51 protein-coding genes, 8 tRNA genes and 1 riboswitch (2 of these 60 cut by a window edge) are annotated in these 57,671 nt (G+C 30.0%); of the genes, 23 read left to right on the forward strand and 36 right to left on the reverse strand.

All coding sequences use genetic code 11. The annotated features are described in order from the left end of the window. Positions 1–121: riboswitch (cobalamin riboswitch) on the reverse strand (it extends 70 nt beyond the left edge of the window). 226 nt (positions 122–347) lie between these two features. The 4 genes from N2251_RS03240 to N2251_RS03255 are packed head-to-tail and all read right to left on the reverse strand — an operon-like array spanning position 348 to position 3,633. Further along, positions 348–854, reverse strand: coding sequence for a nuclear transport factor 2 family protein (locus N2251_RS03240; protein ID WP_260585278.1), 507 nt, complete (start codon positions 852–854; stop codon positions 348–350). Positions 855–869: 15 nt separating this feature from the next. Beyond that, the gene (locus N2251_RS03245; RefSeq protein ID WP_260585279.1) at positions 870–2,849 is read right to left on the reverse strand and encodes a PspC domain-containing protein; all 1,980 of its coding nucleotides are present in this window, start codon (positions 2,847–2,849) and stop codon (positions 870–872) included. Next, positions 2,842–3,186: a PadR family transcriptional regulator gene (locus N2251_RS03250; protein WP_260585280.1), complete on the reverse strand. Its 345-nt coding sequence runs from the start codon at positions 3,184–3,186 to the stop codon at positions 2,842–2,844. The genes N2251_RS03245 and N2251_RS03250 overlap by 8 nt, the downstream gene beginning before the upstream one ends. A gap of 18 nt (positions 3,187–3,204) precedes the next feature. Then, complete coding sequence (locus N2251_RS03255; protein WP_260585281.1) at positions 3,205–3,633, reverse strand: DUF4870 domain-containing protein; 429 nt, start codon at positions 3,631–3,633, stop codon at positions 3,205–3,207. A gap of 237 nt (positions 3,634–3,870) precedes the next feature. Here N2251_RS03255 and N2251_RS03260 point away from each other — a divergent pair, with 237 nt between their 5' ends. Genes N2251_RS03260 through N2251_RS03270 form a run of 3 tightly spaced genes read left to right on the forward strand, consistent with a single transcriptional unit; the run spans position 3,871 to position 6,734 of the window. Further along, positions 3,871–5,397 carry a pentapeptide repeat-containing protein gene (locus N2251_RS03260; protein WP_260585282.1) on the forward strand — a complete coding sequence of 509 codons (1,527 nt, stop codon included), beginning with the start codon at positions 3,871–3,873 and terminating at the stop codon, positions 5,395–5,397. A 32-nt stretch (positions 5,398–5,429) separates the two neighbouring features. Further along, on the forward strand, positions 5,430–5,885 hold the full coding sequence (locus N2251_RS03265; RefSeq protein ID WP_260585283.1) for a DUF4442 domain-containing protein: 456 nt from the start codon (positions 5,430–5,432) through the stop codon (positions 5,883–5,885). A gap of 48 nt (positions 5,886–5,933) precedes the next feature. Then, entirely contained in the window at positions 5,934–6,734 is an 801-nt protein-coding gene (locus tag N2251_RS03270) for a TIGR00266 family protein (RefSeq protein ID WP_260585284.1), read from the forward strand. Between the two features lie 64 nt (positions 6,735–6,798). On the opposite strand, the gene N2251_RS03275 is transcribed toward N2251_RS03270, so the two are convergent. The 3 genes from N2251_RS03275 to N2251_RS03285 all read right to left on the reverse strand — a co-directional run bounded on the left by N2251_RS03275 (position 6,799) and on the right by N2251_RS03285 (position 12,441). Further along, positions 6,799–8,193, reverse strand: coding sequence for a TlpA family protein disulfide reductase (locus tag N2251_RS03275; protein WP_260585285.1), 1,395 nt, complete (start codon positions 8,191–8,193; stop codon positions 6,799–6,801). Between the two features lie 126 nt (positions 8,194–8,319). Then, entirely contained in the window at positions 8,320–9,708 is a 1,389-nt protein-coding gene (locus N2251_RS03280) for a redoxin domain-containing protein (RefSeq protein ID WP_260585286.1), read from the reverse strand. Between the two features lie 180 nt (positions 9,709–9,888). Continuing rightward, a complete protein-coding gene (locus N2251_RS03285) occupies positions 9,889–12,441 on the reverse strand; it encodes an ATP-dependent Clp protease ATP-binding subunit (protein WP_260585287.1) in 2,553 nt (850 codons plus the stop codon). A 308-nt stretch (positions 12,442–12,749) separates the two neighbouring features. Between N2251_RS03285 and gyrA the strand changes: the two genes are divergently transcribed. Next, positions 12,750–15,251: a DNA gyrase subunit A gene (gene gyrA / locus N2251_RS03290; RefSeq protein ID WP_260585288.1), complete on the forward strand. Its 2,502-nt coding sequence runs from the start codon at positions 12,750–12,752 to the stop codon at positions 15,249–15,251. 23 nt (positions 15,252–15,274) lie between these two features. Beyond that, positions 15,275–16,510, forward strand: a complete 1,236-nt coding sequence (locus N2251_RS03295) for a tetratricopeptide repeat protein (RefSeq protein WP_260585289.1) — start codon at positions 15,275–15,277, stop codon at positions 16,508–16,510. 72 nt (positions 16,511–16,582) lie between these two features. Here the strand turns inward: N2251_RS03295 and N2251_RS03300 are convergent, their stop codons facing one another. Further along, positions 16,583–17,353 carry a C40 family peptidase gene (locus N2251_RS03300; protein WP_260585290.1) on the reverse strand — a complete coding sequence of 257 codons (771 nt, stop codon included), beginning with the start codon at positions 17,351–17,353 and terminating at the stop codon, positions 16,583–16,585. 18 nt (positions 17,354–17,371) lie between these two features. After that, the gene (locus tag N2251_RS03305) at positions 17,372–18,547 is read right to left on the reverse strand and encodes an acetyl-CoA C-acyltransferase (RefSeq protein WP_260585291.1); all 1,176 of its coding nucleotides are present in this window, start codon (positions 18,545–18,547) and stop codon (positions 17,372–17,374) included. 105 nt (positions 18,548–18,652) lie between these two features. Here N2251_RS03305 and N2251_RS03310 point away from each other — a divergent pair, with 105 nt between their 5' ends. The 4 genes from N2251_RS03310 to N2251_RS03325 all read left to right on the forward strand — a co-directional run bounded on the left by N2251_RS03310 (position 18,653) and on the right by N2251_RS03325 (position 21,077). Continuing rightward, the gene (locus N2251_RS03310) at positions 18,653–20,701 is read left to right on the forward strand and encodes an HD family phosphohydrolase (protein WP_260585292.1); all 2,049 of its coding nucleotides are present in this window, start codon (positions 18,653–18,655) and stop codon (positions 20,699–20,701) included. A 99-nt stretch (positions 20,702–20,800) separates the two neighbouring features. Continuing rightward, a tRNA-Ser gene (locus tag N2251_RS03315) sits at positions 20,801–20,884 on the forward strand. Positions 20,885–20,899: 15 nt separating this feature from the next. After that, positions 20,900–20,974: transfer RNA gene (locus tag N2251_RS03320), tRNA-Pro, on the forward strand. Positions 20,975–21,003: 29 nt separating this feature from the next. Further along, positions 21,004–21,077, forward strand: a tRNA-Arg gene (locus tag N2251_RS03325). 283 nt (positions 21,078–21,360) lie between these two features. On the opposite strand, the gene N2251_RS03330 is transcribed toward N2251_RS03325, so the two are convergent. From N2251_RS03330 to N2251_RS03340, 3 genes are read right to left on the reverse strand one after another with little or no spacing between them, the layout of a single operon-like run. Then, entirely contained in the window at positions 21,361–21,783 is a 423-nt protein-coding gene (locus tag N2251_RS03330; protein WP_260585293.1) for a DUF2147 domain-containing protein, read from the reverse strand. Positions 21,784–21,832: 49 nt separating this feature from the next. Further along, positions 21,833–22,354: a KdsC family phosphatase gene (locus N2251_RS03335; protein WP_260585294.1), complete on the reverse strand. Its 522-nt coding sequence runs from the start codon at positions 22,352–22,354 to the stop codon at positions 21,833–21,835. Beyond that, entirely contained in the window at positions 22,338–23,096 is a 759-nt protein-coding gene (locus N2251_RS03340; protein WP_260585295.1) for a Rossmann-like and DUF2520 domain-containing protein, read from the reverse strand. The genes N2251_RS03335 and N2251_RS03340 overlap by 17 nt, the downstream gene beginning before the upstream one ends. 116 nt (positions 23,097–23,212) lie before the next feature. Between N2251_RS03340 and bshB1 the strand changes: the two genes are divergently transcribed. Together bshB1 and N2251_RS03350 are read left to right on the forward strand one after the other, a co-directional pair. Continuing rightward, positions 23,213–23,929 (forward strand): bacillithiol biosynthesis deacetylase BshB1, encoded by a 717-nt coding sequence (bshB1, locus tag N2251_RS03345; protein ID WP_260585296.1) that lies wholly within the window; start codon positions 23,213–23,215, stop codon positions 23,927–23,929. A 54-nt stretch (positions 23,930–23,983) separates the two neighbouring features. Continuing rightward, positions 23,984–24,059, forward strand: a tRNA-His gene (locus N2251_RS03350). A 58-nt stretch (positions 24,060–24,117) separates the two neighbouring features. On the opposite strand, the gene N2251_RS03355 is transcribed toward N2251_RS03350, so the two are convergent. Then, positions 24,118–25,029 (reverse strand): lysophospholipid acyltransferase family protein, encoded by a 912-nt coding sequence (locus N2251_RS03355; RefSeq protein WP_260585298.1) that lies wholly within the window; start codon positions 25,027–25,029, stop codon positions 24,118–24,120. Between the two features lie 90 nt (positions 25,030–25,119). On the opposite strand from N2251_RS03355, the gene N2251_RS03360 reads away from it, so the two are divergent. Then, positions 25,120–25,761, forward strand: a complete 642-nt coding sequence (locus tag N2251_RS03360; protein WP_260585299.1) for a rhomboid family intramembrane serine protease — start codon at positions 25,120–25,122, stop codon at positions 25,759–25,761. Positions 25,762–25,797: 36 nt separating this feature from the next. Here the strand turns inward: N2251_RS03360 and N2251_RS03365 are convergent. The 4 genes from N2251_RS03365 to N2251_RS03380 all read right to left on the reverse strand — a co-directional run bounded on the left by N2251_RS03365 (position 25,798) and on the right by N2251_RS03380 (position 26,666). After that, positions 25,798–25,870: transfer RNA gene (locus tag N2251_RS03365), tRNA-Gly, on the reverse strand. Positions 25,871–25,910: 40 nt separating this feature from the next. Then, a tRNA-Gly gene (locus tag N2251_RS03370) sits at positions 25,911–25,986 on the reverse strand. A 44-nt stretch (positions 25,987–26,030) separates the two neighbouring features. Further along, positions 26,031–26,103: transfer RNA gene (locus N2251_RS03375), tRNA-Gly, on the reverse strand. 116 nt (positions 26,104–26,219) lie between these two features. Continuing rightward, a complete protein-coding gene (locus N2251_RS03380) occupies positions 26,220–26,666 on the reverse strand; it encodes a GNAT family N-acetyltransferase (RefSeq protein WP_260585300.1) in 447 nt (148 codons plus the stop codon). Positions 26,667–26,787: 121 nt separating this feature from the next. Here N2251_RS03380 and N2251_RS03385 point away from each other — a divergent pair, with 121 nt between their 5' ends. After that, positions 26,788–27,219 carry a GNAT family N-acetyltransferase gene (locus N2251_RS03385; protein ID WP_260585301.1) on the forward strand — a complete coding sequence of 144 codons (432 nt, stop codon included), beginning with the start codon at positions 26,788–26,790 and terminating at the stop codon, positions 27,217–27,219. A gap of 37 nt (positions 27,220–27,256) precedes the next feature. Here the strand turns inward: N2251_RS03385 and N2251_RS03390 are convergent. Beyond that, positions 27,257–27,330: transfer RNA gene (locus tag N2251_RS03390), tRNA-Met, on the reverse strand. Between the two features lie 105 nt (positions 27,331–27,435). Here N2251_RS03390 and N2251_RS03395 point away from each other — a divergent pair. Together N2251_RS03395 and N2251_RS03400 are read left to right on the forward strand one after the other, a co-directional pair. Next, a complete protein-coding gene (locus N2251_RS03395) occupies positions 27,436–27,819 on the forward strand; it encodes an START-like domain-containing protein (RefSeq protein ID WP_260585302.1) in 384 nt (127 codons plus the stop codon). A gap of 96 nt (positions 27,820–27,915) precedes the next feature. Continuing rightward, positions 27,916–28,746 (forward strand): aminotransferase class IV, encoded by an 831-nt coding sequence (locus N2251_RS03400; RefSeq protein WP_260585303.1) that lies wholly within the window; start codon positions 27,916–27,918, stop codon positions 28,744–28,746. On the opposite strand, the gene N2251_RS03405 is transcribed toward N2251_RS03400, so the two are convergent. The 5 genes from N2251_RS03405 to N2251_RS03425 form a co-directional block, all read right to left on the reverse strand. Beyond that, the gene (locus N2251_RS03405; protein WP_260585304.1) at positions 28,743–29,300 is read right to left on the reverse strand and encodes a YqgE/AlgH family protein; all 558 of its coding nucleotides are present in this window, start codon (positions 29,298–29,300) and stop codon (positions 28,743–28,745) included. The two genes, N2251_RS03400 and N2251_RS03405, sit on opposite strands and share 4 nt — an antisense overlap. A gap of 91 nt (positions 29,301–29,391) precedes the next feature. Next, positions 29,392–30,141: a LytR/AlgR family response regulator transcription factor gene (locus N2251_RS03410; RefSeq protein ID WP_260585305.1), complete on the reverse strand. Its 750-nt coding sequence runs from the start codon at positions 30,139–30,141 to the stop codon at positions 29,392–29,394. Between the two features lies 1 nt (position 30,142). Then, positions 30,143–32,134 carry a sensor histidine kinase gene (locus N2251_RS03415; protein WP_260585306.1) on the reverse strand — a complete coding sequence of 664 codons (1,992 nt, stop codon included), beginning with the start codon at positions 32,132–32,134 and terminating at the stop codon, positions 30,143–30,145. Between the two features lie 105 nt (positions 32,135–32,239). Further along, positions 32,240–33,325 (reverse strand): hypothetical protein, encoded by a 1,086-nt coding sequence (locus N2251_RS03420; RefSeq protein WP_260585307.1) that lies wholly within the window; start codon positions 33,323–33,325, stop codon positions 32,240–32,242. A gap of 28 nt (positions 33,326–33,353) precedes the next feature. After that, complete coding sequence (locus N2251_RS03425) at positions 33,354–33,569, reverse strand: hypothetical protein (RefSeq protein WP_260585308.1); 216 nt, start codon at positions 33,567–33,569, stop codon at positions 33,354–33,356. Positions 33,570–33,790: 221 nt separating this feature from the next. Between N2251_RS03425 and N2251_RS03430 the strand changes: the two genes are divergently transcribed. Further along, entirely contained in the window at positions 33,791–34,321 is a 531-nt protein-coding gene (locus tag N2251_RS03430; RefSeq protein ID WP_260585309.1) for a hypothetical protein, read from the forward strand. 47 nt (positions 34,322–34,368) lie between these two features. Here the strand turns inward: N2251_RS03430 and N2251_RS03435 are convergent, their stop codons facing one another. The 4 genes from N2251_RS03435 to N2251_RS03450 form a co-directional block, all read right to left on the reverse strand. Then, positions 34,369–36,543, reverse strand: coding sequence for a PepSY domain-containing protein (locus N2251_RS03435; RefSeq protein ID WP_260585310.1), 2,175 nt, complete (start codon positions 36,541–36,543; stop codon positions 34,369–34,371). An 18-nt stretch (positions 36,544–36,561) separates the two neighbouring features. Further along, positions 36,562–36,993: a DUF2271 domain-containing protein gene (locus N2251_RS03440; protein WP_260585345.1), complete on the reverse strand. Its 432-nt coding sequence runs from the start codon at positions 36,991–36,993 to the stop codon at positions 36,562–36,564. A gap of 67 nt (positions 36,994–37,060) precedes the next feature. After that, a complete protein-coding gene (locus tag N2251_RS03445; protein WP_260585311.1) occupies positions 37,061–38,545 on the reverse strand; it encodes an ankyrin repeat domain-containing protein in 1,485 nt (494 codons plus the stop codon). Between the two features lie 9 nt (positions 38,546–38,554). After that, positions 38,555–39,457, reverse strand: a complete 903-nt coding sequence (locus N2251_RS03450; RefSeq protein WP_260585312.1) for a DUF6607 family protein — start codon at positions 39,455–39,457, stop codon at positions 38,555–38,557. 100 nt (positions 39,458–39,557) lie between these two features. Between N2251_RS03450 and N2251_RS03455 the strand changes: the two genes are divergently transcribed. Further along, entirely contained in the window at positions 39,558–41,612 is a 2,055-nt protein-coding gene (locus N2251_RS03455; protein ID WP_260585313.1) for a TonB-dependent receptor plug domain-containing protein, read from the forward strand. An 18-nt stretch (positions 41,613–41,630) separates the two neighbouring features. Then, positions 41,631–42,263, forward strand: a complete 633-nt coding sequence (locus tag N2251_RS03460) for an HmuY family protein (RefSeq protein WP_260585314.1) — start codon at positions 41,631–41,633, stop codon at positions 42,261–42,263. 244 nt (positions 42,264–42,507) lie between these two features. On the opposite strand, the gene uvrA is transcribed toward N2251_RS03460, so the two are convergent. Beyond that, complete coding sequence (gene uvrA, locus N2251_RS03465) at positions 42,508–45,297, reverse strand: excinuclease ABC subunit UvrA (RefSeq protein ID WP_260585315.1); 2,790 nt, start codon at positions 45,295–45,297, stop codon at positions 42,508–42,510. Between the two features lie 238 nt (positions 45,298–45,535). On the opposite strand from uvrA, the gene N2251_RS03470 reads away from it, so the two are divergent. Next, on the forward strand, positions 45,536–46,123 hold the full coding sequence (locus tag N2251_RS03470; RefSeq protein ID WP_376740996.1) for an RNA polymerase sigma factor: 588 nt from the start codon (positions 45,536–45,538) through the stop codon (positions 46,121–46,123). 237 nt (positions 46,124–46,360) lie between these two features. Here the strand turns inward: N2251_RS03470 and N2251_RS03475 are convergent, their stop codons facing one another. Further along, positions 46,361–47,017 (reverse strand): endonuclease III domain-containing protein, encoded by a 657-nt coding sequence (locus tag N2251_RS03475; RefSeq protein ID WP_260585316.1) that lies wholly within the window; start codon positions 47,015–47,017, stop codon positions 46,361–46,363. A gap of 34 nt (positions 47,018–47,051) precedes the next feature. Between N2251_RS03475 and bcp the strand changes: the two genes are divergently transcribed. After that, positions 47,052–47,504 carry a thioredoxin-dependent thiol peroxidase gene (gene bcp / locus N2251_RS03480; protein ID WP_260585317.1) on the forward strand — a complete coding sequence of 151 codons (453 nt, stop codon included), beginning with the start codon at positions 47,052–47,054 and terminating at the stop codon, positions 47,502–47,504. Positions 47,505–47,533: 29 nt separating this feature from the next. Here the strand turns inward: bcp and N2251_RS03485 are convergent, their stop codons facing one another. Genes N2251_RS03485 through N2251_RS03500 form a run of 4 tightly spaced genes read right to left on the reverse strand, consistent with a single transcriptional unit; the run spans position 47,534 to position 52,330 of the window. Then, entirely contained in the window at positions 47,534–48,445 is a 912-nt protein-coding gene (locus N2251_RS03485) for a sterol desaturase family protein (RefSeq protein ID WP_260585318.1), read from the reverse strand. Positions 48,446–48,502: 57 nt separating this feature from the next. Further along, a complete protein-coding gene (locus N2251_RS03490; RefSeq protein ID WP_260585319.1) occupies positions 48,503–49,141 on the reverse strand; it encodes an alpha/beta hydrolase in 639 nt (212 codons plus the stop codon). 1 nt (position 49,142) lies between these two features. Further along, on the reverse strand, positions 49,143–50,402 hold the full coding sequence (locus tag N2251_RS03495; RefSeq protein WP_260585320.1) for a dihydroorotase: 1,260 nt from the start codon (positions 50,400–50,402) through the stop codon (positions 49,143–49,145). Next, on the reverse strand, positions 50,399–52,330 hold the full coding sequence (locus N2251_RS03500) for a BatA domain-containing protein (protein WP_260585321.1): 1,932 nt from the start codon (positions 52,328–52,330) through the stop codon (positions 50,399–50,401). Before N2251_RS03500 ends, N2251_RS03495 begins: the two co-directional genes overlap by 4 nt. A 183-nt stretch (positions 52,331–52,513) precedes the next feature. Here N2251_RS03500 and N2251_RS03505 point away from each other — a divergent pair, with 183 nt between their 5' ends. Further along, complete coding sequence (locus N2251_RS03505; RefSeq protein ID WP_260585322.1) at positions 52,514–53,179, forward strand: class I SAM-dependent methyltransferase; 666 nt, start codon at positions 52,514–52,516, stop codon at positions 53,177–53,179. Then, the gene (gene bshC / locus N2251_RS03510) at positions 53,180–54,766 is read left to right on the forward strand and encodes a bacillithiol biosynthesis cysteine-adding enzyme BshC (RefSeq protein WP_260585323.1); all 1,587 of its coding nucleotides are present in this window, start codon (positions 53,180–53,182) and stop codon (positions 54,764–54,766) included. It begins immediately after the preceding gene. 1 nt (position 54,767) lies between these two features. Here the strand turns inward: bshC and N2251_RS03515 are convergent, their stop codons facing one another. Beyond that, a complete protein-coding gene (locus tag N2251_RS03515) occupies positions 54,768–55,058 on the reverse strand; it encodes a hypothetical protein (RefSeq protein WP_260585324.1) in 291 nt (96 codons plus the stop codon). A 12-nt stretch (positions 55,059–55,070) separates the two neighbouring features. Here N2251_RS03515 and rlmF point away from each other — a divergent pair, with 12 nt between their 5' ends. Beyond that, a complete protein-coding gene (gene rlmF, locus N2251_RS03520; protein WP_260585325.1) occupies positions 55,071–55,928 on the forward strand; it encodes a 23S rRNA (adenine(1618)-N(6))-methyltransferase RlmF in 858 nt (285 codons plus the stop codon). Between the two features lie 136 nt (positions 55,929–56,064). Here rlmF and N2251_RS03525 read toward each other — a convergent pair whose 3' ends face one another. Both N2251_RS03525 and N2251_RS03530 read right to left on the reverse strand, forming a co-directional pair. After that, complete coding sequence (locus N2251_RS03525; RefSeq protein ID WP_260585326.1) at positions 56,065–57,144, reverse strand: NADH:flavin oxidoreductase; 1,080 nt, start codon at positions 57,142–57,144, stop codon at positions 56,065–56,067. 178 nt (positions 57,145–57,322) lie between these two features. Next, a protein-coding gene (locus N2251_RS03530) for a Crp/Fnr family transcriptional regulator (RefSeq protein ID WP_260585327.1) crosses the window boundary here: on the reverse strand, positions 57,323–57,671 show its 3' portion. Its footprint extends 227 nt past the window's final position; 349 of the gene's 576 nt are visible here — the last part of the coding sequence; its start codon lies off the right edge, out of view — the gene reads right to left on this strand; it ends in the stop codon at positions 57,323–57,325.

Below are 57,671 nucleotides of genomic sequence, written 5' to 3' on the forward strand. Positions count from 1 at the left end.
ACAGTGGATTTTTAGTAATAAAACCTTTGGTGTGTTACTTACAGTTGCGCGACAGTTCGTGATTTGCACACGATTCCCTATTAATCTACAGCTAAGTAAAACCTTTCCGGTTGATGAAGTATGTAAAGAACTTATTGGGCTCAAATGTAACTATAATTTTAAAAGAATAGCTTTTTTTATTTAGGATAAGTATAAATTAGTTTTTTTATTAAGTAGTATTTTTTTGTAAATAGCATAAAAAAGCCAAAGCAATTAAGCTTTGGCTTAGTAAACTAATAAAACCAAGTATTAGTATCATTGGAGTTAGCTATAACAAATGAACTAATGTTTTTAGTAAGAACTGTATTTTAATGTAGGCTAATAACTTTTGTTATTTTCCATTGTTTGTTTTTTTGTTTCCAAATAACAATAAATTTACTGGGAGTTGATTTTGCATTAGGCTCTTGATTATTGTAAAATTTATGATAGCCAATTTGTACTGCGCCGTAATTTTTTATAGGATATACTTCAATGCTTCCTTTTATTAAAGTTCGGGTTACTTTGCCACATATGTTTTTTTCTAAAGCTTTTAAAAGGTTACTTTTAGAAGTTGATAAACCTCCTTTGTCATGAAAAAACTCTAAATCTTCATCATACAAATTTGCTTGGGTTTTCATGTCACAAGTATTGTAAGCGGTAAAATAAATGCTATCCATTTTTACAATTTCATTGTGTAAATTAAGATCTACAGCTTTGTAATTCGGAATTTCATCTACTTGTGCATTTGTTATTAAAGAGAATAATAACGCATACAATAGCGTAATGAATCTTAAGAAAAAATTACCTTTAAAGAAAAAATCGAAAATAGCTCCCATAGTTTTTGTTTTTGATTACCAAGTTTTAAAGGCTATACTTCTGTGTTCTTGATTATAAGTTCGTCTAAAACCTTTAGAAATGTCATTTAAAGTATTGTTAGAGATTGTTAATTCTCCTCTATAACCATCATTACAGTTTATTCTTAGCGTAACTTTATCTATTTGATTATTGTTATTGTATTTAGAATCTACAATATTAATGTCAATGTTTTTTTTGTTTTTAAACCATGTAACTAACTTCTCTAATTCTTTTTTAGTAGTTTTTTTACTGATAATAAACTCAGCTTTTACATCGTTAATAGTGCTATCGAATAAAAAACTTACATCTTCATCGTTGTCAGAATTCCAATCATTATCTTCATCGTTATTCTCGTTGCTGTTCTCAGAACCACAATCTGTACAGTTAAAACCTTGAGAAGTCATTTTAAAGTGATGGTTCCCCATATCTCGATCGTAAATATCTTGAGTATTCTTAACATCATTTAAAAATCTTCGAGACGAGCCTTCAAAATATATTACAGTTCCTTCAGGAATAAAAACGGTTGCTTTAACTTCTTCATCTTTCCATATGTTTTTATATTCACTTAAAAAGTAAGCGTCAAAAACAATTGTGTTGTTTGCTGATTTAAAATTATACTGAATGGCTTCTGCATTATCGTTTGCGTTATTACGTTTTCTTCCTTCAGATGTTTTTTTAATTTCGATATAAGCATTACCAGTTTCACTTTTACGAACATCAATATTTATATCGTTAGAATATTTCATTTTTGTGTCGTTAAAATCAACACTTATAGCGTTGTTTCTATTACGTAAGTTGTGATTGTAATAGATGTTATCATCATTAACAACTCTAATTTTTAAAGGGTCACTTTTTGTGTAAGTAATACTTTGTTTGCTAACATTAGTACCATTATAAGCATGTGTTGTTGCATATTCAATTCCAGAAAAAGCAACAGCTAATAATGAAACCAACCATATTCCTAGTAAAGTTAATACAGCAGAAGTGCTTAATTTTTTAATGTTAGGTGATAGTATTCTTAAACCTAAAATGAATAAAACTATAAAAGGGATTCCGATTAATAAAATTAAAAAGATTGTTAGTAACCAATTAGGAAACATAGAACCGTAGAAAAATGGAGGGTAATGCACAAGATTACTATCAATATTTAAAATTTCTAAACTACCAACAGAGAATAACCCGAGTAAAAGTGAAAGTATAGTTATACCAGCGATAAATATTAATAATACTCCCATAAATTTACCAAACACTTTAAATAATGTCAGTAAAATTTTACCCATAGTATCTATAAAATCTTGAAATCCTGATTTTGTTTGTGCTCGCAATTTTTCATAATCTGCACTCGATATTTTGTCTGTTAAATCACTAGCACCGTCTTTTAATTTTGATGATAAAGATTCAAACTCGTTACGAATTTTTTTTTCGATGTTGTCAATATTTACAGCCTCGCCTTCCATCTGTAATTTCTCTGTAGTTGTTGTTGCTTCAGGTAATAAAATCCAAAGGATAATATATGCTAAAGGAGAAAACCCAGAGGCTACTAAAACGATAAAAGCAATTCTAATCCAAATAACATCAATACTAAAATAATGAGCGATACCAGAACAAACACCTCCTAAAAACTTATCATCACCATCTCTAAACAATTTTTTAGATGATTGCTTTCTTGATTTTGTATTGTATGAAGAGTTATCATTATAATTTTCTTCAGCTTCAGCATAGTCTTCAGGTTGTCCCATAATTGTGATAACCTCTTCTATGTCATTCTCGTTTATAACCTGTCGAGCATCTGTAATTCTTTCAGATAATAATTCGCTAATACGAGCTTCAATATCTGATATGATTTCATTTTTTCCTTGAGGATCATCACTTAAAGAGCGGCTAATGGCTTCTAAATAACGTTTTAATTTCTGATAAGCAATTTCATCTATATGAAAGAAGAATCCACCTAAGTTTATATTTATTGTCTTATTCATTTGTAGTTGATTTTGTACTTGTTACTAGGTTTACTGCGTTTACTAAATTACTCCACGTTTTGTTTAGTTCTTTTAAAAACATTCCTCCGTTTTCAGTTAAAACATAATATTTACGTGGTGGCCCTGAGGTTGATTCTTCCCATCTATAGCTTAGTAGTCCTGCATTTTTTAAGCGGGTTAGTAGCGGATAAATAGTTCCTTCAACCACAATCATTTCTGCACTTTTTAGTGTTGATAGTATTTCAGAAGTATAAGCATCACCATTTTGTAAAATTGATAAGATGCAGTATTCTAAAACACCTTTACGCATTTGTGCTTTTGTATTTTCTATCTTCATATAATGCGGTTTATGATGTTATTTTATAAAATTAATTGTAAAAGGATATTTGTATGCTTCTCCTTTATTTGCTTTCATTGAAGCGATAATGATTAGTGCAATTTTAATAAGTGAAACAATACTTACTAAAGAAGCAATACCAATAAAACCAAAGAGACCATTGTATGAATGATGTCCCCCAAAGTCAATGTCAATTCCATTAAAAACATCTAAAAAACTTCCGAAAAAGAATGAGAAAAAAGAAGCGCTTAAAATAAAAATATATAAACCAAAACTAACGTTAAAGTTTACAGCTTCTTTTCCGTGTTCATCTAAAAAGTTACTTTTATCTTTTAGTGTTTGCCATAAAACTAAAGGTGTTATAATACTTCCTAGTGGAAATAAATATCCAGCGAAAGCAGATATATGTATTAAAAAAGCATTGGTATTTTCGTTGTTTCGTTGCATGATTAAATATTTTATATAATACTTGACTATGCAAATATATGTCTTTAAAAAGGTATTGTGTAATACATAGTACTGTATTTAACATTTTTTTAACATTTTAAAAGAAGGAGGTAATAGTGTTTTATTTTCGTGTTTTTGATTCGGATAGCCCTATTTTGCTGGTTTAAATAAGGGATTAGTTCGAGTATTATTTGTAAATTGAGCAACAAAATAAATTGGCTAATGTTACCTGAAAAGATGTTAAAATATTTTCTTATTACAAAGTATGAGGATTTAGAAGCAAACCAATACCAAGTATTAAAGGATAATTATTTTACTAAGCCGAAAGATAGTTGGTATGAAGAGAAGGAGGTTAATGGAAGTAAAGAGAAAATATGGGATAAAAATAAAGTTACAGAGTTCTGGCAATTGATGCGGCAACATGCTATGGAATTTGGTAGATTAGAAAAATATTATAATTTTTCTGATTTTATTTTTCCTGAGTTTGAAGAAGTGTGTGATAATATAACAAAAGAAGATGAATTAAATAACTCAGAGAACTTTTGGAATGCAGGAGAAGTAAGAAGTTTTTCAGAGGATGTTGAGTTTCAATTAGCTCAATTTTTAGGGCAAGCGGATTTTAGTGAATCTTCGTTTATGAAATCCGCAGGGTTTGGTAATGTTAAGTTTTCTGAAGAAGCTAATTTCACGGGTGTTATTTTTTTGAAGGATGTTGTTTTTGCTTATTCTGAATTTTCAAGAAAAAGAAGTATTTTCGATTATGTTAAGTTCTTAGGAGAAGTTAGTTTTGGAAATGCTAAATTTTTAGGTGAAGTTTTTATTAATAAAACTGTGTTTTCTAAAAATACAGACTTTAATGAAACTATTTTTTATAGTTGGACACACTTCCGTTCTTCTAAATTCTTAGGGACTTCTATGTTTATAGAGACTTCGTTTAAAAATCCTGTTTCATTTGGAGGCGTGGAATTTTCAAAAGGAAAAGAAACTTTGTTTAAAGGTTTAAAAGGAGATGAAGAAGGTGTTTTAAGACTTAATTTTAGTAAAGTAAAGTTGCCAAAGAGTCTTGTTTTTAGAGAAGTAAACTTAAAAAACACATATTTTAATGAGTCAGATATTACAGAGGTAAAATTTAAAAATTGTATTTGGAATGAAGAAAAGGGAAGGATTATTTTATATAATGAGTCAGATGTTACTAAAGTAAAGTTTGAAAATGGTTTTTGGGATAAACAGAAACGTATGTTTGTTCGCAAAAATAAATTGCCATTTAATAATGAATCACCTTATGAAGAACAAGAAGGTTTATATCGAGATCTTAAAAAAAACTTTGAAAATTCTAAAGATTGGGAATTATCAGGAAAGGCTTACGTTAGTGAGATGGAAATGCGTAGAAAAACTTTTTATAATAAGTTTGTAAAAAAGAGTAGAAATTTTCAAATGTTAAAAGCACTTATAGCATTTGTTAATTGGTTTTTATTTAGCTTTTATAAAAATTTTGGAGGGTATACTCAAAACTACATTAGGCCATTATTCTTTTTTATAGGGTTATTTCTTGTTTCTTTGTTTATGTACTCAGATTGCTTTTCGTTAAATGATTATTGTGAGTGTAGTTTTGTACCTTGGAAGGAAGCTATAGATGCTAGTTTACCTTTTTTTAAACCAAGTAATAATTCAGAGCATTTAAAATGGATATATTTTCAAAAAATATTTTCGTCTATTCTTTTAACTTTTCTTATTCTTGGGCTAAGAAAAAGATTTAAGCAATAAAAAAAAGAACATTACCCATAAATACTGATAAAATGAAGTTTACACCTCGAAAAATTAATTTTTTCACCTTATTTAAATTACCATCTGCTTATATCTGCGGAATTAAAGTAAAATCGATTACTGAAGAGAAATCTTTGATAACTGTAAAGCATCGATGGATTAATCAAAATCCTTTTAAGAGTATGTTTTGGGCCGTTCAAGGAATGGCAGCAGAATTATCTACAGGAATATTAGTGATGCAATCTATAGATGCTTCTAAAAGAAAAGTGTCGATGCTGGTTACTAACATGAATGCAACTTTTACTAAAAAGGCAACTGGTAGAATTATGTTTGAGTGTAATGATGGAGTAGCGATAAAAGAAGCAATTCAAAAATCGGTAGTAACAGGCGAGGGACAAACGGTTTTGGTGACTTCAGAAGGTATAAATAAAGACGGGGTTTCAGTATCTAAGTTTCAGTTTGAGTGGAGTTTGAAAGTAAAACCGTAACAAAAAATAAATTTATACGTCTAATTATTGAATATAAAAACTTAAAAGATGAACGCACACGAAATAGATTATCGCATTTTCGGAGAAGAAATGCAGTATGTAGAAATTGAATTAGATCCGCAAGAAGGAGTTGTTGCCGAAAGCGGAAGCTTTATGATGATGGAGGCTGATGTGAAAATGAGTACTATTTTTGGTGATGGTTCTAATCAAGAAACAGGTTTGTTAGGGAAAATATTCTCGGCAGGAAAAAGAATTCTTACTGGTGAGAGTTTGTTTATGACAGTTTATACTAACGAAGGTAGGGGTAAAAAACAAGTTTCGTTTGCATCCCCATATCCAGGAAAAATTATACCTATCGACTTATCAGAATTCGATGGTAAATTTATCTGTCAGAAAGATGCTTTTTTATGTGCAGCGAAAGGAGTTTCTATTGGTATAGAATTTTCTAAGCGACTAGGGAGAGGTTTGTTTGGAGGCGAAGGTTTTATTATGGAAAAGTTAGAGGGAGACGGAATGGCTTTTGTACACGCAGGAGGTACAATGGCTAAAAAAGTTTTACAAGCGGGTGAAATTTTAAAAGTAGATACGGGTTGTATTATTGGTTTTACAAAAGATGTGGATTATGATATTGAGTTTGTAGGCGGAATAAAAAACACTGTTTTTGGAGGTGAAGGCTTATTTTTCGCGAAACTTCAAGGTCCAGGAACGGTATATATTCAATCATTACCTTTTAGTAGGTTAGCGGGGCGTGTGTTAGCAATGGCACCACAAACAGGAAGAGGAGATAAAGGAGAAGGAAGTGTTTTAGGTGGCTTAGGAAATATTTTAGATGGTGATAATAGATTTTAAAAGTGTATATAATAAGCATAAAAAAACCGCCAATTGGCGGTTTTTTTATGCTTATTATATTGTTCTATATATTTAATTGATCAAATATGTTTAATAGTTCTTCTCCTTGTGAAGGAGCAGGAGCATTAGGGTTTACAATATTTCCGTTAGGATCTATAATTATAAATTTAGGTAGCCCTTTTATTAAAAATTTTTGAGCCCATTCTAAATTATTAGGTTTATCACCGCTAAATAATTGTATACCTGTCATTTCACGATCAACAATTGTTTGCTTCCATTTTTCACGAAGCTCTTTTGCATCAACATTAATACTTACAAAATCTATATTTTTACCATGGTATTCTTCTTCTAATCTTTTTAATAAAGGTATTTCTCTTTTACAGTTACTACACCATGTAGCCCAAACATCAACATATAAATATTTTCCTTTATTAAGTAGATCGTCTAAAGAGGTTTTTCCACCTGCGTAGTTTTCAAAATCTTTAAACTTAGGAGAAACCTCACCTTTAGCTGTTGTTTTTAAAATATTATAAATTTTTGAAATAGCTTCTTTTTGGTCCTTATTAGTAGAGTAAGCCATAAACTTACTGTAAAATTCTTTTAATTGATAGGTAAGAGTTATGTCGTTTTTGGCACTCTTATACATTAAATCATTTTTTATTAAGCTATCATTAACTGTTGTATTTACGACTTCTAGATAGTTTAAAAAACGATCACTACCTTCTTTAATTTCGTTTCTAGATGCGCTTAATAATTTAGTCTCAATAATTTTACGATAAGAATATGAGTTCATGTAATCATTGCGACTATTGTAATTAAAGTTTACTAAAGGGGTAGGGAAATCTTCAGAAACTTTAAATTCATAATCACCAGTTAAAGTACCATGAAAATCTTGATAATTACTTAGATTTCTCAAGTATTCATAATCAATATTTTTTACTTCATTTTTTAAGAATTCAACAGGTAAATTATTAGAAATAGATAATTCTGTTAGAGCGTCTTTATATTCATCCATTTTTTCTAAAAAATCTTCTTCTTCTAAAGCAAAATATTTATTGGCATTTATTAAAATTTCAGAAAATTTTTTCTTTTTTTGAATAAAATAGCTGTTAATGTTTGCATTGGTTCCTTTAAAGCTAATTTTATCAGCTTTTTTATAATCAAGCTTAATCGCTGTGTCTACAGTGTCATTGAGATATAGGTTTAAAGTGACTCTTCTTTCTTGAAGTATAAGCGTGTAATATCCGTCTCTATCAATCCTAATAGTATCTAAAAATAAGCCTGTTTCCTTGTTGAATTTTATTTTTTTAGTAAAATTAATGCCATCTAAGATAACCTCTCTTTTTTTGAAATTTTCTATTTTACCTGATAAAATAAGATAATCTTTTACCGGTTTTTCTTCTTTTTTACAAGAGAAAAAAGCAATACTTGCAATAAATAACAGGATTATTTTCTTCATTTCTTTTCAATTTTAAGGGAAATTACTTTTTTTTATTCGGTTTGCAAAATTGTAGTTTAATTAATAAATTTTGAAGCATAAAAAAACCGCCAATTGGCGGTTTTTTTATGCTGATTATGTATTGCGTTATATTTTTAATTCGTCAAAAATATCAAGTAATTCTTGTCCAGCAGAAGGTCTTGGAGCATTAGGGTTTACAATATTTCCATTAGGATCAATAATTATAAACTTAGGTAATCCTTTTATTAAGAATTTCTTCGCCCATTCTAATTCAGATTGTTTTTTACCGCTAAATAATTGTATTCCTGTCATTTCACGATCAACAATTGTTTGCTTCCATTTTTCATGCTGATTTTTATCATCAACACTAATGCTTACAAATTCGATGTTTTTTCCGTGATATTCCTCTTCTAATTTTTTTAATAAAGGAATTTCTCTTTTACAATAAGCACACCAAGTAGCCCATACATCAATGTATAAGTATTTTCCTTTCCCTAATAAATCATCTAAGGAAGTAGTTCCTCCCGCATAATTTTCAAAATCTTTAAATTTTGGAGCAGGTTGTCCTTTGGCTGTAGTTTTTAAAATATTATAACTTTTAGATATTTCTTCTTTATGTTCTTTATCGGTAGAGTATGCCATGAATTTATCATGAAACTCTTTTAAATTGTTAGTGTAAGTTATACCTTCTTTGGCACTTTTGTATAATAAATCGTTTTTAGCTATAGTATCGTTAACCTCAGTTTGTAAGGTTTCTAAATACGTTAAAGAGTAATCTTCACCTTCTTTGTTTTTATCTTTAGCGATAACTTCTAGTTGTGTTTCTAACATTTTACGGTAAGAGTATGAGTTTACATAATCATCACCGCTACTGTAGTTAAAGTTTTCAAGAGGGTCTGGGAAGTCTTCTGAAACCTTAAATTCACTATCACCAGTTAAAGTACCGTAATAATCTTGGTAGTTACTTAAATTCCTTAAATATTCGTATTCAATATTTTTAACTTCACTTTTTAAGAATTCAGGCGATAAATTATTAGCAATAGATAACTCGGTTAAAGCATCTTTATATTCATCCATTTTATCTAAGAAGTCTTCTTCATCTAAAGAAAATAGTTTGTTTGCGTTTATTAAAATTTCAGTAAATTTTCCTTTTTTCTGAACAAAGTAATTATTGATATTCGCATTGGTACCTTCGTATGCTACTGCGTCAGCATTTTTGTAGTCAAAAGTAATTTTTGTATCAACAGTATCAGAAAGGTATAGATCAAAATTTCTTTTATTAGCTGTTAAGGTATAGTACCCTTTTTTGTCAATTCTTAAGGTATCTGAGAAATTTCCAGTTTTTTTATCAAATTTTATTTTTTTAGTAAAATTGAAACCATTTAAGGTTACATCTCTTTTTTTGAAATTTTCTATTTTACCTGATAAAATAAGATAATCTTTTACCGGCTTTTCTTCTTTTTTACAAGAGATAATGGTAATTCCTACGAAGGCTAAAAGTATTAATCTTTTCATCGTTTAATGTTTATGTTAATAAGGGATTAAGTGGGCTAAGATACTTTTTTTAGATTTTTTATCAAAAAAATTAACAAAATATTTGATATTTATGACTATCTAAAAGGTGTTTACTTATGAATAAGTAAGGTTTATTGGATATAAAAACCTCAAGTAGTTAGCTTGAGGTTTTAGTGTTTTTTATTGATCGATTTCTGTACGAGATTCTTCAGGTTTTTCTCCTTTTTCTATTTTGATGATCAGTTTATTGTCTTTATCATCTAAATCCATAAAAATAGTATCTCCTTCTTCTAATTTTGAGTTTACAATTTCTTCAGCTAAAGCATCTTCAATATACTTTTGAATTGCTCTCTTTAAAGGTCTTGCACCATATTTTTTATCAAAACCTTTGTCTGCTATGTAGTCTTTTGCTTTTTCGCTTAATGTTAGCTTATAGCCTAAATCAGCAATACGATTTAATAGTTTTTCTAATTCAATATCGATAATTTTATGAATGTCTTCTCTTTCTAAAGAGTTGAAAATTATAACATCATCAATACGATTTAAAAATTCTGGGGCAAATGATTTTTTTAAAGCACCTTCAATAATACTCTTTACATGTGAGTCTTCTTGTTCTTTTTTCGATGAAGTTCCAAAACCAACTCCCGAGCCAAATTCTTTTACTTTACGAGCTCCTATGTTAGAAGTCATAATAATAATGGTGTTTCTAAAATCTATTTTTCTACCAAGACTGTCGGTGATGTGTCCGTCATCTAAAACTTGTAATAACATGTTAAAAACATCTGGATGTGCTTTTTCAATTTCATCTAAAAGAATTACAGAATATGGTTTTCTTCTAACTTTTTCAGTTAACTGACCACCTTCCTCATAACCTACATATCCGGGAGGCGCACCAATTAAACGAGAAATAGCAAATTTTTCCATGTATTCACTCATATCGATTCTAATTAAGGAATCGCTAGAGTCGAATAACTCGCGTGCCAATACTTTTGCTAATTGTGTTTTTCCAACTCCTGTTGATCCTAAGAAAATAAAAGAACCAATCGGTTTATTAGGGTCTTTTAAACCTACACGATTACGTTGTATTGCTTTTACCACTTTGGTAACAGCTTCGTCTTGTCCGATGACTTTACCTTTAATCATATTTGGTAAATCAGCTAAACGATTACTTTCTGCCTCTGCAACTCTGTTTACAGGTATTCCTGTCATCATAGAAACAACTTCAGCAACATTATCTTCGGTAACAACTTCTCTGTTTAATTTAGCATCTTCTTCCCACTGGTTTTCTGCGGATGCTAATGCGGTTTCCATATTTTTTTCGTCATCACGAAGCTTTGCTGCTTCTTCGTATTTCTGACCGCTTACAGCTTTTGTTTTTTGTTCGCGAATTTCTTCTAATTTAGCTTCTAATTCTAGAATTTGCTGTGGAACAACAATGTTTGTAATATGAATTCTAGATCCAGCTTCATCCAAAGCATCAATAGCTTTGTCTGGTAAAAAGCGATCTGTCATATAACGATTTGTTAATTTTACACAGGCATCAATAGCTTCATCAGTAAATGATACTTGATGGTGTGCTTCGTATTTACCTTTAATATTGTGTAAAATTTGTATTGTTTCTTCAACAGTTGTTGGTTCTACAATTACTTTTTGAAAACGACGTTCTAAGGCGCCATCTTTTTCAATATTTGTTCTAAATTCATCTAAAGTAGTTGCGCCTATACATTGAATTTCTCCACGAGCTAAAGCTGGTTTAAGCATGTTAGAGGCGTCTAAAGAGCCTGTAGCACCACCCGCACCAACAATTGTGTGAATTTCATCAATAAATAAAATAATATCGTCATTCTTCTCTAATTCGTTCATTAGAGCTTTCATGCGTTCTTCAAACTGACCCCTGTATTTTGTTCCGGCAACTAAGCTGGCTAAATCTAAAGAAACAATTCTTTTATCAAATAAAATACGAGATACTTTTCGTTCTACAATTCTTAAGGCTAAACCTTCGGCAATGGCAGATTTACCCACACCAGGTTCTCCAATTAACATTGGATTGTTTTTTTTACGTCTACTTAAAATTTGAGAAACACGTTCAATCTCTTTTATTCGACCTACAACAGGATCTAGTTTACCAGAAACTGCTAGTAATGTTAAATCGCGTCCGAAATTATCTAATACCGGAGTTTTAGATTTTTTAGTTTGTTTTCCTTTGGGTGTTTGCTGCCCGAAAGGATTCGATTTGTCATCTGTAAACTCATCATCAGAAGGAGTTTCTGCAGTAGGAGAGGGAAAGGTGTCTTCCATATGAAGTTCTTTGTAAAGTGCTTTTGCTTCTTCGTAGCCTACATCATATTTCTGAAGCAGTTTTGTTGCAGGGTCATTTTCATTACGTAAAATACATAATAATAAATGAGCAGTGTCAATTGAACTACTTTGGTATAATTTGGCTTCTAAAAACGTTGTTTTTATTGCTTTTTCTGCTTGTCTTGTAAGGTGCAAACTCTTTTTTTCGATGCTTGCTATTGATGGGGTAGTCGGATTTAGTTTCTCTAATTTATTACGCATCAAATCTAAATCTACATCAAAAGTAGTTAATATCTCAATGGCTTTTCCGTCTCCTTTTCTAATCAAACCTAACAAAAGATGTTCTGTTCCAATAAAATCGTGTCCTAATCGTAAGGCTTCTTCTTTACTGAAAGTAATTACATCTCTAACTTGTGGTGAAAAATTATCGTCCATAAATTTAATTTGTATAAATGTAAAGTTAGTAAGTTTTTTTCTTAAAAATTACAAAAAAGGTGCCAATAGTTTTTAACAGCCATTCTGACAAAGTAAATGCACATGAATAATGTTTGAAAAACGCTTAAAATTGTTGATAAGTATCATTAAAACAATAAAAATATTTTTTGTGTAAAAGAAGCCATTATAGTATCTTGCAATGTTTTAAAAAATACAGCTAATTTTAGTGTATTTTAGAAGTGAGTTTTATCAAGTGTAAAATTCACTTTTTTAACGAAAATGAGAATTAATATTTTAAAAAAATATATATGGCAGATGGCGAAAAGTTGATTCCTATCAACATTGAAGAGCAAATGAAAGCGGCGTATATCGATTATTCAATGTCGGTTATCGTATCAAGAGCATTACCAGATGTAAGAGATGGTTTAAAACCAGTTCACAGAAGAGTTTTGTTTGGTATGCATGAGCTTGGAATTAAAGCAACAGGGTCATATAAAAAGTCGGCAAGAATTGTAGGGGAAGTACTAGGTAAGTATCACCCGCATGGTGACACCTCTGTATATGATTCTATGGTACGTATGGCACAAAACTGGAGTGTGCGTTATATGATGGTTGATGGGCAAGGTAACTTTGGTTCTGTTGATGGAGATTCTCCTGCAGCAATGCGTTATACCGAGGTGAGAATGCAGAAGATATCAGAAGATATGTTAGCTGATATTGAAAAAGATACTGTTGATCATCGTTTAAACTTTGATGATACTTTACAAGAGCCAACAGTTTTACCAACACGTATTCCTAACTTGTTAGTAAACGGGGCGTCTGGTATTGCAGTAGGTATGGCAACAAATATGGCACCACACAACTTAACAGAAGTTGTAAATGGTACGATTGCTTATATCGAAAATAGAGATATTGAGATTGATGAGTTAATGCAACATATTAAAGCACCAGATTTTCCTACAGGAGGAACCATTTATGGTTACGAAGGTGTAAAAGATGCTTTTCATACAGGGCGTGGACGTATAGTGATGCGTGCCAAAACTAGTTTTGAGGAGGTAAAAGGAAGAGAATGTATTATTGTTACTGAAATTCCTTATCAGGTGAACAAAGCAGAAATGATTAAAAAAACTGCTGAGTTAGTAAATGATAAAAAGTTAGAAGGAATAGCTAATATACGTGACGAATCTGATAGAAACGGAATGCGTATTGTTTATGTTTTAAAGCGTGATGCAATCCCTAATATCGTATTAAATAAATTATTTAAGTACACGCAATTACAAACATCATTTAGTGTAAATAATATTGCGCTAGTTAATGGTCGTCCAGAGCAATTAAACTTAAAACAATTAATTCATTATTTTGTTGAGCATAGACATGAAGTTGTTGTTCGTAGAACTGAGTTTGAATTAAAGAAAGCACAAGCAAGAGCTCATATTTTAGAAGGATTAATTATTGCTTCTGATAATATTGATGAAGTAATTAAGATTATTCGTGCATCAAAAAACGGTGATGAAGCTCGTGAGAAATTAATCGAGCGTTTTGAATTGACAGAAATTCAGGCGAAAGCAATTGTAGAAATGCGTTTGCGTCAGTTAACAGGTTTAGAACAAGACAAATTACGTGCTGAGTTCGACGAGATTATGTTAACGATTACCGACTTAAAAGATATTTTAGCAAACGAGCCAAGACGTTATCAAATAATTACAGATGAGTTGACTCTTGTTCGTGATAAATATGGTGATGAGCGTCGTTCTGAAATTCACTATGCTGGTGGAGATATGCGTATTGAAGATATGATACCAAACTCTAAAGTTGTAGTAACTATTTCTCATGCAGGTTATGTAAAACGTACCAATCTAGACGAATATAAAGTTCAGAATAGAGGAGGGCGTGGACAAAAAGGAGCAACGACTAGGAATGAAGATTTCTTGGAACATTTATTTGTAGGTACAAACCATCAATATATGATGTTCTTCACGCAAAAAGGTAAAGTGTTTTGGATGCGTGTTTATGAAATTCCAGAAGGAGGAAAGAACACCAAAGGTAGAGCAATGCAAAACTTAATCAATATCGAATCGGATGATAAAGTAAAAGCATTTTTAGTTACACAAGATTTAAAAGATGAAGAGTACATCAAAAATCATTATGTAATTATGGCTACTAAAAAAGGACAAGTTAAAAAAACGCCTTTAGAACAATATTCTCGTCCAAGAACTAATGGTATAAATGCCATTACAATTAAAGAGGGAGATGAGCTTTTAGAAGCTAAATTAACCACTGGTGATAGCCAAGTAATGTTAGCCTTAAAATCTGGTAAATCTATTCGTTTTGAAGAAGCAAAAACCCGCCCAATGGGAAGAACTGCATCAGGAGTTCGTGGTATTACTTTACAGCACGATAAAGATGAAGTTATCGGTATGATTGCAGTAAACGATATGGATAGTAATATTTTGGTAGTTTCTGAAAAAGGATACGGAAAACGATCTAAATTAGAAGATTATCGTGTTACAAACCGTGGAGGTAAAGGAGTAAAGACATTAAATATATCAGAAAAAACAGGAGAATTAGTTGCTATTAAAAATGTAGATGATTCAAATGATTTAATGATTATTAATAAATCAGGACTTACAATCCGTATGGCTGTAGAAGATTTACGTGTTATGGGACGTGCAACACAAGGTGTTCGTTTAATTAAGATAAAAGATTCTGACAGTATTGCAGCTGTAGCAAAAGTAATGCGTGAAGAAGACGAAGAAGAAGATGGCACGGAAATTGAAAATGAAGATATAACAAACGAAGAGCAAGAATAACAATAAATTTAAAAGTAACAAAAATGAAAAAACAAATACTAACCTTTTCTTTAGGATTGATGACATTAGGTTTAATGGCACAAAAATCTGAATTAAAAGCTGCTGAGAAAGCAATAAAAAAACAAGATTTCACTACTGCTATTTCAACTTTAAATGATGTTGAAGGAGCTGTAATGATTAATGGAGAAGATAAATATAAATCTAAATTTTACTTTTTAAAAGGTAAAGCATTAGCTGCAACAAAAGATTATAAAAATTCAGCTGAAGCTTTCAGTGAATTGTCAGCAATGGGTAAAAATAAATACTCTGTAGAAGCTAAACCTATCTTAGATCAAATGATTAAAGAAGTTTCAGAAAAAGCAGTTGATTTATATAATAATAAAAAAGATTTTAAAAAAGCTTCTGAAAATTTCTATTTAACGTATGTATTAAGCCCTACAGATACCTCTTTTGTTTATAATGCAGCTATTTCTGCAACACAAGCAGAAGAATATGATACTGCAATTAAATATTATAAAGAGTTAAGAAGGATTAACTATACAGGTGTTCAAACGCAATACTTAGCAACAAGTAAGTTAACAGGTAAAGTAGAAAACTTAGGTACAAAACAGCAAAGAGATTTGATGGTAAAGTCTAAGCAATATCTTAAGCCAGAAGATAAAGCATCAGAATCTAAGACCGCTACTATAGTAAAGAATATCGCATTATTGTTAAAACAACAAGGAAAGACAGAAGAAGCAATAGAGGCGTTAGCAGAAGCAAGAAAAGCAAACCCTAAGGATTTAAATTTACTATTAAATGAAGCTGACATGTATATTCAGCTTAAACAAATGGATAAGTTTGGAGAGTTAATGACTGAAGCAATTGCTTTAGATCCAGAAAACGCTACGTTATATTACAATTTAGGTGTAGTTAATTTTAATCAAGGTAGAGTTGAGGATGCTAAAAAGTATTATCAAAAAGCGATTGAATTAAAGCCTGATTATGGTGATGCTTACATGAACTTAGCAGTAGTTGTTTTAGATAAAGACAAGAAAATTGTTGAAGAAATGAATAATAATTTATCAAACTTTAAAAAGTATGACGAGTTAGCTTTACAACAAAAAGAAGTTTATAAAGAGGCATTACCTTTTTTAGAGAAAGCAGATTCTTTAAATAGAAGTATTGATACAGTTAAAACATTAATGAATTTATATGAAGTTTTAGAAAATGAAGCGAAAGCAACAGAGTACAGAGATTTATATAAGTCAATGAGATAAGCTTATTTCACTAAATAAAAAAACCGAAACTTTTAAGTTTCGGTTTTTTTTGTACTTTATTTTATGAGAATTCTAAATAAAACGTTTAATTACTCTTAATTTATGAGTGTGTTTATTGGTGTCTATATTATAAATACCGCTATGATCTAGCTTGTCTATGCGTACTTTACCATGTGCATGAATAATATTATAATCATTCATAATAATACCAACATGCGTAATATTACCATCTTCATTATCAAAAAATGCTAAATCACCAGGCTCACTTTCTTCAATAAAACTTAAAACCTCACCTTGGGTAGCTTGTTCTTTAGCATCGCGTAATAAATTATAACCACATAATTTATATACAGTTTGCGTAAAGCCAGAGCAATCAATACCAAAAGGAGATTTCCCTCCCCATAAATAAGGTACATTTAAAAACAGAAAAGCAGTATCAATAATAGCAGGTTTAGCTAGTTTCGTATTACATACTTTTCCTTCGTAAGAATATAAAGTTTTATTTATATTGATATTCTTGTCTTTGTAAAAAGGAAGTCTAGCTCCCATCGGAATAGTAGTTAAGTTGTGATTATTATCAGTAATAAAATCAATTAACTCACCAGCATAGTTTTTGTTTTCTTCGGATAAAGAATTATAAACATCCTCTGTAATTTCTTCATATTGCTTATTATCGATAAAACCTTCGTAATTATCGAAAGCTAAACGAATTTTACTCCATTTTTTAGATTTTTCTAAAACCTTAAAATGTTCGCCAAAAACTACTTGATTTACCATTTCTGATGGATCAGCAGGTTCAAGACGAAGAGGTACAATACTTAAATTACAAATTCCGAAAGACATTGATTAATAGATTAAAAATTAAACTCTCTCGATTACTATTGCACTAGCACCACCACCACCGTTACAAATACCAGCAGCACCAATTTTAGCGTTATTTTGTTTTAAGATAGAAGTTAAAGCGATAACAATTCTTGCTCCAGAAACCCCTAATGGATGTCCTAAAGAAACAGCTCCACCATTTACATTTACTTTATCAGCAGTTAAACCTAAAATTTTCATATTAGCTAAACCAACAACAGAAAATGCTTCGTTTAACTCAAAGTAATCTACATCATCAATCGCAAGTCCAGCTTTCGCTAATGCCTTTGGTAATGCCTTAGCAGGTGCAGTGGTAAACCATTTAGGTTCGTGTGCAGCATCGGCATATCCTTTTATTTTAGCTAAAGGCGTTAAGTTTAATTCTGCAGCTTTATCCGCAGACATTAAAACTAAAGCAGCTCCACCATCGTTAATTGTTGATGCATTTGCAGCAGTTACTGTTCCGTCTTTAGTAAAAGCAGCACGTAAAGCAGGAATTTTCTCCATTTTTACATTTTTATATTCTTCATCTTCAGAAAAGATAACTGGTTCGCCACGACGTTGAGGTATTTCTACGGGTACAATTTCATCAGCATATTTTCCTTCGCTCCATGCGTTAGAAGAACGTTTGTAAGATTCGATAGCAAAAGCATCTTGATCTTCTCTTGAAAAACTATATTCAGTTGCACATTCATCAGCACAAACTCCCATTGCTACTTGTTCATAAGCATCAACTAAACCATCTTTTTGTAAACCATCTTCCATTTTAATAGGGCCAAATTTAGACCCAGTTCTTGCATGTTGATAATGAGGAATCATACTCATGTTTTCCATACCTCCAGCAACCACAATCTCTGCATCACCTAAAGCAATTGTTTGCGCAGCTAACATGATAGATTTCATACCAGAAGAACATACTTTGTTTACAGTGGTACAAGGTACCGTATTCGGAATTCCAGCAAAAATTGCTGCTTGACGTGCAGGTGCTTGACCTAGTCCAGCAGAAACTACATTACCCATAAAAACTTCTTCAACCAGCTCAGGTTTTAAGTTGATTTTTTCTAAAGCTCCTTTTATTGCTACGGCACCTAATTTTGGTGCAGGTATCGTTGATAAAGTTCCTAAAAAACTACCGATTGGTGTTCTTGCAACTGATACAATAACTACTTCTTTCATATATTTGGGTATATTGTGTTAAGATTTGTTCTGCGAAAATAACCATTTTATAACCAATACTCAAATAATAGAGAAAGGTTATATTTACATTTTTAAACATAGAAAATGAACGATTTCATTAATAAGTTATATAAAAATAATGCAATTATTTATAAAGCATTGTTGTTTTTAATTACAGTTGTTTCAATTGTATACTTGTTTCCTAAAGGAGGACAATTTAAATACGATTATCCCCAAGGTAAGCCTTGGCAGTATGATAATTTTTATGCGCCATTTGATTTTGCTATTCAAAAAACAGCTCAAGAAATAGATGCGGAAACTCGTGAGATTAGATTAAATATCAAAAAGTATTTTGTTTACGATCAAGAAGTAGAAGCAGAGGTTTTATTTTCTTATCAAAATAAATTAACTCATTCAGATTCTTTATCAGTTAAAGATTTAGATATTTTAAAAAAGACAGGGAGTAAAATCATAAAAAAAATATACAAATATGGTTTTTTAGATGATGAAAGTGCTACTAGAGCGAATGAAAGAGAATTGGTGATTTTACGAAAAGGAAATTCAATAGATGATATTTATTTTTCGAGATTAATTCGATCTAAAGATGTGTTGAAATTTATTTCAGATAATAGTACAAATATTGATGAATATCAACAAGAGATTGTTTTAAATTGCTTATCAGAAGCCTTAAAATCAAATGTGATTTTTGATACAAAGTATAGTGATAAAGAATTAAATGGAGCAATTAAGAATATTTCTTATGCAAAAGGAAAAGTATCTAAAGGTGAATTAATAATATTGAAAGGAGATATTGTAGAAGGAAGAAAATTTAATGTTTTAAAATCGTATGAAACTGCGTCAAGTTCGCAACTTTGGGCAAAATCTAATTACTATTGGATTATTTTTGGATATACTATTTTAGTAGCTTTAGCTTTATTAATGTTACTGCTTTTTCTACAAAAATATCGATTCGAAATTTTTAATGATAACAATAAAGTAACCTTTATTTTCTTTAACGTTTTTTTGATGATTTTCGTGCAAACATTGGTTGTTAAATATAATTCAGAATACTTGTATGTTGTTCCGTTAAGTATCTTGCCAATTGTATTAAAAGCTTTTTTTGATGCAAGGCTAGGGTTGTTTACACATGTACTTACTGTATTGTTATTAGGGTTTATTGTACCTAACAGTTTTGAGTTTATCTATTTGCATATTATTGCAGGAATTGTAACGATATTAACAGTTTCTGAACTTTATAAAAGAGCAAGTTTATTTGTTTCAATAGGGCAGATAACTTTAATTTACATGATTACTTATTTTGCTTTTTCAATTTTAAAAGAAGGAAATGCAGATAAAATAAATTGGTTGTATTTCGGGTTGTTTGCTGCAAACGGATTATTATCTTTCTTAGCGGTATTCTTTATTTATTTTTATGAAAAATTGTTTGGTTTGGTTTCTGATGTGACCTTATTAGAATTGTCAAACACAAATTCGAAATTGTTAAGAGATTTAAATGAAAAAGCACCAGGAACTTTTCAACACTCAATGCAAGTAGCAAATTTAGCAGAAGCGGCAGCAAATGAAATTGGAGCCAATTCGATGCTGGTTAGAACAGGAGCATTGTACCATGATATAGGTAAAATGGCAACCCCGATGTACTTTACCGAAAATCAATCTACAGGCGTAAACCCGCATAATGATTTATCACCTAAAGATAGTGCTCGCATAATTTTAGATCATGTTATAAAAGGAATTGAAATAGCAAAGAAAAATAAGTTGCCAGATAGAATCATCGATTTTATTAGAACACACCACGGAACAAGTGTTACTTATTATTTTTATAAACAGGAAGTAGAAAATAACCCAACGGTAGAGGTAGATAAAAAGAAGTTTCAATACCAAGGACCTATTCCGTTTTCTAAAGAAACAGCTATTTTAATGATGTGTGACGCTGCAGAAGCTGCTTCTAAAAGTTTAAAAAATCCAACAGCACAATCAATAGATAACTTAATAGATAAGATTATTGATAAGCAAAAAAACGACAATCAGTTCATGAATTCTGATATTACGTTTAGAGAAATAGAAAAAATAAAAAAAATTATTAAGAATAAGTTAATGAGTATCTATCACTTACGAGTTGAATACCCAGATTAGCGGAATTTTTTTTCAAAAACACTTGTGAAAGCATTTAAGTGGTTGTATATTTGCACTCGCAATTTAAAACTCTTATTTATTAAGTAGTTTAAATTTCAAGGAGAGGTGCCAGAGTGGTAATGGAGCAGATTGCTAATCTGTCGACGGGTAACTGTCGCCAGGGTTCGAGTCCCTGTCTCTCCGCAATTAAATTGCACTCGGGGTGTAGCGTAGCCCGGTCATCGCGCCTCGTTTGGGACGAGGAGGTCGCAGGTTCGAATCCTGCCACCCCGACACTGTTTTCGTAGGAACATAAAAACTACGGGCTCTTAGCTCAGCTGGATAGAGCACCTCCCTTCTAAGGAGGCGGTCGGAGGTTCGAATCCTCCAGGGCTCACTTAAAGCTTCACTAGAAATAGTGAGGCTTTTTTGTTGCTCAATATTTATGTTGCTTTAAGGTTTGTTTTATTAGTGTTTCTATGGGGTATTCTCAAAAGTTGTGTGTGAATTGAAATAGGAGTACGATTTTTGTATTCAAAAACATCTTTTGAGAATGATCCGTAAAAGGCACACTTTTAGGGTATCTAGTTTTGAGTTGAAAAGTAATATTTTAAAAAAAAAGGAATAAAAAAACTCTAACCAGTAAGTAGTTAGAGTTTTTTGTTGTTTAGGTGAAAATATTAATTTTTACGATGCCAATAAGTAGTTCTACCAAAAGCAGCAAAACCAATATATCCTCGAATTTTTAATTTATTGTTGCTGTCAAGTTTGATGTAGCATTTGTATTCTTTTCCATTTTTAGGATCTAATATTTTTCCGCCACTCCATTCATTATCATTTTTTGATAGTCCGGTTAAAATATTCATTCCCAAAATAGGAGCATTTTTACGTTTTCCGCCACATTTATCACATAAAACTTTCTGCCTGTCTTTGTCGGTAATTTCAATAATTTTAGCAAATGCTTTTCCGTTTTTTTTGTAAACTTCAATAACAGAATCGACCTTATTTGTTTCTTCATCGCGATTTTCCCATTTTCCGAAAATAGTTTGAGAGCTGATAGAAGAGCTAATAATAAATAAAAGGATAAAAAGTGATTTTTTCATTTTGTAAAATTTAATTAAATTATATTTTCAATAATCGTTCCAATCAATCCTATTGAGCATTAACATTGTGATCCCATTTTTTTTGAACACGTAAAACTTGTTCAATTATATCACGTGCACAACCTTCGCCACCATTTTTATCAGAAATGTATTTTGATATTTGCTGAATTTCACGAACAGCATCATTTGGGCAACAGGGCATACCTACTAATTTCATTACAGGGTAATCAGGAATGTCATCACCCATATAAACTATGTTTTCGGGGTTTAAATTGTACTTTTCTACAATTTCATTAAACTGCTTAATTTTATTATGAGCTCCTAGGTAAATATCCATAATTCCTAAATTAGCCAAACGCGTACGAACACCTTCGTTTTTTCCGCCAGAAATAATACATACTCTAAAGCCAGATTTTACGGCAGCTTTTAAAGCGTATCCGTCTTTAATATTCATTTGGCGTACTAATTCACCATCAGGAAAAACGGTTACGATTCCGTTTGTTAAAACACCATCTACATCAAAAATTAAAGTATCTATTTGTGGTAGTATTTCTTTATAGCTTTTTTCCATTTCTTTGGATTGATTTTGTAATAATTTGATAAATTTCTTGTTGTTCTTTGTTGAGTAATTCTAAATGATTCTGAATCGTTTTTTGATCGTTTCTCTTCGCAGGCCCAGTTTGAGCTTCTTCTGGATTTAAGGAGATGATTTTTCTTGCTGTTTCCTGAATTAAAGGTTGTAAAATTTCAAAAGGAACCTGGTGTTCTTTACAAATGTCTTCACCAATTTTGTAAAAGTGGTTTGTAAAATTATTTACAAAAACAGCAGCGACATGTATGGTTTTACGTTGTTTAGAATTTATATGATATGTTTTTTTTCCGATTGATGTTGCTAATTTTTCTAATATATTTAAATCTTCCTCGTTTTCAGCTTCTAAACAAAATGGAATTTCATCAAAATTAACAGTTTTATCCTTCGAAAAACTTTGTAACAAGTAAAAAACACCTTTCCGGCTCTTATTTTTTAAAGAATTTAAAGAGGCACTTCCAGAAGTATGTACAATCAAGCTGTTTTTTTTATCAATTTCTGATGAAACTTCAGAGATAGCATCATCTGAAACCGCAATAATATACACGTCGGCATCTATTAATAGCTCTAAACTATTGGTAATGGAAACATCTTCCTTTAAATGTTTAATTTGCTGCAGGTTTCTGGCGTACACTTGCACTAAAGAAACTGCTTTCGTTTTATTAAAAGCTTTTGCTAAGTGAGTTGCTACATTTCCGCCGCCAATAATCGCAATTCTAATCATAAGCACGAAGATATTGATTTTATGTTATAGTAATTTAGCTAATTCAAAAAAGGTAAAAGGAAAATAATAAAGGTTTAAAGTTGATTTTGTAGATTAGCTTATTAAAAGAGATACATATGAAATTAGATATATTGGCGTTTGGAGCGCATCCCGATGATGTAGAGTTAGGTTGTGGAGCAACTATTGCAAAAGAAATTTCATTAGGTAAAAAGGTTGGAATTGTAGATTTAACTAGAGGGGAACTTGGTACAAGAGGTTCTGCAGATTTAAGAGATAAAGAAGCGGCAAAAGCTGCTGATATTTTAGGTGTTTCAGTACGTGAAAACTTAGGTTTTTCAGATGGTTTTTTTATAAATGACAAAGAGCACCAATTAGCAATTATAAAGATGATTCGTAAATATAAGCCAGAAGTGGTATTGTGCAATGCAATTGATGATCGACATATTGATCATCCTAAAGGAAGTAAAGTGGTTTCTGATGCGTGTTTTTTAAGTGGCTTATTAAAGATTGAAACTATGTTAGGGAATGAACAACAAGAAAAATGGCGTCCCAAACAAGTATATCATTATATACAATGGAAAAATATTGAGCCAGATTTTGTAATTAATGTAACCGGATTTATGGATAAAAAGGAAGCTGCAGTTTTAGCATACGCTTCACAGTTCTTTGATCCGAAAAGTAATGCTCCAGAAACGCCTATTACAAGCAAGAATTTTACAGATAGTATAAGATATAGGGCTAAAGATTTAGGAAGATTGATTGGTGTAGATTATGCAGAAGGTTTTACGTCAGAACGTTACGTGGCTGTTGAAAATTTAAGTAAATTAATTTAAAAAAAGTTTTGCAGATATCAGAAACCGTTGTATATTTGCACCCGCAAGTTACATGGTGGTTGTAGCTCAGTTGGTTAGAGTATCGGTTTGTGGTACCGAGGGTCGCGGGTTCGAATCCCGTCTTCCACCCAAAAAGTCTTCTCATTTGAGAAGACTTTTTTAATTTACAGCAAAAAAAAACTTCTCAATTATCTTTGAGAAGTTTTTCTGATTTTTAACCATTCGTCGTATTTGTCTTTATGTTTAAAGCGTTTGTGTGTCCATAAATAACACTCAGGTTGTTTGTTTATATTTCTTTCTGTTATTTCTATAAATTTATCCGTTATTTCGAAATTGTCGTAGCTCTTAGGATTGTCTGTTATTAGTTCGAATTCAGTTTCAAAATATCCTCTTTTAATTTTAGTCGTATTCATGTTAACAACTATTAAATCGTATTTTTTTGCTAAAATTTCAGCGCCAGTATGTACGGGTACTTTTTCATTTAAAAAATGAGACCAATACCTTGTTTTACGAACTTTAGGTGATTGATCACTTAATAATATGTATAGCGTTTGTATTTTTTTAGCTTCTCTGCTGCTAATTGTTTTGTTGAAGGCAATAGTAGGAACTCCTTCGAAACCAAATTTAGTTCTCGAAGCCTTTATTTTTTTTTCAAAAAAAGGATTTTGTATTTTGGTGTAAGCGCCATAGCAGTTAATGTTTAAATACTTTGGCATTGCAAAAGCCCATTCCCAGTTAGCTTGATGGGCACCAACTAAAGCAATACTTTTTCCTTGTTTAGTTAATTCGTTTATAAGTTCAGGGTTTTTGTATTTGTATCTTTTTGATATTTCTTTTTCGCTAATGGTAAAAGATTTTATGCTTTCGAAAATTAAATCAACAAAGTGTCTAGAGAATTTTCTTGATAATTTATTTATCTCTTTTCTTTTTTTATTAGGAAAAGCTGTTTTTAAATTACTAATAATAGTTTTTTTTCTATAACCGATAATATGATATAGTATAAAAAAGAAAAAGTCAGAAAGTATGTATAAGATTCCCATAGGTAATCTTGATAACATCCATATAAAAGGATAGGTAATTGCAAAAGTAAAAAACTTCATAATTTTAATTTAAAACGCAAATATCGGATTAAATTATCAATCATTTGCTTTATTAACTTTTGATTATGTTTGTGGTTATAAATATATATAATGAGTCAAATTATTTTAATATTAATAGTTGCAAACGTTTTAGTGTCTTATAAGGGATTTAATGATCTTGTTTTTTTTGATAGATACAAGTTTCAAGTGCAAAAAATACTAGGAGGAGAAAAGTTAAGAATGCTAACATCGGGTTTTTTACATGTAGATTGGATGCATTTGGGTTTTAACATGTATGCATTGTATCTTTTCGGAAAAGTAGTGGTTGTTAATTTCGGAATTCCTTATTTCTTGTTGATTTATGTGGGGAGTTTGGTTGCGGGGAGTCTGTATTCATTGTATCAGCATAAAAATGAATTTTATTACAGTGCTGTCGGCGCTTCTGGTGCCGTATCGGGTATTATTTTTTCATCAATAATGTTGTATCCAGATATGGAGTTAATAATGTTGCCAATTCCAATTCCTTTACCAGGGTATATTTTTGGTATTGGGTATTTATTGTATTCAATCTACGGAATGAAAAATCAGGTAGGTAATGTTGGGCATTCTGCGCATTTAGGAGGTGCGATAGGTGGTTATGTATTAACATTACTATTAAAACCAAGTGTTATAGGAAACAATACTTTAATGATAGGAATTATCGGAGTGATTATAGTGGGGTTGTTTTTATTTGGAGATAAATTAAAGAAGTAAAAATAAAAAAGCCGAAACAAATGTTTCGGCTTTTTGAGCGAAAGACCAGGTTCGAACTGGCGACATTCAGCTTGGAAGGCTGACGCTCTACCAACTGAGCTACTTTCGCATTGGTAAATATAGGTTTTAGAGTCTACCTTTTAAAGACTTGGAGCGAAAGACCAGGTTCGAACTGGCGACATTCAGCTTGGAAGGCTGACGCTCTACCAACTGAGCTACTTTCGCATTGGTAAATAAAGGTTTTTAAAGTCTACCTTTTAAAGACTTAGAGCGAAAGACCAGGTTCGAACTGGCGACATTCAGCTTGGAAGGCTGACGCTCTACCAACTGAGCTACTTTCGCATTGGTAAAGATTATTGCAATTACTTGCACTTGCTTTTTAATAAAATAAATTATGTTGTAAAGCGGTTGCAAATATAAGATGTTTTCTAGTATTTGCAATGGTATTTTTAATAAAATTAATAAAATTTTTGATCTTCTCTCATAACTTTCACGAAATGAAAACCATAGATCTCAAATCCTTCATTGTAATAAAATTTTTGAGACTTTCTATTAGCTGTATAAGTGTTTAATTCTGCCGCTTCACATCCTTTAGCCTTGGTGTATTCGTAAATCCATTTAAAAAATAACTTCCCTAAATTTTGCCCACGATATGTTTCATCAATAATAACATGATCTGGTTCTACACTTTTGCCAAGATAATGACGCATGCTATACCAAAGACCGGAAATACCAATTAACAAATCATCATCAAAAACACCAATACATTCATAGGTATTATACGTTACCATTTCTAAAACACGTTCTTTTAAAACTTTATCAGGGGTGGTGGTATTTACTTTTCTTAATAACGGAAGAATACTTAGTATGTCTTTTTTATCAATAGGTTTAAAGTTGATGTTCATTATTTATTAAATTAATAGTTAGAAAGAAATAAAAGACTAAATTACTATACATAAACGTAGTAGTTTAGAATAATAGTTTTCTATTTAAAACAGAAAAAATTTAAGATTTTAAAAATAAGAAATGATTAAGATTAAAAAGATAAAAGCAGAAGAAACTTATGCTATGCGATTAGCAATCTTACGTAATGAAATTGAATTACCATATAAATTCAAAGAGGATTTTTTTGAAGAAACATTTCATTTAGGTGCATATTACGAAGAAGAGTTGGTGGGAATAGCCACTTTTATGAAAAATAAAATGGAAGGTTTTGAAGAAGCGCAATATCAATTAAGAGGAATGGCAACGTTAGAAAAAGTAAGAGGTAAGGGTTTCGGAAAAGAGATTATTGAGGAAGCAAAAAATATTTTAAGCAAAAAAGAGGTATTTATTTTATGGTGTAATGCTCGAAAAGAAGCAGTTTCTTTTTATGAAAAGTTATCTTTTAATAAGATGGGAGCAGCTTTTGATGTAGTGAAAGTAGGGGTGCATTTTAAAATGTACACTAAAATATAAGCATAAAAAAAACTCAAACCGTTAAGTTTGAGTTTTGTAGCGAGAAGCAGATTTGAACTGCCGACCTCAGGGTTATGAATCCTGCGCTCTAACCAACTGAGCTATCTCGCCATTTGCGGCTGCAAAGATAGAACTTATTTGTTTTTAAGCAACAAATAAATGTGATTTTTTTTTAAAAAAATAAAGATATATATTGCCGCCTTAAGAAAAAAACAAATGAATAAAGTAAAGTTCGAATTAGAGTTTCCTATACACGCATCACCAAGTATGTTGTATAATAGCTTAGCAACTCCTTCAGGATTAGAAGAGTGGTTTGCAGATAGAGTGAATTCTCGAGGAAAATTAATCACTTTTATGTGGGACGATTCTGAGGAAGAGGCCAAAATATTAGCGAAAAAAAACAATGAACGCATAAAATTTAAGTGGGTTGAAAGTGAAGATGATGAAAGTTATTTTGAATTTAGAATAGAAGTAGACGCATTAACCAAAGATGTAGCGGTAATTGTTACTGATTTTGCTGATGATGAAGATGCTGTGGAAGAAGCAAAAATGTTGTGGGAAAGTCAAATTGAAAGCTTAAAAAATAGTATTGGAGCTTAATTTCTATCTAAGATATTAAAAACTCGACATTTTGTCGAGTTTTTTTATGGCTAATAATTACCTAAGCTGTAAATTTGCAATCAAATTTTTTGAGAGATGCTAAATTTTAACGGGAAAATAATATCAGCAAAAGAATTACAATTATCTAATGATAATAGAGCCTTTAAATATGGTGATGCTATTTTCGATACGGTAAGAGTACTTAATGCGAAAGTTGTTTTTATTGAAGATCATTATTTTAGATTGATGGCATCAATGAGAATGTTGCGTATGAAAATACCGATGAAATTTACGCTTGAATTCTTACAAGAAGAAATTTTAAAGACTACAAAAGTACTTCCGAAGGCTGAAAATTATAGAGTCCGATTAACTGTTTATAGAAAAGATGGAGGATTGTATAATCCGAAATCGAATGAAATCGATTATTTAATAGAAGCATCTGAATTTAGTTATGTAGAAAAATCTAGTTATAAGGTAGATTTATTTAAGGATTTTTATAATTATTCGGGCTTATTATCAACCATAAAAACTACAAACAGAATGCTAAATACTTTGTCTGCTATTTTTGCTGATGAAAACGATTTAGATAATTGTGTGTTGTTAAATGAACGAAAGGGAGTTGTTGAAGTAACCAACGGAAATGTATTTATAATAAAAGATTCAATTATAAAAACACCAGCTTTAACAGAGGGATGCATAAAAGGAATAATTAGAAAGAAAGTAATTGAAATTTTAGAAAAACATCCTGATTATACTATTAAAGAGACTGTAATTTCTCCTTTTGAATTACAAAAAGCAGATGAGGTTTTTATTACCAACGCTATTGTAGGTATTCAGTCGGTTACAAATTATCGAAAGAAGGAGTTTAAAACAGAAATAACAAATAAAATAAAAAGTAGTCTTAAATTATTAACGATAACAGGTTAATTCATTTGAACATCGCTGGGAGCATTCGCCCAAATTTTATATTTACCACCTTTTTGAAGCAATTTATCTTTCCATAAGCTTTTGTCATTACTTGTTAAGATGTTTGCATAGTCGTTTTCTGAAATAAACCAAGAATCAGTATTTAACTCATCTTCTAGCTGATTAGTTTCCCAGCCAGAATATCCTAAAAAGAAACGAATATCGGTAGGCTTTAATTTATTGCCTATTAAAAGTTCTTTTAAAAGCTCAAAATTACCACCCCAATAAATACCATTAGCAACTTCAATGCTATTCGGAATTAACTCTGGTACTTTATGTATAAAATATAAATTATCTTGTTCTACAGGGCCACCTTGATATATTGTAAAATCACAATCAATTTCGGGTACTAAATCACTTAAAACATGTTCTAAAGGTCTGTTTAAAATAAAGCCAACAGCATTTTTTGAAGTATGTTCGGTTAATAAAATAATAGTTCGTTTAAAAGAACTATCATTTAAAATAGTAGGCTCTGCAATTAATAATCTGCCTTTTTCGGGTTTAAGTGCAACCATAATAATTAATTATTTATGTTACTAAAATAAGTAAAATTTAATAAAATTTTAACACAATTGTTAAAATATATAAAAAATAACAAGAAAAGAGTTATATTTTTTCTAATTTTAGAATAACTTCATTACGTTTTCTAACCGATACAGGAATCGTTTTTTTATTTTTTAAAACTAAATAACCTCCATCTGATTTAATGAACTCTTTGATATACTGCGTGTTAATTAAATGACTTTGGTGTACTCTTATAAAGTCAAACTCTTTTAGCATGTCTGCAAAATACTTGAGCGTTTTGCCTACTAAAATTTTTTGATTATCGATTAAAAAGAACTCCGTATAGTTATTATCGGACTTACAACGGATAATATCATCTAAATTAACTACAATAATTTTGTCAGAAGTGCTTAAGGAAATCTTTTTAGGACGTTGATTCGGCTGATTTATCGATTGTTTTAAAACAGTTAATTGTTCTTTATCTGGCTTAATTTGAATTTTAGCTTTATTAATTGCGTTTGATAAATCTTCGTTTGAATAAGGTTTTAAAATATAATCGATAGCAGCGAATTTAAAAGCTTTAATAGCAAATTCGTCACTAGCAGTTACAAATATAATTTTTGAAGATAAATTAGGATGAATTTCAAGTATATCAAACCCAGTACCATCACCAAGCATGATATCTAAAAATAGAATATCTGGTTGTTTTTTTCTTAATAATACAGCTGCTTCTACCACACTTTTTGCGGTACCAATTATTTCAATTTCTTTATGATGCTTTATAATGTCGTTTTGCAACATTTTTAAAGCAGATGGCATATCGTCAACAATAATAGCAGTTAGTTTACTCATGTTAAAAATCGGTTTTTAAAGGGATTTTAAAAGATACTTTTGTTCCGGTTGGGTTCTTTTTTTCGATGATTTCATCAATACTAAAAAAGCTTTTTTTAGACAACGATCTAATACGTTCTTCAGTAATTTTAATGGCAACCGAATTATGAGAACTTGAATTTTTGTGTTTTTTTGATTGATGAATCCCAATACCATTATCAATAATAGTACATTGTAAAAATTGGTTTTTGGTTGAGAAATCAATCGTAATTTTCCCCATTTTTTTTGTTTTAAAAGCATGTTTGATGCTGTTTTCTACAAAAGGTTGAATAAGCATTGGCGGAATTAATATTTCTTCAGAATCGATATTTAAATCTGTAGTGATTTGATATTCAAAAGCATTTGAATTCATTTGTTGTTCTAATTCGATATAGTTTTTTAGTACTGATATTTCTTCAGCTAAGCTTATTTCTTCTTGTCTAGAGTTATTTAAAACACCACGTAGTAGGGTAGCAAATTTACTTATCGTTGTATTTAGTTCTATTGATTTTCCTGAATTCCCTAAGGCTTTAATTCCGTTTAAAACATTAAAAATAAAATGCGGATTCATTTGTAATTGCAAGGCTTTTTGTTCGAGAGATAACAAATGATTCTCTAGTTGTAATTTTTTTACTTTAGCATTGTTTTTGGCTTTAATTTTTCGAATGTAAAAGAAAATTATTCCGATTAAAAAAAGTGTCGTTATGGCAATAATCCCCCATATGAACCAACTTTTTTGATGTATTGGAGTATCAATAAAAAAATGAAACTGTATAGGTGTGCTTGTTTTTTTATCAATTTTAGATTGTACTGAAAAAGTATAGTTTCCTGGATTTAAATAAGGTAAATCAACAGTATTTTTGGTTGTCCAATTACTAAATTCACTATTTAATTTATAACGATATAAAATATTTTTGGGGTTATTTATATTCACCGTTTTGTAGGTAAATGAAATATGGTTTTTTGAAGGTTTTAATTGTAACGTTCTGTTGTACTTATTAATGTTTATACTGTCTAAAGATTTGTAAACAACCTCGATATTTTGAAATGTAATTATTGGTTTTTTTTGAGTTGAAACCTCACTATTTAGTTTGTATATACCTTGGTTATTCGTTGCGATCCAAATATTTTTTTGTTGATCTTGAAAAACAGCATTTATTTGATTTGTTTTTAACGTATTGTATTTATTGATGCTTTTTATGAAGTTGAAATTTCTATCAAGGAGTTCAATTCCTTCATCTTTTGTAAGAATCCAAAATTGATTATTTATAAATTGAATACCTTTTATCTTTTTTAATGAACTTGTTATCGTTTTAATTTCACCGTTAACAATTAATTTAATGCCGTTATTGTAAGTAGTTGTAACGATGTTTTTTTTATGAAGGAGAATAGAAGTGTAATTACCTAAGTCTATTCTTTTTAAAAGAGTCGGATTAATTAATTTATCTAGTTTCCACAACCCTTTGTTGGTCGCAATCCAATAAAAAGAACCATCAAACTTTAAATCGTTTATTTTATTTAAATCAATCTGAAAATTGGTTCGAATGTTTGAAAGGAAATCTTCACGAACTCTAAGTATTCCTTTGTCTGTTCCTAAAAAAGTATGTTGCGATGTTGTTAATACGTAGTTTATTTTTTTGTCTTCAAAATTACGAAACTTATTATTTTTTCTGATACTTAATCCGTTATCGGTACCAATAAATAGCGTGTTTTTTGTAGCACTAACAACTGTTGTTTTATTGGAAATTAAGCCTTCTTTTTTGGTATAAGTAATAAAGTCATTTCCATCAAAACGAGCAATACCTTTATTGGTTGTAAACCATAAATAACCAATATTATCTTGAGCGATAGCTGTTACCGCTAAACTTGGTAATCCGTTGTTTAAATTATAGTTTTTAGGTGTGTTTAATTGCCCAGTTGCGTTGGTTGCAATCGATGTGATGATAAGCAATAATAAATTCTGAAAAAATTTCATATAAACAAACTTAACTAATTTAAACGTCATCGCGATAAAGTATGTTAAAGTAATCTTTTAATATAGATTGCTTTACTTTGTTCGCAATGACGTTCCCCTGTATATTTATTTCATAGCATACAAACGTTTGTTATTTGTATCTGGTTTCAGGTGTTTTAAATCTCCATAAGGTTTTGTTAAGGGTTTTAATACGCATAACACAGATGTTTTTCCTTTAATAAGTAATTTACTATCTTTTATTTTATAAGTCCATCTAAATTTTTCAACAGGAATATTTAATTTATTCATCTTTTTCATTAAGTCTTCATCATTGGCAATAAAATCCATAATTTCTTCTTGCATTACAAAAGTTGGAATTTCTTCATCCGAATGTAAATAATCAAGCTCTAAATTTACCGGTACGCTAAATTGTTTTGTGTATGGTTCACCAATATAACGTTCTCTTTCGTTTGTTAAAGCATCAAACCATTCGATCTCTCTTTCCTTTGGATATTTTTTAGCAATCTCTTTAGATAAATCTACTTTCCCTGGCGAATTAGCTGTCGGATAAAATACGTAGTATGGCGCTGCTAAATAATGATTCGAAAACTCGCCTCCAAATACATTAAAGTAAGGTGAAGCTACAACTTGCGGAACTTCATTCGTAGAAAAAGCTTGCTTTAAACTATTTAAAAGTGCTCCGTTTTTACCTAATCCGTTTGAATGAAATACAATTTTTGTATCTGTGTTAATCACTTCTTTTAAGGTTGGTAAATTACCTTTAGCGATACTTTTTTGTAAAGATTCTGTTGTGATTTTTTCTCCGTTAATAACAGTTTCAAGATGCATTCCTTTAAAAGGATTGTTGTAATTAACAATATGAATATCACCGTACGGATTTTTAGTTGCGTTATTGTTCATCCACGTAATAATTTCTTCTAACGAATATTCTTCATTTATAACACGATAGTTTTTTTCTTTAAAATAAGCCCTAGCACTGTCGTAAAACTTACTTTCATTTTTATCGTATCCAGCAATAAATACAATAGGTTTTCTTGAACTTAAATTAATTTTGTTTACAGTTTCTTCTTTTTTAGCAATATTTCCCAGCTCTTGTGTGTCACCTTTTTTTGTTTCATTACAGCTTGTAAATGTTCCGATTAGTAGTAGTAATCCCATTACCATTCCTACTTTTAAAATGTGTTGTTTCATAGGTATTGTTTTTAAGGTTATTATTTTGTTATTGTTGTAATATGATCGTCACGTTCTTCTCTAAATTAAAATTTGTAGATAGTTTATTTAAAATGTTTGGCAGGTTTCTGTCGCTAATCCACAACCCATTTTTTTGTTTTTCAACAGAAGCTATTAATCCGTTGTTGTTTATCTGTAATTTTAAGCTGTTATATTTGCTTAAATACATTTTTAATACTGATGAGTAATTGTTGTCTGACCACATAATATTTGTTTTATACAGTCAAAATTAGCGAGGAAGTAAGGTGTAATTTGAAGTTAATTAGAATTCGTAGTAGATAAATTAGAATTCGTTGAAAAATGAAGTATTCTCTGAAATAATAAAGTAAGAGTATAATTTATAAGGTGTTGCTTTTAATATAGATGATACCTTTATTTATTTCATATATTTTTATATAAATTGTGACAATTATAATTTTTAAATAAATGAAAAAGGATAAAGATATTTTTTTTAAAGAAAAAGAAAAAAAATCAAATAAGTTTAGGTCAGATATTCTAAACATTGCAATTAATACGGAATTTTTAATTTCTAAAATTTTAATTAATTTTCTAGGAGAGACCAAAGAAGTAAAAGAAACCCTAGAAAAATATTTATTTTCTGATACGTTAACTTTTGAAAAAAAAATTAATTTATTTAATTCTCTACATAAAAAGGAACTATTTATCAATACGACTGATAGTGTTAGATCTGATTTAGATTATTTAAAGAAAATAAGAAATTACATGGCACATTCAAAAGTAGCTATTGATTATCGAGATGTAAATAATTTAGATAGAAACAATTTACTTTTTCTTTCATATACTGAAAGAAATGGAGAAGTCGAAATTAGAATAAATATAGATAATGATAAAGAAGATTTAAAAAATAATATTTATAGTAATCTGGAGTTGTTAAAGAGAAAAAATAATTTAAATAAAATATTAGGCGAGATATATAATGATTTAGTTAATTGTTAGTCTAATTATTTGATTAAAATTTAATCGAATAAATAATATAATTATCGTTAATAACAATCGGTTTTAATTTGATTCGTTTTTTTAAAAGTACTCAACGGAGTGTTTAATTGATGTAAAGAAATTTTTTCTAAAACTTTTATAACACCATTCATCATACTAATAGAGCCACAAATCATTATGGTTCCATTATTTTTTAAAGTTGATGCAATTAAGGCTTGTTCCTTTAAAATAAGATCTTGTACGTATTCTTTATTTTGCTCTTGTGAGTAAGCAATATGAATATTTTCTTCATTTAAATTTGTTAAAAACGGCGCATACATTTTTAATGATTCTTTAGTTCTTGCTCCCCAAAATAAATGAGTTTTTAAAGGATTGTTTAACATTCCTAAAAAAGGAGCAATACCTGTTCCGTTGGCTATTAGAATTGTTTTTTTTGATTTTTCAGAAAAATGAAACGTTTTGTTTTTTTCAATTCTAGCAAGTAAAGTATTTGCTGTTGTAAGATTGAAAAGTAAATTAGAACATACTCCGAACTCATGTTTTTTAATACTTAATAAAATATCATCATTAATTTTTCCGACAGAATATAAGCGTTTCAAGTTATCTTTTTTAGGAGTAATGGCTAATAAATCTCCAGAAGAAAAATGTATTTTTTTAGAAGGTTTTAAACGAATTAAAAATGAGTTGTCGATATTTAAATTTGTGATAGATTTCACTGTAAAAGCTTGCTGTTTTTTAGGTTTAACTAGCTTTTGTTTTAGTTGTAAGTCGATATTTGTTTTTTGAGACCATTGTATTCCCCAAGTTTTAAAATCATTAAAATTTTGATTGTTAATTTTATAAAGAGATAAAACAGACGTAAAGTTTTTGTTTGTTTTTAAAGCATTATTAACATCAATAGCAAACTTGCAATATTCAGGATATGCTAATGAGCCAAAACCAATTACAGCATAATTTATGGAATTTGGCTGTTCAATTTTTTCAACTAATGCTAAGAAGTTATTTGCATTTGAAGGAGGTTGTCCTTCGCCATAAGTTGCCGTCAAAAGAATTAATTGGGTTGCTTTATTATAAGATGTGTAGTTGTTTAAATGGTCTATATAAACAGTTTTTTTATCAGTAATTAAAGCATTGTATAAAGAAGACGCAATACTAAAAGTACTGCCTGTTTCTGAGCCAACTAATATAATAATTTCTGAATTTTCTTTTTTAAACTTGTTTTTAGGTAATGAGCTTTTACGTTTTCTTTCTAACGTCATGGCAAAACCAGAATAGATAAAAAATAAAATAGCAACACAGGATAAAAGTAAAATTATGGGCCAAATAATAGTACTACGACCAGTATGTAAAAACAAACTCCAATCGGATAGTATTTGTGTTAAATGTAATTTTTTTGCACTAATAATTTCACCAGAATATTGATGAACAATAAGCTCTTTGGTTTTTAATTTTAAGAAAAAATAATCTTCGGCATCGTCAGAAAATGGAAATTCAATACTTTTAACTTCATTTAATTGAATGTCTTTAAAGATGGAAAACTCCTCAGTGGCAATTTTTTTATCCGAAGAAATATCTGAAAAGTCAAAAGTATGGTTAATGTTGTTTTTAGGTAAAAGAGAAAATTTTTCTAGAGATAAATATACCCCGGTTACTGTAATTATTAATATAGGAATTAAGGTGAATCGACCAATAATTACGTGATAATATTGGTTAAAACCTTCCTTTACAACTTTAGTGAAGAAACGTATAATTCCGCCTTGTCTTTTAATGATAAGAATGCTTCCTGTTATAGTAATTAAAAATAGGAGGAAAGAGAAAAAACCAACTAAAAAACGACCAGTAGATTTTAAAAACAAAGAACGATGTAAATTGGTTGTCCATTTAAAAATAGATGCTTTAGAAACAACACTACTTATTTTTTTACCAGTACTAGGATTAATGTAAAACGTTTCATTTTTTCCGTCTTTGGTAATTACGGCAACGGTAACAAAATTATGTTCATTAACATCTAAAGTAATTACCTCTTTGTACTCTTTTTTTAAAGAAAAAATTGTTTGAGAAAGGGAAACATTATCAGTAGTTACTGCATACGGTTTTAATTGATTCGATATCGGTTCGAAACTTAAAATTATACCGGTTATAGCAGCAATAAGTATAAAAATAGATGAAGATATAGCCAGTGTTAAATGGCTATACCTCCATACAGAAGTAGTTAATTTCATTAAATGGTATTTTACTAATTATTGCGGAATCATGCGGATGTAACGTATAAATCCTTTTCCTTCAATCTTGTTTTTTACGTTTTCTGTAGTAAGTTCAAATTGAACATCGTCTTTATAATACTCTTGATCTTCTACGGCAGATTCAAATCTAATTTTATAACCTTTATTTAATTTGCTTTCCGGAATTTTAAGAATACTAATGGTTCTATTACCTCCACTAACTGTAGCTCCTGTTATGGCATCAATATCAGCTCTTTTTGTACCTTGAAACTTCCACCATTCTGTTATGTCCGAATACCAATCTTCATCATCACCTTGTACATATAGCGTTTTTTCATATTCGCCATCAGGGTTTAATAAAGAAACTGTAATATAAGCACCTTCGCCTGTATAATTTTTTAATTGAATCATACATTTATAAGTAGCGTCATCAGAAGTAGTAAAAGCCATCGCTCCGAAAGCCAAGAATAAAATTATAAGTGTTTTTTTCATGTTATTTATGTTTAATTACTTGAGTTTATTTTAAAAAACTGATATCGGTATTTTTTAGATTCTCATTTTCTTTAGCTAAATCATATAAAGTTTCATCAAAATCTGTTTTTACATTTTTGTCAGCTCCTTTACTAAGTAAATGTTTTATGATTTTCTGATTTTTAGCAATTAAAACAGCTTCCTGTAATGCTGATAATCCTTTTTTGTTTTTAGTATTGATATCAATTTTATAATCAGCTATAAAATTTAGCATAGCAATACTTTGTTTTTTAACAGCTAGATGAAATAAAGTATTTCCGTCTTTTTGCGTTTGTTCAACATTTAAACCTTTAGTTTTTAAAAGCGTTAGTTTTTGTTGAAATTCTGCTGTTTTTTTAGCATTGAAAGTTTTAAATAAGTAATAGTTAAGGTTATTACCTTTGGCGTCAACAATAGTAGTTTTGGCTCCTTTTTCTAATAAAAATTTAACAATCTCAGAACTGTTGCTTAAGCTATTTGTAAGGGCAGATTTTCCTTCTTTATTAGTGTGGTTAAGATTTGTAGTTTTTGATACTAACAACTTAATTACCTCTAAAGAGTTTCTTCTAGATGCATTTATTAAAGGAGTATTTCCATTAACATCAGCTTTATTGATATCTATTCCTTTTGATATAAAATAATTAAAAGTAGCGATGTCTTTATTTCCATAAGCTAAATTATGAATAGGATTTTTACCTTGGTTATTAGTTATGTTAGGGTTGATGCCTAGATTTTCTAAATATTTGAAAAATTCTAGTGAATTGTAACCACTTCTAGAACCTCTTGAAGCTAACAAAAAGGCATTTCCACCATTTTTATTTAGGTTTTTATATGGGATTCCTTTTTTTAATAATAATTCAGCTATTTTTTTATTACCATTTTTAGCTGCATAATTAAACGCTCCGTTACCATCATTATCTAAACTAGTAAGTGACAATCCTTTTGCAGTAAAATAATCAACCAAGGCGAAATCTTTTAAATTAGGAATTAATAGTAACAACGCATTAGCACCATTTTCGTTTACATCATTTTTAATATCGATACCGTTTTTAATAAGTACATCGTATATTTTTGTGTTGGTTAGCCCTGCTGCTGCCGCAAAAGTTAACGGTGAAAAATTATGAGAATCTTTTAAATCTAGTCGCGCTTTATTATCAATAAGATGTTTAACTAATTCTAAATTTCCTTTATAAGCAGCCCAAAACACGTAGGTTCTTTTATCGTGTGTTAGCTTATTTACATCATTACCTTTTTGTTTAAGAAGGTGTTTTATGCTCGTATTTGGTGCTTCAGCTAAAATAGCATTAGTAACAGCATCAAATCCATTAGATGTTAATGCACTTGGATTATTGTTTTCTTTTATTTTTTGATCAATAATAGCAACAGTTGGTTTTGTTTTCCAGAAAGCACGATCCAAAAAAACGTTTTTTGTTTGTGCTTGTAGCATACTTGTAATGAAAACAAGTAAAAATGTAAATTGTAAATTTTTCATGTGTTTTATTTATTTTTTAACGAAAGATTCAATCGTTTTATCTATTTGTTGTTGCTCGGTTATTTGGTCTGAAAATAAGTGTTTGTATAATGGTTTGTTCTGTACTTTTTTCTCTAGAGAAAGATTGGTGTTTCTTCCATAAACTTCATCCCATTTACTCCTAACTAATAGCCATTTGTTGGTGTTTTTTTTCCACCAATCTTGCGATGCTTTACATTTACTATCAGCTACTTTAACATAAGTGTTGTAGCCTTTTTCATGTGCTAATACAATATCTTTAGTGTCTGCTTTTCTAATTATTTTCTTGTTATCTTGATCGTGTACCCAACCATAGCTTGTAATTTCATGACGATTTCCTCTTTCGGTTACATTATAATCACTTCTTTTAGTGTATTCTCTACGAGGTAAAGGCGCATCAGTAGTATTTTCCCAGTAACTTTTTCCATCTACATGTACCCAAGTTCCTGAGCCTTCGTAACGCGGACTATCATCAACCTGATATACTTTTTGTGTCCATTGTTTTTTTACATCAGCTTTAGTTTTTTTCTCAAATAGCCAGTTATTATCTCCATTAAACATATAAAAGTTTTGATTTTGATAAGCCCAGTCTTGTCGCCAATGTTTTACAATATGTGGCTTTGCAGGATTACCTACTTGCAGTAAATGTTGAATTGATATGTTGTTTTTACCATCTTCGATTAATTGTGCCCATTCTAAACCTTTTGCAATTTTTGTTTTTGAAGGCTTGTATAAAGAATCTTTACTATTATTAAAAGTTTCCGCAAAATTAAAAGTCACTTCAAAACAACCGCACATTTTTTTTATTGCTTCTTTGTCTTTTGCTTTTTTACTTTGAGCATTTATTGTTAAAGCAGTTAATAATAGCATGCTTCCTAATAATACTTTTTTCATTTTATGATTTATTTTTAGTTGAATTAATTTTTTGACAAAAATATAAATTTTATTTAGATTGATTTAAAATAAACAATATATTTGTCGAAAATTATTAAGAATGTTTCTAAATAGAAAAATAATAGGTTTTTTAACTTTTATAAGTTTAACTGTTTTTTCGCAAGAAAAAACAGTTAAAAATAACGAGGCTCTAGAAATAAATGAGTTAGAAGAGGTAATTGTTACAGCAACAAGAACTAAACGACAGTTATCATCAATACCAATGCCTGTTACGCTAATATCTAAAGAACAGCTTGTGAAATCGGGTGCAATACGTTTAAAAGATATTTTGTTAGAACAAACAGGAATCGCTTTAGTTTCTGACTTTGGAGGCTCAGAAGGAGTCCAATTACAAGGTGTTGCGGCAGATTATACTTTAATTTTAATTGATGGTGTTCCGATTGTAGGAAGAACCTCTGGAAACATCGATTTAAATAGATTAACGGTTAATAATATAAAACAGATTGAAATTGTTAAAGGACCATCTTCTTCTTTGTATGGATCTGAAGCAATAGGTGGTGTAATTAATATAATTACCGAGCAGCCTAAAAATGATAAAGTAGAAGGTTCTGTTGGTTATTTAATAAAAGGAGGTGCTACTAACGAATTAGATATAAATACAAACGTTCAGTGGAAAAGAAAGGGGTTTGGTGTGGTTTCAGGAATAAATTTAAACTCCAGTAATGGTTTTGATTTATCACCTGAAACTGCTCCAAAAACAACCGAAGCACATCAAAATTTTACAGGAGATTTAAAGTTAAGTTACGATTTTTCTAATCTACTAAAAGTTAGTGTAGCGAATCGATTTTATCAACAAAATCAACATAAAAATAAACAAACCGATTGGAATGTTAATGCTACAATTAATCATGAAATAAGCGATAAATGGCAGTTAGATTATAATTTTTATACCACAAAGTATAAGGCAGAAAGTGTATTTAGTAATGATGAAACATTGTATAAACAAACTTTGTTACGACCAGAAATCAAATCGACAAATAAGTTTAATGACGGAATTTTGATTTTAGGAGTAGGGGTTAATTTTGACGCTTTAGAAAGAACTGAATTTAAAGGCACTAAAAAATACGATACACCTTATGTTTTTGGACAGTTTGATTTTAATCCTACCCCAAATTTAAATGTAATTATAGGTACTCGATTTGAAAATAGTAATCAATATAAATCAGCATTTACACCAAAAATATCATCAAGCTATAAAATTAACAATTGGCTTACTACAAAAGCATCGGTAGGTTACGGATTTAAAGCACCTGATTTTAGGCAGCTATATTTTAATTTTAGAAATTCCGCAAGCGGATATGTGGTTTTAGGAACCCAAACATTACACAATTTGTATGGTAATTTACCAGAAATACAATCCATAGAAAAAGAATTAAAACCAGAAAGTTCTATTGGGTATAACTTCGGATTTGAATTAAAACCAGCAGCAGGATTAAAAGTAAATATCAACCTGTTTAGAAATGATATTAAAGACTTGATAGATACTTTTGATACGCAATTAAATGCCTCAGATATAGGGTTGCCCGCTGGAACACGTATTTTTTCTTACAGAAACATCAATAAAGTATATACGCAAGGGGTGGAGCTAGAGGCGAATTATAAACTATCCTCTAATTTTAACATCTTAGGAGGGTATCAATTTTTGGATACGGGCGATAAATCGCAAGAAGATTTAATAAAGTCAGGCAAGGTTTTTTACAGAAGAACACCATTATCTTCATCAGAAAAAATGACAATTTCAAATTATTACGGATTACCAAACAGGTCTAAACACATGGCAAACTTTAAAGTTTTTTATGAAAACTATCAATATGATTTTTCTGCAAATGTTAGGGCAGTGTACCGAAGTAAATATGCTTTGTTTGATACAAATAACAGTCAAGGAATTATTGATGAGTATGACGATTTTGTAGCAGGAAATATGCAAGTAAATATTGCCATTCAAAAAACATTTTTTGATTTAATGAACCTTCAACTTGGTGTTGATAATATTTTCGATGAAAAAGGAACCGAAAATAAAAACACCTTCAAAAATAACGATAGTGTTTTACGTTTAGGAAGCACTTATTATGGTAGAATCCAATTTAATTTTTAATATATAAATCAATAAAAAATGAGAATTTTAAAGTCAATTTTAATCGTTGCAATGTTAAGTTTTGTAGCTGTATCATGCAGTGAAAATAACGATATAGTACCAGATGAAGTTTCTACAAAGCAAGTGGTTAATTTACATGCAAAAGAAACAACAGATCGATCTGTACATCCAGCAGTAACATCAGGTGAGTTTGTTAAATTCAGTTTTAGTACGGGTGCAGTAACAACAGGTGATAATTGGGATATTGCATTTAGAGGAACTACTATTTTGGTTAATGGTGGTGTTGCTACAGGAATTACAAATGAGCCTGAAAGAAAAAAAGATGCAGCTTTAGTATTAGTAGAGAGTGTATTTTCAGATGTTAAAACAGCACCTTTAGATAACGCGTTTAAACAAGATGCTGTTGATGCATTAGCATTACCTAAAACCACATGGTATTCTTATGATAGAACTGATCATAGTATAGACCCTGTGGCTGGAAAAATTATAGTCGTAAAAACAAATGACGGACATTATGCTAAAATGGAAATTATAAGTTATTATAAAGATATGGATAGTTCAAATTCTGCAGACCCTGTAAATTCAGGCGCACAATATTATACATTTAATTACGTGTATAACCCTAGTTCTGGAGATAAAAATCTTCAGTAATTGTTAATTATTTTGTTAGTTTTTGTTAATGAAAAGCTGTTCTGGTTATTAATCAGGCAGCTTTTTTATTGGTTTAATATGTGTTCGATATAAAAATTTTGATTTTTAAATTGTCACTTCGAGTAATTTTAGATAGAAAATTGTATCGAGAAGTATAATAAAAAAAACAAAAATGTTGTTTTCTATAATTAAATTCTTGCTTAATTTCACTTGAATCGACAGCTTTTCTTATACCGAACTTATATTAATTTAGTTTCTCTTGTAAATACTTAGCGGTATAAGACGCTTTATTTTTAATTAACTCTTCAGGAGTTCCTGTAAAAATTAAATTACCTCCATTTTTACCACCTTCTAAACCAAGATCAATAATATAATCGGCACATTTTATTAACTCAATATTATGTTCAATTACAATAATCGAATGTCCTTTTTCGATTAAAGCATTAAACGATGCTAATAGTTTTTTAATATCATGAAAATGCAATCCGGTTGTAGGTTCATCAAAAATAAATAAGGCTTTGTCTTTAGTGTTTCCTTTTATTAAGAAAGAAGCTAGTTTAATACGTTGTGCTTCTCCACCAGATAAGGTTGATGATGATTGCCCTAATTGTACATAGCCTAAACCAACATCTTGCAAAGGTTTTAGTTTTTTAGCGATTTTAGGTTGTTCGTGTTCCGAGAAAAAAGCAACAGCATCATCAATAGTTGAGTTTAAAATGTCATCGATAGATTTTCCTCCGAAAGTAACTTCTAGCACTTCTTTTTTAAAGCGTTTACCGTTACAAGTATCACATTGTAAATGTACATCGGCCATAAATTGCATTTCAATCGTAACTTCGCCTTCGCCTTTACAAACCTCGCAACGACCACCTTCTACATTAAAAGAAAAATGTTTTGGTTGATAGTTTCTTATGTTAGATAGTTTCTGGTCTGATAATAATTTACGAATATCATCGTAAGCTTTTATATAAGTAACAGGGTTTGATCTTGATGAGCGACCAATCGGATTTTGATCAATAAATTCGATATTTTTTATTGTATCAAAACTTCCGGTTATGTTGGTGTATTGGCCAACTTTATCTCCATATCCGTTTAGTTTTTTCTGCATTGCAGGATATAAAATTTTCTTAACCAACGTACTTTTCCCACTACCAGAAACACCTGTAATTACCGTTAAGTTATTTAAAGGAAAAGAAACATCTATATTTTTAAGATTGTTTTCTCGTGCACCAATAATATTAATGGTGTTTTTAGATGTTCTGCGAGAAGTTGGAATATCAATTTTTAATTCTTCGGATAAATATTTAGCCGTTAACGAATCTGATTTCATAATAGCATCAAAAGTACCTTCGGCAACTACGTGTCCGCCATAAGTACCTGCTTCAGGGCCGATATCAATAATATAATCAGCTTCTTTCATAATATCTTCATCATGTTCAACCACAATAACGGTATTCCCTAAATCACGTAAATCTTTAAGAACCTCAATAAGTCTTTCTGTATCTTTTGGATGTAAACCAATACTTGGTTCATCTAAAATATACATAGATCCTACGAGCGAACTACCTAAAGAAGTGGCTAAGTTTATACGTTGACTTTCACCACCTGAAAGTGTGTTAGAAGTACGATTTAAGGTTAAATATTTTAAGCCAACATCAGTTAAAAAAAGCAAACGATTATTAATTTCTGTAAGCAATCTTTTCGCAATATTTTTGTCGTTTTCATTTAAGTTTATGTTCTTAAAAAAAACAGCCAATTCATCTAAAGGAAGTGTAACTAAGTCAGAAATTATTTTATCGTGTACTTTTACGTAGTTGGCTTCTTTACGCAATCTTTTACCGTTACAATCGGTACAGGTTGTTTTTCCGCGATAGCGAGAAAGCATTACTCTGTTTTGAATTTTATAACTTTTTTCTTCTAATTTTTTAAATAAATCATGTATTCCTTCAAATTTATTTGTTCCGTTCCAAATAAGCTCTTTTTGTGCTTCAGAAAGTTCAAACCAAGGTTTATGAATAGGAATTTCAAAAGTTTCAGCGTTAAGAATTAGTTCTTCTTTGTATATTCTGTAGGCATCAGTTTTAAAAGGGAAAATAGCATCTTCAAAGATTGATAATCCTGTATTCGGAATCACTAAATCTTCATCAATTCCAATTACGCTTCCATAACCTTCACAAGTTGGGCAAGCTCCGTATGGATTGTTAAAGCTAAATAAATGTGTGTTCGGTTCTAAAAAAGAAATACCGTCTAACTCAAATTTATTACTAAATTCAGTAACAGTATTGGTATTTAAGTTTTCTATTAAACAGAATCCCTTTCCTTCAAAAAAAGCAGTTTGAATAGCATCACCTAAACGATTGTAAAAATCTTCTTCGTGTTTTAAAACAATTCGATCAACCACTAAAAATAAAGCTTCATCATTATAATCTTCAATAGGAAAATCATCAATTCTTAAAACAGTATCATTATATTTTAATCGCGCGTAACCTTGTTGCGTTAATACTTGTAAAACAGTTTTTAAATCTCTGTTTTCATTAAGGGTAATTGGCGCTAATAATAAAAGTTTGGTGCGTTCTTCGAAATTTTTAACAAAAGTAAGTACATCAGAAACGGTATGTTTTTTTACTTCATTACCAGATATTGGCGAAATGGTTTTACCTATACGAGCATATAATAGTTTTATATAATCGTAGATTTCGGTTGAGGTACCTACAGTTGATCTTGGATTTGTTGAGTTTACCTTTTGTTCGATCGCAATTGCCGGAGCAATTCCTTTTATATAGTCTACTTTAGGTTTGTGTAATTTTCCTAAAAACTGACGTGCGTATGAAGATAAACTTTCTACATAACGACGCTGTCCTTCGGCATACAAAGTATCAAAAGCTAAAGAAGATTTTCCAGAACCAGAAAGGCCTGTTATTACAACTAATTTATTTCGAGGAATAACAACATCAATATTTTTTAAATTGTGCAGTTTTGCCCCTTTTATAATAATGTTTTCCTTAGGATTAATGGTAGAAATATCTGTCTTCATCTATTCAAAAAAATAAGGCATAAAAATACCATTTTTGTAAATGAAAGAAGAGAATAACCAATTAATTTTTTAAAATTTTTAGATAAAATTTATTGAATACTTGTATTTGTTAATAAAAAAAACAATATTTGTAACTAGTTACTAATCAATAAATAAAAGCCTATAGCTAAATAATTACTTTTTAACGATTCACCCCTTAACGGAAGAATATTGAAAGATGTTCTTAAAAAAAGTAATTATGATGCATAAAGACGTTGTAAGCGATAGCGCTTTAGTACGAGACTACATTAATGGAAAAGAATTGGCGATTGAATTACTAATTAAACGCCATCAGCAAAGATTATATAGCTTTATATATAGCAAAGTACAGAATAGAGATACTACAGAAGATATTTTTCAAGATACTTTTATTAAAGTGATAAAAACACTTAAAAAAGGACGTTACAACGAAGAAGGTAAATTTTTACCTTGGGTTATGAGGATTTCTCATAATTTAATTATCGATTTTTTCAGGAAAAATAATAGAATGCCAACTTTTAACAATACAGAGGATTTTGATATTTTTTCTGTACTAACAGATGGTGCTTTAAATGCTGAAAATAAAATTATAAAAGAACAAATTTTAGCTGATGTTAGAGATTTGGTAGAAGAATTGCCAGAAGAACAAAAAGAAGTTTTAAAGATGCGTATTTATAATGATATGAGTTTTAATGAAATTTCTGAGAATACAGGAGTAAGCATTAATACGGCTTTAGGGAGAATGCGATATGCTTTAATTAATTTGAGAAAAATAATTGAGAAAAATAAAATAATATTAGTAAATTAGACAATATTAGTGAAATAGCATCGTTAAATACTTGATAACAAAATATATAAAGGGAATATATGATGCAAGTTTACTCAGAAAAATCTCCGGATTTTAAAATGAAACCTACACAAGAAACAATTCAATTTTTGATTAATTTTTCTAAATCGTTAAAAGTAGTTAAAACCAAATCAAACTATCTCATTGAATTGAATTTGAATTAAGAGAGGAAAAGCTTCAACTATGGTTGAAGCTTTTTTATGCTCTTTTTTTATAGTATTCATCTAAAACGGTTTTTCTTCCTATTGTTTTAGTAATAATATCATTATCTAAATCCCAACCACGAGCAGGAGAGTATTCTCGTCCGTACCAAATTATTTGTAAGTGAAGGTCGTTCCATATTTCTTTAGGAAATAATCGTTTTGCATCTTTTTCAGTTTGAGCTACATTTTTACCGTTCGTTAAATTCCAACGATATAATAATCGATGTATGTGTGTATCTATTGGAAAAGCAGGAACACCGAAAGCCTGACTCATTACTACGCCAGCAGTTTTATGGCCTACAGCAGGTAATTCTTCTAAAAATTCAAAACTCTCAGGAACCTCTCCATTATGTTTTTCGATTAATATTTTAGATAAACCATAAATTCCTTTCGATTTCATAGGTGACAAGCCGCAAGGCCTAATGATTTCTTTAATTTCTTCTACAGTCATTTTTATCATATCGTAAGGGTTATCCGCTTTAGCGAATAAAAGAGGTGTAATTTTATTTACACGAACATCAGTACATTGTGCAGACAATAAAACGGCAATAAGTAAGGTATATGGATCTTTATGATCTAAAGGAACTGGTATTTCTGGATACAATTTCTCTAATGTATCTATCACAAATTGAACTTTGTTTGCCTTGGTCATTTTCTTTATCTTTATATCGACAAAAATACGAATTATGACAACATTAAAAATAGGAGATAAAGCACCAAATTTCGAGTCTGTTGATGAAAAAGGAAACACAGTAAAACTTACAGATTATAAAGGTAAAAAGTTAGTTTTATTTTTTTATCCCAAAGCAAGTACGCCAGGTTGTACAAATGAAGCGTGTGATTTAAGAGATAATTATCAATCTTTTTTAGCAAAAGGTTATGAAGTTTTAGGAGCTAGTGCAGATTCTGCAAAGCGCCAACAAAATTGGATTAATAAACATGAATTACCTTTTCCGTTACTAGCAGATGAAACTAAAGAAGTAATCAATGCGTTTGGTATTTGGGGCCCAAAGAAGTTTATGGGAAAAGAATATGACGGAATTCACAGAACTACTTTTGTAATTGATGAAAACGGTATTATAGAGGATGTAATTAGTAAAGTAAAAACAAAAGAACACGCTAAACAGATTTTAGGATAACAAAAAACCGAGCTTAAAGCTCGGTTTTTTTATTTTTGTTTAGCTGATAATTCAGCTTGTAACTCTTTACTTGTTTTAGAGCTGTTATCATGACTCCAGCCTGGAGGCATAAAAACATATTTAAGTCGGGTGCCTAGTGGTAAGTGTTTCTTTCTATTAAAGAAATCTTTAAAAATTTCTTTCCATTCATGAAAAATTATATTGATAGGCCCTTTGTCTTCTAACGGAGAAGTTAATCCGTAACGTAGTTTTTCATAAGTTACTTCATCTTCTTCAGCTTGAAATGTACCGAACATACGATCCCAAATAATTAAAACCATTCCCATGTTTTTATCTAAATATTTGGTGTTTGAAGCATGATGAACTCTATGATGAGAAGGAGTTACAAAGAAAAATCCCCATAAACCTAATTTGCTTTTTATAAAATTTGTGTGACACAAAGTTCCGTAAATTTGATTCAATGCATAAGCAAACATAATATGTAAAGGTTCAACTCCTAAAAAAGCTAAAGGTAAAAAGAACATATAACGAAATAAAGGCTGTAATACCGGTGAACGAAAGCCTGTTGAGATATTATAATATTCCGAGTTGTGATGTGTTACATGAACCGCCCAAAAAAATCTTGAATGATGGTCTACATAATGATGTATGTAATATAAAAAATCTTGACCAATAAATGCAAATAACCAGTAAGCTATACCTAAATATTCCCAATCTACAATTTTGTAATGATAGCAAATTCCCATTACACCAAAAGAGATTACTTTCATTAATAGGTCTAAACTAAAGTTTATTAGTGCAAAATAAACATTCGTAGAAGTATCTTTAAAATCGTAATTTTTCTTCTTCGACCTGTAACTAAAATATATTTCAATTAAAATTATTGAAATAAAAAACGGTGTGCTCCAAAAATATAGAACATCTTGATTTAATAAACCCATACTGATTCTTTAGAATGCAAAAATATTTCTTTTTGCTTAAAAATAATAATTAAATTTTTACAAACGATTTTCAATCCACTTTTTAAAACTATAAAAGTTTTGAGGAGCCACTCCGTGACCTACCGGATATTCTGAATATTCGCTTTGTAATTTATTGTCTGATAAAATTTGTGGTGCTTTTCGAGCCCAATCAATAGGTAATACCTGATCTACGGTTCCATGAGAAATGTAATAATCTGTAGTAATCGTACTCGGTATTTCTTTAGGTAGTAATTCTTCGTTAATATAACCGCTTAAAGCAATTACATGTTGCACTTTATTAGGGTAATTAAAACTTAGTGCGTAGCTTAAAATGGCTCCTTGACTAAAACCTAAAAGAAATGTTTTATCAGGATTTGTGTTGTATTTATTTTTTATTTCATCAATAAATAAAGCAATTTCATCTACTGATTCTTTTGCTTGAACTAAGTCAGAAAATTTACCATTAACAGCATCAAAATTAATGGCATACCAAGCATAAGCTCCCATGCCCATACTATGTGGTGCTTGCGCACTAACAATTAATAAGTTATCAGGTAATTCTTCAGCAAATGAAAATAAATCTTGCTCGTTACTACCGTATCCATGCAGTAAAATTAATAAAGACGGATTTGTAGTTGTTTTCTTAGGTTCTCTTACGATGTAATGTAAACTCATTTTATGAATTTAAAACTAATTGATTGTTATTGTAAATACCGTATACTTTTCCTTTTAATTCTTTATTTAAAAAGATACTATTTTTTGAAGTTGATAGGATATGTTTTTTTGAAAATGTATAAGATCCATCAGGGTTAAAAATTGATAAATTTGCTTTTTCATTTTCTTTGATACTTGCTTTCTCTAGTTCGAAACGTTCTTTTGGATTAGTAGATAAACAGTTTGTAATAGTTTCGATATCTAAAATTGAATTTAAAACGCCAAAAGCACTTTCTAAACCGATGGTTCCGTCTTTTGCTTCTGAAAACTCTACCTTTTTATGTTCTATATCTATCGGATTATGATCTGACGTTATCATATCAATCGTTCCGTCTTTTACTCCTTTTAAAAGTGCTTTTATATCGCTAGATGTTCTTAGCGGTGGATTTACCTTTTTATTACCATCAAAATCATGCAATTCATCATCAGTTAAAAATAAATTATGAACAGCTACGCTACACGTTACATCTAAACCTTTCTTTTTAGCGTCTTTAATTAGTTGAACCGATTTTTTAGTTGAAATTGTAGGAATATGTAGTTTTCCACCCGTATATTCTAGTAAAAATAAATCGCGAGAAATTTGAAGTTCTTCTGCCAAAGCAGGAATCCCCTTTAAACCTAAAATCGTACTGTTTTTACCTTCATTAACAACACCTTCACCAGCAATCGCATTGTTTTTAGGAAAACTCATTGCCAAGCCATTAAAATTCTGAGTATATAATAAAGCTACTTTTAATAAATTATCGTTAGCAATAGGTTTATTATAATCTCCAAAAGCAATAGCGCCAGATTGTTGCATGTCGTACAATTCGGCCATTTCAATACCTTTACTTTGTTGTGTTAACGTACCAATAGGGTATAGGTTAGTAGCGAATCCGTTGGCTTTATTAATTAAAAATTCAACGGCAGATTTATTGTCTATTACCGGGTTTGTATTTGGGTTTACAGCAACAGCTGTAAATCCGCTTTTAGCGGCTACTAATAAACCATGTTTAATTGTTTCGCGCTCTTCATAACCAGGCTCACCAAAAGAAACACTCGTATCAAACCAACCTGTAGATACATGTAAATTATCAAGTTTTACAACTTGATATTCTTTTTTTGAAGTAATCGTATCGTTAATCTTGGTAATAATTCCATCAGTAATTAAAATGTCTTTAGTTTGTTGGTGATAAGGACTAGAGGCATCAATAATTGTAGCCGATTTTAGCAGCGTTGTCATGGTTTAAAGAATTTTAAGATCAAAATTTCTATAAGCAAAGATACAATGGCTAAGGCTAAAAACCATTTCCAAAGCCATTGAATTTTATTTTCACTATTAATATTTTTTAAGGTGTTTTTAACCGAATTAGCGGTAGTTTTTGAGTTTAAGTTTTCTGAATCTAAGAAATTTAATAAACTTTCTTTCTTCGGATAATTAAAAGCAATGTTTTTTAAAATACTAGCTTCTTGTTTTATTTGATAAAATCCGGCAACTAAAGGTTGATCTGTAGTTGTAATTTTTACGCTATTTTGAAGTGTTTGTTGCAGCGGAATAAAGGACGTTTTGTTATTTGAAATAGTTACTATTTCATCCTTGCCTAGTTGTTTATCAATGTCAATAATTGATTGCTTATCAACTGTATAATATAATTTAGAAAGTTGTAAGCTGTTTTTACCAATATTATAAAAAACAGGCACCACCAAAGGCGAATTTATAAAGTTACTATTTTCTTTACTAAGCGGTGCCGCTACCCAATAAATAGCTGAATTTACTGAGTTTACTTTTTGTATAAAACCTTGTTTGTTTTCGAAAGAAATAACAGTACTAGCGTTTAATAGTTGTGTATTATAAGAAGTTTTTACAAACGGATATTGAAAATTACGCACATTTTTTTCAAACACGTTTTTTAAAATCGGATGTTTGTAATTTATAGTTGTAATTTTTAAACTATCAGTTTTTTTAGAGAGTAGTTTTCCTATTTTAAGTTTGTTAAATAAACTGCTGTAAGACGAAATAGTTAAATCCTTAGAAGGTATTATAACCAAGTTTCCACCGTTTTTAGTGAATTCAATTAAACTAGCAATAAGATTCTCCGGAATATTATCAATTTCATTTAAAACAATTAAATGCTGTTTCGGAATTAAATTGTAATTCAGATTTTTAATAGCAGAAAATGTAAAGTCAAATGCTTCTTTTGTATAAATTCTGCTTAAAAAATCAGCAGATTCACCAATATTTAAAACAGCAGTTTTAGTGTTGGAGTTTATGGCGAAATAAAAGGAATTATCAAAAGTATAAGTATCTTTAAAATTTAATTCAATTTTTCCAGAAAAATCAGTTGTTTTCAAAATAGAAAAAACCACTTTTTTAGTTTCATTTTCTTCAATAGAAAAAAGTTGTTTATTGATTAACTTTTCTTTGTTGTAAATAGCAATTGGTACATTCTTTTTTAAAATTCCTTGATTTTTAACAAGAATGTTTACTTCAAAATTTGTTGTTCCGTTGTCACTTATAAAAACACTATCTATTGATAAATTACTTTTTTGCTGCGGATTTAATTTTACAAAAGAAGTATTCTTTGGTGAACTTAATAAGTCTTCTTTTTTTACGTTCTGAAAATCAGAAATAATAATGTTTTCAGAAAGTGTATTTGTTTTGTTTTCGGTCGATATTTTTAATAAAACATCTTTTAATTCCGTTTTCTTAGCGGTATTTTTTACTTTTAATAAAATAGTTTTTAAATCAGCAGCTGTTTTATTTTTATGAAATTCATCATTTGTAATTAAAGAATAAGTTGCTTTTTCTGAGATGTTTTCTATAATTTCTTGGCTAGCTACTTGTAATAAATTTCCTTTATCCCCATCGGTATTTGTGCTTAAAGAATTATCTAAATAAATTAAGAAATGTTGTTGTTGATCGCTTTTATGATTGCTAAAATAAGGTTGAGCAAAAGCTATAATTAAAGCGGCAAATAATAGTAAACGCGTAGCTAAAATTAACCATTTTTTTATGCGAGAACTTTTACGAGTTTGTAATGCTAGTTTTTTTAAAAAGGCAACGTTGGTAAACGGAACTTTAACAAATCGCTGTAATTGAAATAGGTGAACTATAATCGGAATTAGTAAAAGTACTAAGAAGTATAAAATTTCAGGATGTTTAAACTGCATAGTTCATTTTTTGCTCACTAAGTGAGGTTTTAAGTGATTTAGCTTTTGTAAAAATGTTTTTACAAGGTAACTTATTAACTGTAAAAATAGCCAAAATGATCATTTAAAAAAGAATGTAGTTAAAAATCTGTTAGAAAAGTGTTTTGTTTTCGACAAGATATCAAATTTCACTATTTTTGAACTATGACTACAAAAGAGAGTGATTGTAAAAGCCCAGAGGAAATTGAATATAAAAATCACTGGAATACTGCATACACAAAAAATACAACTGAAAAGTTAGGTTGGTTTGAAGAGAAGGCAGCACAAACAATGTCTTTAATTTCTGAATCGGGATTAGAAAAAACCGCAACTATTTTAAACGTAGGTGTTGGTTCTTCGGTTTTAATAGATGAATTATTGGCTGATGGTTACACGAATTTAATAGCAAGCGATTTATCTGAAAAAGCATTGACTACTTTAAAAGATCGCTTAGCTGAAGAAGCAGCAAAAGTAACTTTTATTGCGGATGATTTAATACAACCTAAAAAATTAAATAAGCTAAGTAATATTGATTTATGGAATGATAGAGCGGTATTGCATTTCTTTTTAAAAGAAGAAGAAAAAGTAGCTTATTTTAATTTATTAAAGCAAGTTGTAGCTAAAGATGGATTCGTAATTATTGCAGTTTTTGCTTTAGATGGCGCAGAAAAATGTTGCGGTTTAGATTTGCAGAGATACAATAGCGAAATGTTACAAGAACGTTTAGGAAGTCAGTTTAAGTTAATCACAGAATTTAATCACACATTTGTAAATCCGTATGGTGGAAAAAGACCTTATATTTACACATTGTTTCAAAGAATAAATAAGTAAATGAAAGTAACACATATTCCTTTTAAAAAAACCGGTTTTTTCTCTAAAACAATGCTTGATTATTTAGAGCAATCAGAAAAATTACAACCCTTTTATAATAACTTTCCTTCATTAGATAGTTTTAAAAGCCAGATAGAAAGCAAAACTTTTTCATCAGCAGTAAGAAAAACCTTAGTTACCGTTTTAAAGAAACAATATGCTACTGTAAAAACATCAGAAGCTACACAGCAAAACATTGATGATTTATTATTAGATACTACTTTTACAGTAACTACAGGGCATCAGTTAAATTTGTTTACGGGACCGTTATATTTTCTCTATAAAATATTTTCGACCATTAATTTGTGTGAAGAATTAAGAGCTAATTATCCGCAACAAAAATTTGTGCCAATTTATTGGATGGCTACTGAAGATCATGATTTTGAAGAAATAAACTACTTCAACTTCAAAGGTAAAAAAGTACAATGGAACTCTAACCAAACAGGAGGAGTAGGACGTTTTTCTACAGATGGATTGCAAGAGGTATTAGAAGTGTTTTCGAACCACTTAGGAACTTCAAAAAATGCACAATATTTAATTAACCTTTTTAAAGAGGGGTATATAAAACACAACAATTTAGCTGATGCTACAAGATACATAGCTAATGAATTATTTAGCGAATATGGATTGGTAATTGTTGATGCTGATAACCGAGAATTGAAGCAAGAGTTTATTCCGTTTATTGAGCGCGAATTAAAAGAGGAAATTTCATACAAAAAAGTAACAGAAACGATTGAACGTTTGGGTGATGAATATAAGATTCAGGTAAACCCAAGAGAAATTAATTTGTTTTATTTAACAGATGAAATCCGTGAACGTATTGTTTTTGAAGATGATGTGTATAAAGCGAATAACACTAGTATTTATTGGGAGTTAGATGCGTTGTTAAAAGAAGTTCATGATTTTCCTGAACGATTTTCACCAAATGTAATTATGCGTCCGTTATTTCAAGAAGTAGTGCTGCCAAACTTATGTTATATCGGTGGAGGAGGAGAGTTGGCTTATTGGATGCAGTTAAAAGATTATTTTGATGAAGTTAAAGTACCATTTCCTATTTTATTATTGCGTAATTCAGTGCAAATAATTTCTGAAAAGCAAGCTAAGAAATTAGAAAAACTAGATATTTCATTAGAAGAATCTTTTCAAAATCAAAACAGCTTACTAAAGGATAAAGTATTAGAAACTTCAGAAGAGAAAGTTGATTTTACGAGTCAAAAACAATTTTTACAGCAACAGTTTGTCGGTTTAAGAGAATTGGCTAAAAAAACAGATGTGTCATTTGTAGGTGCTGTAAATGCTCAAGAAAAAAAGCAATTAAAAGGGTTAGATAATTTAGAAAAACGCTGGTTACGAGCAGAAAAACGAAGACAAAAAGATTTGGTAGATAGAATTGTATTATTGCAAAACGAAATATTACCAAACCAAAGTTTAGAAGAGCGACAGAGAAACTTTTCTGAGTATTATTTAGAGTACGGAGATACTTTAATTAAAGCATTAAAAGAAAGTTTACAGCCACTACAATTAGAATTTACAGTAATAGAAATTTAAATTAAAATCCTTGGTTTTTATATTTTTGATAATTCTTTTCGTTTATTTTATACGAGATGAAATAAGCAAAAATAAAATAGATGACCATATTGATAAAAAAGAACAGCGGGAATTTATAAAAGAATTTTTCAGAAAAACCAACTTCCCAAAAAATAAATATAAACGAAAAAGGAAGTGCAAAACTAAGTGCTCTTTTAAAGGCAAATAACGATTTGTTATTTCTTTTAGTTTTCCAGTTTTTTACAAACAAAGAAGTTTTCTTTTTATAATACGCATTTGAATTCGGTTTCATAAACAAAAATTAATGAAAGACAAAGAAAGTAAATTACATAAAAATAACAAACATAAAAACGGATATGATTTTACATTGCTAAAAGAAAAGTATCCGAAAATAGAGGAGTTTGTTATCGAGAAATTTGATAAAGAAACAATCGATTTTTCTGATCCGACAGCGGTAAAAGAATTTAATAAGGCATTATTAGCAGCACATTATAATATAAAAGATTGGAATTTTTCTGATGAAAATTTATGTCCGCCAATTCCTGGTAGAGTAGATTATATTCATCATTTAGCCGATTTAATTGGTGATGCTAAAGATGTAAAAGTACTTGATGTTGGTACCGGAGCAAGTTGTATTTATCCGCTTTTAGGAACTGTAGAGTATGACTGGAATTTTGTAGCTACAGATATCGATTTAGATTCGTTAGATTACGCACAAGATATTATTGATGACAATGATTTAAGTGATAAAATTGAATTACGTCAACAGTTTAATGAAGCCCATATTTTAAAAGATATTATAGCAGAAGGAGATTCTTTTTCGGCAACGATGTGTAATCCTCCGTTTTATAAATCGGCAGAAGAAGCAAGAGGTGCAAACCGCAGAAAATCTAGAAACTTAGGGAATAATACGGTTCGTAATTTTGCAGGAAATTCGAATGAACTTTGGTATGTTGGTGGCGAAAAAGCATTTTTACACACCTATTTATATGAAAGCTCATTACAGCCTAAGGCAAGTAAATGGTTTACTAGTTTGGTGTCTAAAAAAGAGAATGTAAAAAGTTTAGAAGATTCTGCTAAAAAACTAAAAGTAGCAGAATTTAAGGTGATACCTATGAGTCAAGGAAATAAAGTTACACGTATTGTGTGTTGGCGATTTTAAATATATTTATAACAATAAAAACAGCGTCTTAAAAGTAATTTTAAGACGCTGTTTTAGTTAATTTAAAAATCGAAATGTAAAATGAACCAAATTTAGATTGATGAAATAATCACTAAATATAAAAAGAAGTTACTTTCTAATTTTCTTTAACAAAATCCGGCCATCTTTTTAAATATTCGATAAACGTTTTGCTTACACCTTCTTTTAAAAGATGTTCTTCTGAAACAGGTGTTGCAACAGGTGTAAAATTAGGGTCATTCATTACTAACCTCGGAAAATTATGATGTAATATAGCTGAGGTTCCTATTGATACAAAATTGACACCAGCATCCAATATTTTTTGAACATCAACAGCGTTGCTAATTTTACCAGCAACTGTCCATTTAACATCTTTAAAATCTAAACTTTTAAAGTGATCTAATAAGCTGAGGTTTTGATATTTTTCATCATTAGGCATTTTAAAACAATCCCATAAAGAGATGTCTAAAAAATTAATATTTCCTGCATCAATTAATTGTTGACAAACAGTTTTCACTTCACCAATATCCATTCCAAACCTTTCAGGTGATAAACGAACTCCGATTAAAAAATCTTTTCCGCATTGTTCTCTAATGCCGTCTACAATTTCAAAAATTATTCGAGCTCTGTTTTCTAGAGAACCACCATATTCATCTGTCCTGTGGTTTATTTCTGAGCTTAAAAACTGTGTTAAAATATAACCATGTGCGCCATGAACTTCAACACCATCATAACCGCACTTTTTAGAACGAACAGCTGCAGTAATAAAATCATCTCTTAATTGTTTTACTTCTGTAAGTGTAAGGCCTCTTGCATTTGTTTTTTTATTATCAGAAGAAGAAACAGGTTTTTCGTTTATCAATTCATGTGGCGTACGCATTCCTGCATGATGCAATTGAATAACAGCTAAACTGCCTTTCTCTTTAATGCTTTGGGTTAGTTTTTTATGTCCGTCATTTAAGTCGTCGCTAAAAATACCTAATTGCCCAGGAAAACCTTTACCTATTTCTTGTACGTGAGAAGCACACGTCATCACTAAACCAAATTCACCTTCAGCTCTCATTTTTAACCAATTTAATTCATCATCAGAAAGCTGACCGTTTTCATGACTTTGTCGGTTGGTTAAAGGAGCTAACATAAATCGATTGTTCATTATTGAGCCGTTAGAGAATTTTATTGTTGTATTGGGAGTATTCATACTTAAGGATTCAAATTTTTGAATGGCAAATTTAAGCAGAATATTTAGGAATTAATAAGTATGTTCGATTTGATGTTTTATAAGAAAAACTAACTCCTTTTTTTGAAATTAAAGAGTAAGAAGTAAGTAGCTAAAAATTTTAACTATTAATAAGTGGTTGTAATACTTAATTGATTTGTTACTTAAGTAAGCTCTTTTTTATTCTACTTAACTGTACAGGTGAAACATTTAGGTATGAAGCAATATATTTTTGTGCTATTAAATTATCAATATCTGGAATTCTCTTTTTTAAACGTAAATACCTTTCTGTAGCGTCGTAAGCAGATAAGGTAAGGATGATACTTTCTGCTTCTAAGTAAGTGCCTTCTAGCATTTTTACATAAAGTAAACTTAATTCATGGTGTTTTAAAGCAAGCTCTTTAAATTTGTAAAAATTACCTCTATAACCAGTAACCTTTGTTAGCGCTTGGTAATTAACAGTTGCAGGAATTTCTCTAACCATTGTAGATAAGCTACAAGATAAACTA

Origin of the sequence: Tenacibaculum haliotis (genome assembly GCF_025215075.1) — a bacterium.
Classification (GTDB): domain Bacteria; phylum Bacteroidota; class Bacteroidia; order Flavobacteriales; family Flavobacteriaceae; genus Polaribacter; species Polaribacter haliotis_B.

Bases quoted from the DNA above. Each gene is read 5' to 3' on its own strand.
- N2251_RS03240 (WP_260585278.1), bottom strand. From the start codon at position 854: ATGGGAGCTATTTTCGATTTTTTCTTTAAAGGTAATTTTTTCTTAAGA.
- N2251_RS03245 (WP_260585279.1), bottom strand. From the start codon at position 2,849: ATGAATAAGACAATAAATATAAACTTAGGTGGATTCTTCTTTCATATA.
- N2251_RS03250 (WP_260585280.1), bottom strand. From the start codon at position 3,186: ATGAAGATAGAAAATACAAAAGCACAAATGCGTAAAGGTGTTTTAGAA.
- N2251_RS03255 (WP_260585281.1), bottom strand. From the start codon at position 3,633: ATGCAACGAAACAACGAAAATACCAATGCTTTTTTAATACATATATCT.
- N2251_RS03260 (WP_260585282.1), top strand. From the start codon at position 3,871: ATGTTAAAATATTTTCTTATTACAAAGTATGAGGATTTAGAAGCAAAC.
- N2251_RS03265 (WP_260585283.1), top strand. From the start codon at position 5,430: ATGAAGTTTACACCTCGAAAAATTAATTTTTTCACCTTATTTAAATTA.
- N2251_RS03270 (WP_260585284.1), top strand. From the start codon at position 5,934: ATGAACGCACACGAAATAGATTATCGCATTTTCGGAGAAGAAATGCAG.
- N2251_RS03275 (WP_260585285.1), bottom strand. From the start codon at position 8,193: ATGAAGAAAATAATCCTGTTATTTATTGCAAGTATTGCTTTTTTCTCT.
- N2251_RS03280 (WP_260585286.1), bottom strand. From the start codon at position 9,708: ATGAAAAGATTAATACTTTTAGCCTTCGTAGGAATTACCATTATCTCT.
- N2251_RS03285 (WP_260585287.1), bottom strand. From the start codon at position 12,441: ATGGACGATAATTTTTCACCACAAGTTAGAGATGTAATTACTTTCAGT.
- gyrA (WP_260585288.1), top strand. From the start codon at position 12,750: ATGGCAGATGGCGAAAAGTTGATTCCTATCAACATTGAAGAGCAAATG.
- N2251_RS03295 (WP_260585289.1), top strand. From the start codon at position 15,275: ATGAAAAAACAAATACTAACCTTTTCTTTAGGATTGATGACATTAGGT.
- N2251_RS03300 (WP_260585290.1), bottom strand. From the start codon at position 17,353: ATGTCTTTCGGAATTTGTAATTTAAGTATTGTACCTCTTCGTCTTGAA.
- N2251_RS03305 (WP_260585291.1), bottom strand. From the start codon at position 18,547: ATGAAAGAAGTAGTTATTGTATCAGTTGCAAGAACACCAATCGGTAGT.
- N2251_RS03310 (WP_260585292.1), top strand. From the start codon at position 18,653: ATGAACGATTTCATTAATAAGTTATATAAAAATAATGCAATTATTTAT.
- N2251_RS03330 (WP_260585293.1), bottom strand. From the start codon at position 21,783: ATGAAAAAATCACTTTTTATCCTTTTATTTATTATTAGCTCTTCTATC.
- N2251_RS03335 (WP_260585294.1), bottom strand. From the start codon at position 22,354: ATGGAAAAAAGCTATAAAGAAATACTACCACAAATAGATACTTTAATT.
- N2251_RS03340 (WP_260585295.1), bottom strand. From the start codon at position 23,096: ATGATTAGAATTGCGATTATTGGCGGCGGAAATGTAGCAACTCACTTA.
- bshB1 (WP_260585296.1), top strand. From the start codon at position 23,213: ATGAAATTAGATATATTGGCGTTTGGAGCGCATCCCGATGATGTAGAG.
- N2251_RS03355 (WP_260585298.1), bottom strand. From the start codon at position 25,029: ATGAAGTTTTTTACTTTTGCAATTACCTATCCTTTTATATGGATGTTA.
- N2251_RS03360 (WP_260585299.1), top strand. From the start codon at position 25,120: ATGAGTCAAATTATTTTAATATTAATAGTTGCAAACGTTTTAGTGTCT.
- N2251_RS03380 (WP_260585300.1), bottom strand. From the start codon at position 26,666: ATGAACATCAACTTTAAACCTATTGATAAAAAAGACATACTAAGTATT.
- N2251_RS03385 (WP_260585301.1), top strand. From the start codon at position 26,788: ATGATTAAGATTAAAAAGATAAAAGCAGAAGAAACTTATGCTATGCGA.
- N2251_RS03395 (WP_260585302.1), top strand. From the start codon at position 27,436: ATGAATAAAGTAAAGTTCGAATTAGAGTTTCCTATACACGCATCACCA.
- N2251_RS03400 (WP_260585303.1), top strand. From the start codon at position 27,916: ATGCTAAATTTTAACGGGAAAATAATATCAGCAAAAGAATTACAATTA.
- N2251_RS03405 (WP_260585304.1), bottom strand. From the start codon at position 29,300: ATGGTTGCACTTAAACCCGAAAAAGGCAGATTATTAATTGCAGAGCCT.
- N2251_RS03410 (WP_260585305.1), bottom strand. From the start codon at position 30,141: ATGAGTAAACTAACTGCTATTATTGTTGACGATATGCCATCTGCTTTA.
- N2251_RS03415 (WP_260585306.1), bottom strand. From the start codon at position 32,134: ATGAAATTTTTTCAGAATTTATTATTGCTTATCATCACATCGATTGCA.
- N2251_RS03420 (WP_260585307.1), bottom strand. From the start codon at position 33,325: ATGAAACAACACATTTTAAAAGTAGGAATGGTAATGGGATTACTACTA.
- N2251_RS03425 (WP_260585308.1), bottom strand. From the start codon at position 33,569: ATGTGGTCAGACAACAATTACTCATCAGTATTAAAAATGTATTTAAGC.
- N2251_RS03430 (WP_260585309.1), top strand. From the start codon at position 33,791: ATGAAAAAGGATAAAGATATTTTTTTTAAAGAAAAAGAAAAAAAATCA.
- N2251_RS03435 (WP_260585310.1), bottom strand. From the start codon at position 36,543: ATGAAATTAACTACTTCTGTATGGAGGTATAGCCATTTAACACTGGCT.
- N2251_RS03440 (WP_260585345.1), bottom strand. From the start codon at position 36,993: ATGGCTTTTACTACTTCTGATGACGCTACTTATAAATGTATGATTCAA.
- N2251_RS03445 (WP_260585311.1), bottom strand. From the start codon at position 38,545: ATGAAAAATTTACAATTTACATTTTTACTTGTTTTCATTACAAGTATG.
- N2251_RS03450 (WP_260585312.1), bottom strand. From the start codon at position 39,457: ATGAAAAAAGTATTATTAGGAAGCATGCTATTATTAACTGCTTTAACA.
- N2251_RS03455 (WP_260585313.1), top strand. From the start codon at position 39,558: ATGTTTCTAAATAGAAAAATAATAGGTTTTTTAACTTTTATAAGTTTA.
- N2251_RS03460 (WP_260585314.1), top strand. From the start codon at position 41,631: ATGAGAATTTTAAAGTCAATTTTAATCGTTGCAATGTTAAGTTTTGTA.
- uvrA (WP_260585315.1), bottom strand. From the start codon at position 45,297: ATGAAGACAGATATTTCTACCATTAATCCTAAGGAAAACATTATTATA.
- N2251_RS03470 (WP_376740996.1), top strand. From the start codon at position 45,536: ATGATGCATAAAGACGTTGTAAGCGATAGCGCTTTAGTACGAGACTAC.
- N2251_RS03475 (WP_260585316.1), bottom strand. From the start codon at position 47,017: ATGACCAAGGCAAACAAAGTTCAATTTGTGATAGATACATTAGAGAAA.
- bcp (WP_260585317.1), top strand. From the start codon at position 47,052: ATGACAACATTAAAAATAGGAGATAAAGCACCAAATTTCGAGTCTGTT.
- N2251_RS03485 (WP_260585318.1), bottom strand. From the start codon at position 48,445: ATGGGTTTATTAAATCAAGATGTTCTATATTTTTGGAGCACACCGTTT.
- N2251_RS03490 (WP_260585319.1), bottom strand. From the start codon at position 49,141: ATGAGTTTACATTACATCGTAAGAGAACCTAAGAAAACAACTACAAAT.
- N2251_RS03495 (WP_260585320.1), bottom strand. From the start codon at position 50,402: ATGACAACGCTGCTAAAATCGGCTACAATTATTGATGCCTCTAGTCCT.
- N2251_RS03500 (WP_260585321.1), bottom strand. From the start codon at position 52,330: ATGCAGTTTAAACATCCTGAAATTTTATACTTCTTAGTACTTTTACTA.
- N2251_RS03505 (WP_260585322.1), top strand. From the start codon at position 52,514: ATGACTACAAAAGAGAGTGATTGTAAAAGCCCAGAGGAAATTGAATAT.
- bshC (WP_260585323.1), top strand. From the start codon at position 53,180: ATGAAAGTAACACATATTCCTTTTAAAAAAACCGGTTTTTTCTCTAAA.
- N2251_RS03515 (WP_260585324.1), bottom strand. From the start codon at position 55,058: ATGAAACCGAATTCAAATGCGTATTATAAAAAGAAAACTTCTTTGTTT.
- rlmF (WP_260585325.1), top strand. From the start codon at position 55,071: ATGAAAGACAAAGAAAGTAAATTACATAAAAATAACAAACATAAAAAC.
- N2251_RS03525 (WP_260585326.1), bottom strand. From the start codon at position 57,144: ATGAATACTCCCAATACAACAATAAAATTCTCTAACGGCTCAATAATG.